Annotated in this window: 44 protein-coding genes, 1 tRNA gene and 1 other RNA gene; 16 read left to right on the top strand and 30 right to left on the bottom strand. The window is 71.2% G+C overall.

Annotation, left to right across the window (positions count from 1 at the left end; all coding sequences use genetic code 11):
- The 9 genes from O145_RS16795 to O145_RS15925 all read right to left on the bottom strand — a co-directional run.
- Positions 1–1,785: hypothetical protein (locus O145_RS16795; RefSeq protein ID WP_052375313.1), on the bottom strand; the 1,785-nt coding region annotated here is incomplete at its 3' end.
- The gene (locus O145_RS15960) at positions 1,782–2,558 is read right to left on the bottom strand and encodes a hypothetical protein (RefSeq protein ID WP_156966843.1); all 777 of its coding nucleotides are present in this window, start codon (positions 2,556–2,558) and stop codon (positions 1,782–1,784) included. The genes O145_RS16795 and O145_RS15960, both read right to left, overlap by 4 nt.
- Before the next feature lie 138 nt (positions 2,559–2,696).
- Positions 2,697–3,710 carry a C40 family peptidase gene (locus tag O145_RS16790; RefSeq protein ID WP_156966842.1) on the bottom strand — a complete coding sequence of 338 codons (1,014 nt, stop codon included), beginning with the start codon at positions 3,708–3,710 and terminating at the stop codon, positions 2,697–2,699.
- Positions 3,711–3,724: 14 nt separating this feature from the next.
- Positions 3,725–5,137 (bottom strand): hypothetical protein, encoded by a 1,413-nt coding sequence (locus O145_RS15950; RefSeq protein WP_043564779.1) that lies wholly within the window; start codon positions 5,135–5,137, stop codon positions 3,725–3,727.
- A 162-nt stretch (positions 5,138–5,299) separates the two neighbouring features.
- Entirely contained in the window at positions 5,300–6,211 is a 912-nt protein-coding gene (locus tag O145_RS15945; RefSeq protein WP_156966841.1) for a hypothetical protein, read from the bottom strand.
- A gap of 176 nt (positions 6,212–6,387) precedes the next feature.
- Positions 6,388–6,663 carry a helix-turn-helix domain-containing protein gene (locus O145_RS18550; RefSeq protein WP_169740388.1) on the bottom strand — a complete coding sequence of 92 codons (276 nt, stop codon included), beginning with the start codon at positions 6,661–6,663 and terminating at the stop codon, positions 6,388–6,390.
- The gene (locus O145_RS18810; protein ID WP_043564773.1) at positions 6,660–7,196 is read right to left on the bottom strand and encodes a hypothetical protein; all 537 of its coding nucleotides are present in this window, start codon (positions 7,194–7,196) and stop codon (positions 6,660–6,662) included. Before O145_RS18810 ends, O145_RS18550 begins: the two co-directional genes overlap by 4 nt.
- Positions 7,193–7,996: a hypothetical protein gene (locus O145_RS15930; protein ID WP_156966839.1), complete on the bottom strand. Its 804-nt coding sequence runs from the start codon at positions 7,994–7,996 to the stop codon at positions 7,193–7,195. Before O145_RS15930 ends, O145_RS18810 begins: the two co-directional genes overlap by 4 nt.
- A gap of 89 nt (positions 7,997–8,085) precedes the next feature.
- Positions 8,086–8,583 carry a hypothetical protein gene (locus O145_RS15925; RefSeq protein WP_156966838.1) on the bottom strand — a complete coding sequence of 166 codons (498 nt, stop codon included), beginning with the start codon at positions 8,581–8,583 and terminating at the stop codon, positions 8,086–8,088.
- A 278-nt stretch (positions 8,584–8,861) separates the two neighbouring features.
- Between O145_RS15925 and O145_RS15920 the strand changes: the two genes are divergently transcribed.
- Positions 8,862–9,566: a GNAT family N-acetyltransferase gene (locus tag O145_RS15920; RefSeq protein WP_043564769.1), complete on the top strand. Its 705-nt coding sequence runs from the start codon at positions 8,862–8,864 to the stop codon at positions 9,564–9,566.
- Between the two features lie 32 nt (positions 9,567–9,598).
- Here O145_RS15920 and O145_RS20005 read toward each other — a convergent pair whose 3' ends face one another.
- Entirely contained in the window at positions 9,599–9,877 is a 279-nt protein-coding gene (locus tag O145_RS20005) for a helix-turn-helix domain-containing protein (protein ID WP_411265975.1), read from the bottom strand.
- Positions 9,878–9,956: 79 nt separating this feature from the next.
- Here O145_RS20005 and O145_RS20000 point away from each other — a divergent pair, with 79 nt between their 5' ends.
- Positions 9,957–10,319 carry a helix-turn-helix domain-containing protein gene (locus O145_RS20000; RefSeq protein WP_084682698.1) on the top strand — a complete coding sequence of 121 codons (363 nt, stop codon included), beginning with the start codon at positions 9,957–9,959 and terminating at the stop codon, positions 10,317–10,319.
- On the opposite strand, the gene O145_RS15910 is transcribed toward O145_RS20000, so the two are convergent.
- Together O145_RS15910 and O145_RS15905 are read right to left on the bottom strand one after the other, a co-directional pair.
- Positions 10,279–10,352: transfer RNA gene (locus tag O145_RS15910), tRNA-Met, on the bottom strand. The two genes, O145_RS20000 and O145_RS15910, sit on opposite strands and share 41 nt — an antisense overlap.
- A gap of 158 nt (positions 10,353–10,510) precedes the next feature.
- Positions 10,511–13,885, bottom strand: coding sequence for a UPF0182 family membrane protein (locus O145_RS15905; protein ID WP_043564767.1), 3,375 nt, complete (start codon positions 13,883–13,885; stop codon positions 10,511–10,513).
- 237 nt (positions 13,886–14,122) lie between these two features.
- On the opposite strand from O145_RS15905, the gene O145_RS15900 reads away from it, so the two are divergent.
- Positions 14,123–14,695 carry a PPA1309 family protein gene (locus O145_RS15900; protein ID WP_043564766.1) on the top strand — a complete coding sequence of 191 codons (573 nt, stop codon included), beginning with the start codon at positions 14,123–14,125 and terminating at the stop codon, positions 14,693–14,695.
- Positions 14,696–14,710: 15 nt separating this feature from the next.
- Here O145_RS15900 and O145_RS15895 read toward each other — a convergent pair whose 3' ends face one another.
- Positions 14,711–16,147, bottom strand: a complete 1,437-nt coding sequence (locus O145_RS15895) for a zinc-dependent metalloprotease (protein ID WP_043564764.1) — start codon at positions 16,145–16,147, stop codon at positions 14,711–14,713.
- A gap of 203 nt (positions 16,148–16,350) precedes the next feature.
- Between O145_RS15895 and O145_RS15890 the strand changes: the two genes are divergently transcribed.
- Both O145_RS15890 and O145_RS15885 read left to right on the top strand, forming a co-directional pair.
- Positions 16,351–17,601, top strand: coding sequence for a YlbL family protein (locus tag O145_RS15890; RefSeq protein ID WP_043564762.1), 1,251 nt, complete (start codon positions 16,351–16,353; stop codon positions 17,599–17,601).
- A gap of 122 nt (positions 17,602–17,723) precedes the next feature.
- Complete coding sequence (locus O145_RS15885; RefSeq protein WP_043564760.1) at positions 17,724–18,818, top strand: hypothetical protein; 1,095 nt, start codon at positions 17,724–17,726, stop codon at positions 18,816–18,818.
- Here the strand turns inward: O145_RS15885 and O145_RS15880 are convergent.
- The 7 genes from O145_RS15880 to O145_RS15850 all read right to left on the bottom strand — a co-directional run bounded on the left by O145_RS15880 (position 18,709) and on the right by O145_RS15850 (position 27,374).
- Complete coding sequence (locus O145_RS15880; RefSeq protein WP_043564759.1) at positions 18,709–20,898, bottom strand: ATP-dependent helicase; 2,190 nt, start codon at positions 20,896–20,898, stop codon at positions 18,709–18,711. The two genes, O145_RS15885 and O145_RS15880, sit on opposite strands and share 110 nt — an antisense overlap.
- A gap of 79 nt (positions 20,899–20,977) precedes the next feature.
- On the bottom strand, positions 20,978–22,126 hold the full coding sequence (gene nudC / locus O145_RS15875) for an NAD(+) diphosphatase (protein ID WP_084682689.1): 1,149 nt from the start codon (positions 22,124–22,126) through the stop codon (positions 20,978–20,980).
- A 55-nt stretch (positions 22,127–22,181) separates the two neighbouring features.
- On the bottom strand, positions 22,182–23,117 hold the full coding sequence (gene rbsK, locus O145_RS15870; protein WP_043564757.1) for a ribokinase: 936 nt from the start codon (positions 23,115–23,117) through the stop codon (positions 22,182–22,184).
- Positions 23,118–23,120: 3 nt separating this feature from the next.
- A complete protein-coding gene (locus O145_RS15865; RefSeq protein WP_043564755.1) occupies positions 23,121–24,161 on the bottom strand; it encodes an aldose 1-epimerase family protein in 1,041 nt (346 codons plus the stop codon).
- An 11-nt stretch (positions 24,162–24,172) separates the two neighbouring features.
- On the bottom strand, positions 24,173–25,543 hold the full coding sequence (gene fucP, locus O145_RS15860; protein ID WP_043564754.1) for an L-fucose:H+ symporter permease: 1,371 nt from the start codon (positions 25,541–25,543) through the stop codon (positions 24,173–24,175).
- The gene (deoC, locus tag O145_RS15855; RefSeq protein WP_043564752.1) at positions 25,540–26,199 is read right to left on the bottom strand and encodes a deoxyribose-phosphate aldolase; all 660 of its coding nucleotides are present in this window, start codon (positions 26,197–26,199) and stop codon (positions 25,540–25,542) included. The genes fucP and deoC overlap by 4 nt, the downstream gene beginning before the upstream one ends.
- A gap of 218 nt (positions 26,200–26,417) precedes the next feature.
- On the bottom strand, positions 26,418–27,374 hold the full coding sequence (locus O145_RS15850) for a sugar-binding transcriptional regulator (RefSeq protein ID WP_043564751.1): 957 nt from the start codon (positions 27,372–27,374) through the stop codon (positions 26,418–26,420).
- Positions 27,375–27,504: 130 nt separating this feature from the next.
- Here O145_RS15850 and O145_RS15845 point away from each other — a divergent pair, with 130 nt between their 5' ends.
- Positions 27,505–28,779, top strand: a complete 1,275-nt coding sequence (locus O145_RS15845) for a cysteine desulfurase family protein (protein ID WP_043564869.1) — start codon at positions 27,505–27,507, stop codon at positions 28,777–28,779.
- Here O145_RS15845 and ssrA read toward each other — a convergent pair.
- Positions 28,777–29,147: a transfer-messenger RNA gene (ssrA, locus tag O145_RS17820) on the bottom strand. The two genes, O145_RS15845 and ssrA, sit on opposite strands and share 3 nt — an antisense overlap.
- Before the next feature lie 286 nt (positions 29,148–29,433).
- On the opposite strand from ssrA, the gene O145_RS15840 reads away from it, so the two are divergent.
- From O145_RS15840 to O145_RS15830, 3 genes are read left to right on the top strand one after another with little or no spacing between them, the layout of a single operon-like run.
- Positions 29,434–30,351, top strand: a complete 918-nt coding sequence (locus O145_RS15840; protein ID WP_043564749.1) for a sugar phosphate isomerase/epimerase family protein — start codon at positions 29,434–29,436, stop codon at positions 30,349–30,351.
- Positions 30,352–30,363: 12 nt separating this feature from the next.
- Positions 30,364–31,767, top strand: a complete 1,404-nt coding sequence (locus O145_RS15835; protein ID WP_229118642.1) for an MFS transporter — start codon at positions 30,364–30,366, stop codon at positions 31,765–31,767.
- 54 nt (positions 31,768–31,821) lie between these two features.
- Entirely contained in the window at positions 31,822–32,604 is a 783-nt protein-coding gene (locus O145_RS15830) for an SDR family NAD(P)-dependent oxidoreductase (protein WP_229118641.1), read from the top strand.
- 54 nt (positions 32,605–32,658) lie between these two features.
- Here O145_RS15830 and O145_RS15825 read toward each other — a convergent pair whose 3' ends face one another.
- A complete protein-coding gene (locus O145_RS15825) occupies positions 32,659–33,393 on the bottom strand; it encodes a GntR family transcriptional regulator (protein ID WP_229118640.1) in 735 nt (244 codons plus the stop codon).
- 123 nt (positions 33,394–33,516) lie between these two features.
- Here O145_RS15825 and O145_RS15820 point away from each other — a divergent pair, with 123 nt between their 5' ends.
- Together O145_RS15820 and O145_RS15815 are read left to right on the top strand one after the other, a co-directional pair.
- On the top strand, positions 33,517–35,241 hold the full coding sequence (locus O145_RS15820) for a dihydroxyacetone kinase family protein (protein ID WP_043564743.1): 1,725 nt from the start codon (positions 33,517–33,519) through the stop codon (positions 35,239–35,241).
- Positions 35,242–35,311: 70 nt separating this feature from the next.
- Positions 35,312–36,055 carry a triose-phosphate isomerase family protein gene (locus tag O145_RS15815; RefSeq protein WP_043564741.1) on the top strand — a complete coding sequence of 248 codons (744 nt, stop codon included), beginning with the start codon at positions 35,312–35,314 and terminating at the stop codon, positions 36,053–36,055.
- A gap of 56 nt (positions 36,056–36,111) precedes the next feature.
- Here the strand turns inward: O145_RS15815 and O145_RS15810 are convergent, their stop codons facing one another.
- A complete protein-coding gene (locus O145_RS15810; protein ID WP_084682688.1) occupies positions 36,112–37,101 on the bottom strand; it encodes a sugar-binding transcriptional regulator in 990 nt (329 codons plus the stop codon).
- A gap of 126 nt (positions 37,102–37,227) precedes the next feature.
- Here O145_RS15810 and O145_RS15805 point away from each other — a divergent pair, with 126 nt between their 5' ends.
- From O145_RS15805 to O145_RS15790, 4 genes are all read left to right on the top strand, one after another.
- The gene (locus O145_RS15805) at positions 37,228–38,574 is read left to right on the top strand and encodes an MFS transporter (RefSeq protein ID WP_043564738.1); all 1,347 of its coding nucleotides are present in this window, start codon (positions 37,228–37,230) and stop codon (positions 38,572–38,574) included.
- A gap of 76 nt (positions 38,575–38,650) precedes the next feature.
- The gene (locus O145_RS15800; protein ID WP_043564736.1) at positions 38,651–40,012 is read left to right on the top strand and encodes a four-carbon acid sugar kinase family protein; all 1,362 of its coding nucleotides are present in this window, start codon (positions 38,651–38,653) and stop codon (positions 40,010–40,012) included.
- Positions 40,009–41,034 (top strand): 4-hydroxythreonine-4-phosphate dehydrogenase PdxA, encoded by a 1,026-nt coding sequence (gene pdxA / locus O145_RS15795; protein WP_043564735.1) that lies wholly within the window; start codon positions 40,009–40,011, stop codon positions 41,032–41,034. The genes O145_RS15800 and pdxA overlap by 4 nt, the downstream gene beginning before the upstream one ends.
- 24 nt (positions 41,035–41,058) lie before the next feature.
- The gene (locus O145_RS15790) at positions 41,059–41,502 is read left to right on the top strand and encodes an RpiB/LacA/LacB family sugar-phosphate isomerase (protein WP_043564733.1); all 444 of its coding nucleotides are present in this window, start codon (positions 41,059–41,061) and stop codon (positions 41,500–41,502) included.
- A gap of 65 nt (positions 41,503–41,567) precedes the next feature.
- Here the strand turns inward: O145_RS15790 and smpB are convergent, their stop codons facing one another.
- The 4 genes from smpB to ftsE form a co-directional block, all read right to left on the bottom strand.
- Complete coding sequence (smpB, locus tag O145_RS15785; protein WP_043564731.1) at positions 41,568–42,098, bottom strand: SsrA-binding protein SmpB; 531 nt, start codon at positions 42,096–42,098, stop codon at positions 41,568–41,570.
- Positions 42,099–42,239: 141 nt separating this feature from the next.
- A complete protein-coding gene (locus O145_RS15780; protein ID WP_411265974.1) occupies positions 42,240–43,466 on the bottom strand; it encodes a peptidoglycan DD-metalloendopeptidase family protein in 1,227 nt (408 codons plus the stop codon).
- A 152-nt stretch (positions 43,467–43,618) separates the two neighbouring features.
- Positions 43,619–44,551, bottom strand: coding sequence for a permease-like cell division protein FtsX (gene ftsX, locus O145_RS15775; RefSeq protein ID WP_043564730.1), 933 nt, complete (start codon positions 44,549–44,551; stop codon positions 43,619–43,621).
- Positions 44,552–44,565: 14 nt separating this feature from the next.
- Positions 44,566–45,255, bottom strand: coding sequence for a cell division ATP-binding protein FtsE (gene ftsE / locus O145_RS15770; RefSeq protein WP_043564728.1), 690 nt, complete (start codon positions 45,253–45,255; stop codon positions 44,566–44,568).
- Between the two features lie 128 nt (positions 45,256–45,383).
- Here ftsE and O145_RS15765 point away from each other — a divergent pair, with 128 nt between their 5' ends.
- Entirely contained in the window at positions 45,384–45,899 is a 516-nt protein-coding gene (locus O145_RS15765; RefSeq protein WP_043564726.1) for a hypothetical protein, read from the top strand.
- A 25-nt stretch (positions 45,900–45,924) separates the two neighbouring features.
- Here O145_RS15765 and O145_RS15760 read toward each other — a convergent pair whose 3' ends face one another.
- From O145_RS15760 to O145_RS15750, 3 genes are all read right to left on the bottom strand, one after another.
- Positions 45,925–46,518, bottom strand: coding sequence for a single-stranded DNA-binding protein (locus tag O145_RS15760; RefSeq protein WP_043564724.1), 594 nt, complete (start codon positions 46,516–46,518; stop codon positions 45,925–45,927).
- A 229-nt stretch (positions 46,519–46,747) separates the two neighbouring features.
- On the bottom strand, positions 46,748–48,220 hold the full coding sequence (locus tag O145_RS15755; RefSeq protein ID WP_043564722.1) for a GTPase: 1,473 nt from the start codon (positions 48,218–48,220) through the stop codon (positions 46,748–46,750).
- Positions 48,217–49,830, bottom strand: a complete 1,614-nt coding sequence (locus O145_RS15750; protein ID WP_043564721.1) for a GTPase family protein — start codon at positions 49,828–49,830, stop codon at positions 48,217–48,219. Before O145_RS15750 ends, O145_RS15755 begins: the two co-directional genes overlap by 4 nt.
- Between the last annotated feature and the right edge of the window lie 184 nt (positions 49,831–50,014).

The raw sequence follows: 50,014 nt of genomic DNA, 5'->3' as shown, positions 1-50,014 counted from the left end.
AGTGGCACCGCCGGCCGCCGACGTGGGGCCGCCTCCGGCCGGCGGTCCAGAAGCACCACTGCCGCTGCCACCCGGTGACGCCGCCGTCGGAGCGTCACCAGCCGAGTTGCCGCCGGCCGACGGGGCGCCATCGTCGCCGGGCCCGCCAGCGCTGTCCGGTGACGATGGCGTCGGAGCCGTCGCAGCAGTAGCACCGCCGGCCGCCGACGTGGGGCCGCCTCCGGCCGGCGGCGCAGAAGCACCACTGCCGCTGCCACCCGGTGACGCCGCCGTCGGAGCCGTCGCGGCCGTCGGAGCAGCCGACGCTGTGGGGCCTGCGCCGCCGGGCCCGCCGGCACCGGGCCCGCCGCCGGCAGCGCCGGTGGAGGACGTGGCGCCAGCGGCGGGGGCGCCGCCGCCTCCGCCGCCTCCGCCGCCGGCGCCGGTGGTCACGGCCGCCTTGACGACGGTCTTGACGGTGCTGCCCACCGTGACGGCGCCCTCCTCGGCGCCGGCCTGCATGCCGCGGTGCACGGAGGCCACGGCGGCCTCGCCCATGAAGTTGAAGAAGGAGAAGCACACGAGCGGCGCGAAGCAGGCGATCAAGAACATTCCCACGCTCACGGTCATCTGGCCGACCAGCTCCTCGACGGACTGGGCGGTGTCGAACCCGTTGAGGACCGACACTCCCAGCCCCAGGACGACGACCACGGCGATGGGGGCGACCAGGATCGCGGCGATCCACCCCAGGATCGTGCGCGGCCACCCGCGGGTGGGCTCGGCCGCCAGGCCGGACCACGCCAGGGGCGCGAATACCACGACCCCGTACAGCATGACGTTCCGGATGGTCATGACGACCATGAGGCCGAACCCGAAGATCAGCATGAAGACGCAGAACCAGCAGAAGGCGATCAGCATGAACGACACGCCCTGCGCGCCCGCCCCCACCGTCGTCCCGGCGGGCGCCGTCTCCGCCAGCGCGGTGAACGTCTCCGACGACCACAGGTCCGCGATCTTCTGGGCCAGGGTATCGGTGTCGACCTCGAGGTAGCCGATCATCGCCGTCTTGACGGCGTCGGCGAACGTGGAGAAGATCGCGACCAGGGGCAGTGTCACCATCGACGCGGCGGTCGCGAACGCGGCGCCTCCGACCGCCCGCCGCAGCCCGGCCAGTCCGCGCATCTGGATCGACGTGATGATGATCTGGTAGAGAGCGAAGAGTATCGTTATCGGCAGGGCGAACGCGAAGACCCTGCCCGACCAGGTGTACAGGAAGTCCGCGTCCATCTGGGGTGAGCTCACCGAGAAGACCACCGCCAGCGTCGTGGCGAGCAGCCAGGCCGAGGCCTTGCCCAGGGTCGCCGCGACCCAGCTGACCGCCCGCTCAAAGGCGCTCCCCACCCAGTCCTGGGCGACGCCCTGGATGGTCTCGACGGGGTGGGTCACCGCGTGGAGGATCTCGCCGGTCTTGCTGGCGATCGCACCGCCCTTGTCAACCAGCCACTCCCCGACCCCTTTCAGCGACTCGGTGCTCTTCTCCGTGGCCCAGTCCCACGCGTCCTGAAGGATGTTGTCAGCGGGCAGGACAGCGGAAACCTCCGTCCCGCCCCGGGCTGCGGCCGCCACAGGAGCGGCGGCGCCCGCCTCCTCGGGGGCGTCCAGGGCCGCGGCCGGGGGCGTGAGCACCCCGGCCGCGACCACCACGGCCACCAGCAGACCCAGGACGACATCAACCAGCTTGGTCAGCCCAGCCCAGCGCGGTCCGCTCACGGCGCCCGCCCGGCCGGCCATCGTGCCGCCGCTCACTGCGAGCCTCCCCCGATGACGCCGACGAGCTCGCATGTCCCGTCGTTGACGGCCGGGTCGCAGCGCACGATCATGTCAAGCCGCCTGGTCTGCGTCTGCTTGAAGCCGCTGATGTCCCTGACCGCCTGCACCTCGGTGGTCACCGAGGCGACCACGCTCAGGGCGTGCAGCGTGTCTCGGTTGCCGATGACCGCCAGGTAGACGTCGTTGCCTGCGTCAGCGCGCAGGGCCGCGTTGTCGGTGGGCTGCACGGCCAGGATGTCGATGGAGTCCACCTCCCGGGAGGCGATGCGGTAGGACAGCTCGTCGGGGTTGATGGACTCTCCCACGGCGTCCTGCATGGCCCTGTGAGTCTCCTCCCCTAGGGGCCCGTCCGTGCCGGTCATGCCGGCCAGCCACTCCTCCGTGATGCGCTGCCTCTCCTCACCGGCGTCGGTCGGCTGGAAGCTGCTGTAGTCGTAGCCGCCGGCCGCCTGCACCGAGGCGGCGAAGACCCCGGGGTCCCTCGTCTGCGCGAACGGCGAGCCTCCCAGGCGCGGCAGGTCAGCGCCCCAGTCCACCCCGCGTGAGGAGGTCACGTGCCCCGAGTCGCCCGGCCGCGGCGTGACCGCCTCCGACGAGGCCGCCTGCGTCCTGGTGGGCGCGGCCGACGGGGAGCCCGCCGGCGCCGGCGATGGCAGCCGGTCGGAGGACGCGCCCAGCCACAGGCCCGCCACCATCACCACGACCAGGCCCAGGGCCACCAGGCCCCCCGTCCTGATCGGGTGACTCACCATCCATCCCTTCACTCTTCGTGTCCTCACCACTGTCTCCTCTAACTAGACCTAACCGGTTGATGCCTGCACATATTTCCAGTGTTTTCTCAGTATTCTTTCAGTGCTTTTCCAGCGTCTTCTCGGAGGGTGGGCGGGTCAGTCCAGGCCCGGGGGCCGGATGTAGAGGGGGGCGCCGTAGACCTCCATGTGCCGGATGCCCTCGGACTCGGACTGGGCGCCGACCATCATGCCGTCGCCCAGGTAGACGGCCACGTGCCCCGGCCACCACAGCAGGTCCCCGGGCCTCGCGTCGCCGGCGTTGACCTGGTCGCCCGACCCCAGCTGGTCGTCCGAGGAGTGCGAGAGGGTCAGGCCCGCGGCCTCGTAGGCCTTCATCGTCAGCCCCGAGCAGTCGAACGCGTCCGGCCCCTCAGCAGACCACACGTAGGGCTTGCCGACCTGGGCCATCGCAAAGTTGACGATGGCCGCGCGGGCCCCCTCCACGCCCGCCACGGGCCCGCCGCCCCGGCCTCCTGACCCCGGGTCGCACTTCACGTTCGCCAGGGCCGACAGCGCGGCCCTGGCGACCGGCTCCCATTTGTCGTAGGCGTCCGGGAACGCCGACCTCTGCACGGCCTGGGCCGCCTGCCCCAGGCCCATCTGCTCCCACCCGTCCACGTTCTTCAGGTGGTCGTAGAAGATCTCCGCGGACTTCGCCGGGGTCATCAGATCGGCCACGGCCCCCCACCCCATCGACGGCCGCTGCTGGAACAGGCCGACGCTGTCGTGGTCACCCCCCTCGCCGCCGTGAGCCATGTCGTAGGACTCGGGCACCGCCGGGTTCGCCAGGACCATGAGCCTGGACTCCTGCATGGCCGTCATCAGGCCGATCAGCTGGCCGGCCTGGCCGACGCCGGCGGCGTTGCCAGCCGCAATGACCGCACCGGCGTTGCTCATCTGGGTGCCGTCCAGCGTCACCGGGTTGCCCTCGGCGTCAGTGGCCTCCAACGAGGTGGAGTCCCCCACGCTCACCGTGCAGGCCGACCCGCCCCGGCCCGCCTGATGGTGCCCGCCGAACACGATCACCGCCATCATCCCGATGCCGGCCAGCGGCCCCAGCACCACGGCTACCACCACGGCCACCATCAGGCCCGCTCTCCCGGTCTCCACCAGCACCTCTCCTTTCACCTTGTCGCACCGCTGTCCCTGTCACCCTCATCTACGACCGGGCCGCGCACACCGGCCCTCGCCGCCGGCCGGACAGGCGCGAACCCGTGGGGCCTCGACGTGCTCAACAGGCCCTCCACCGACCCCGGCCCGCGCCCGCGGCCTCGGGCCGGCCGGCAGCCGGCGGCCAGCGCCCTGGCCCGCGCCCGCGCCGGGCTCGCGCCGCCGGGGAATCCGGCCCGCTCGGCCGCCACCCGCTCACGCTCAGCGGCCTCACGGGCCCACCGCGCCCGGCGGTCGGCCAGCACCCGCGCGTGCTCGGCTCGCCCCGCCTGCGAGACGCCCTCCAGGGGCCCGCCGTGCTCGTCCAGCCAGGCCGACAGCCGGTGGATCAGCCACCTGGCCGGCTCGCGCACGCCCCGCGCCCCGCTGTGCGGCCACCAGCCCCCCTCCGGGCGCCTGTCCACCGCCCACACCAGGTCACGTACCCCCCACCCCGCCTCGAAGAACGGGCGGATCACCCGCATCACGTACCTGTCCGTGCACCCCCGCAGCACCACCAGCTCGTCCTGAAGCCGCCGGGCCAGCCCGATCACGGCCTCCTCCCCGCTCCTCGTGCGCCGAGACGACCACCACGCCGGACGTACCCGCCCGCCCGCTCCCGCTGGCGGCCGCGAAGCGGCCACCAGGAAGGCCTCAGCGCCGCGAAGCGGCTCCACACCCTCCCCGGCAGCGCCTCGCGCGCGCGTGCGGGGGTTATCTATCCCTGACAACGGGTAGGGGTGACACCTGTGTCCACAGCCCCGCCCCACCTCCGCGGCCCCGCCGGCGACGGCGCGCACCCCTGCCGCCCGCGCCCGGCCGCGGGACCGGAGCATCGCCACGACCCGCTCAGGGACGCACAGGCACCGCACCGCCGCCTCATTGCGCCGCACCACCCGCACCACGCCGTCGGCGCCCTCCTCACGAACCCGCGGAGCCCACCGGGCGCTGCGCCCCTGAGCCACCAGCCCCAGCAGCCCCCACGCCTCCAGGCGCCGCAGCCACCGCTGCACCGTCCGCACCGACACCTCGATCCCCGCCCCCCGCAGCCGCTCCACCACCAGCCGGTTCGTCACCCGCGTCGTCCTCGACACCCCGTCCACCCACGAGCACAGCGCCCGCGCCACGCCCAGGCCCGTCGCCGCATGATCCGCCCGCACGCGCTCCAGGCCGAGCACCAGCTCCACCGCCTCCAGCCACACGCTCCCCCGCGCAGCCAGCACCGACCCCTCGGGCACCGCCGCCGCCACCAGCAGCCGGCACCGCTCCACCGCCACACCCGGCCGCCGCCACTTGCACACCCGCGCGTCCGCGACGAACCCGCCCGCGCCGTCCCCGACGCCGCGCCCCCGCCCGGCCCCGGCGGGGCTTCCCGAAGCTCTACTCAACTGCTATCCTTAACCTCAATGGGGACGCACGCCCCCAGGCCCCCGGCCGTTGCGCTTCGAAAAACACAGGCCGGGCGCCTCTCAATTTGGTCGCCTCACCACCTCTCTCAACCGGGTGGTGAGGCGATCGGCGCTTTCACCGGGCGGCCGACCACCCCTCCCTCAGGCCACCGCCAGGCACCACCCCTCCCCGAACAGCGCCAGCTGCTCCGACAGCCCCGACGACCTCGACGCCAAGCCGGCCGCCCGCGACGAGCCACCACGCCCCTCAGCCACCGCCTCAGGGCGCACACCCGCGGCCACGCACCCCAGCCACTGCCGGTGCGCCGCCGCCCAGGCTCCGCCACCAGCCTCACCGCGGTAGACGGCCCACACCATCGACGACTCCACCCCGCCCCGGCGCGAGCCCGCCACCAGGCTCATCCACGCCCCAGCAGCCGCCTCACTGGCCCCCAGCCCCGACAGGACACCCTCACGGGCGTCCCTCCTCGCCCTGGAATGACGCCTCGTGGGCCGCCACCGGGCCGCGATCGCAGCCACCCTGGCCGTCCCCTCCCCAGCAGGCCCCTCAGGAGTCCCCGCCTCCACCAGGCCCTCCACCACACGCCCCAGCACCGGCCCCAGGTCCCCGACCTCGACGAACCACTCACACCGAGAAGCAGGAACCCCCGCCACCGGCCGCGCCTCGTGCTCACGCCGCCCCACCTCCTCGTCCGACAAGGACCCGATCACCACGCCCTCCCGCCGAACCCGCTCCCGCAGCCGGCAAAGGTTCACGTCCCCGCACACCCCGTGCAGACACGCCTCCGCACCACCCCGCTCAAGAGCCCACAGGGCCCTGCGCACCAACCACCCCCACAGGTCCCCCTCAGCAGCACCAGCCACCAGCGACGGGTGCACCATCAGCACATCCAGGACCTCCGAGCGCAGCAGCCCCAGAGCCTCCGCCCCGTCCAGGCCGTCAGACCGCCCCGCCAGGCGCCCCGGGCCCACACGCCGAGGAAGCTCATCCACCACCGCCGCGGCCACCACCACGCCCAGAGACGACTCCCACCCGCCCGGCTCCGCCGCCACACGCGCCAGCAGCAGACCAAGACCCTCCGACGACCTCACAAGCCGACGCACAGACCCACTGCCGTCATCATCAAACGAGACACTCACGACGCACCTCCACACTGAGGAACCCAAGAGGAACAAGGGAAACAAGGGACAAAACAGGAAGGAACCAGGGCCCACACCGCCCGCACCCATCACCCCGGACTCGCCCCCACACCCAGCCGATACAGATTCGACCGGCGCCCCGACCTCGACGAGCGCCGCTCCACCACCAGCCCCATCTCCCGCAGACGCGCCACGACCCGCCGCACGCTGCGCTCCGACTGCCGCGACATCCTCGCCAGCCCCGCCTGCGACACCACAGCCCGACCCTCACCATCAGCCCGATCAGCCAGCGCCAGCAGCACCAGCGTCTCAGAGCACCCCAGGCCCTCCAGCCCCCACACCCAGCGCACCGCCACACCGCTCACGACAACCCGCCCCCCAGGCCAGAACCGGCATGCGGCCCCGCAGACGCGCCCGCGACCCGCCACACCACCCGAAGCACCAGGACAACCAGGGCCAGCGGCCACACCTCCGCCAGCGCCCCCACCACATAGACGAAAGGCGCGCAGAACGAGGCAAGCGCCACCCGAGACACCCCATCACAGACCCAGCCGAATCCCGGCCCCGGCAGCACCGCGCCACCAACCCCCAGCAGCGCCACCGTCACCGCCGCCCCGGCCAGGCCCCACAAACCGCACCGCCCCACCAGCCGCACCACCGCCCACCCCAGGACGCACAGGACAAGAGCACCACCCGCCGCGCACGCCCACGCGCACCCCCTCACCAGGACACCCGGCACACCCACCGGACCCGCCACCTCACCCACAGGCGGAAGCGACAACGGACTCACCACAACCCACCGGCCCACCCGGTAGAACAGGCACACAGCCACCACAACATCCACCCCGGCAAGCACCCACCACCAGACCCGAGACACGCCCAACAACCCAGCCCTCATGACGCCGTCCTCCCCGCCGCCGGCCGGGCGGCCTCGATGGCGGTCTCGATGATCGAGCGCACCCGCGCGCCCGTCAGCACCCCGGACTCGTTGACGGCCCGGGCGAGCGCGTCGACCGCCGCGGCCCGCCGGCACAGGACCCCCATGGCCACCGCGCGCGCGTGCTCCACCAGCACCCCCACGCTCACCGGCCCCGCAAGCCCGTCCGGGACCCACCCCGAGCTGATCACCTGCGCCGCCCGCTGCTCAGCGACCAGCACATCCGACCCCGAGCCACCGTTACGATGACCATCGACCAGGTCCATGACCATGCCCGCCACGGCCACCACCAGGCACACCCACGCCTCCTGGCCCGGCCCGCCAGAAGGCAGAGGCTCCACATACTCCACACGACCTCCGCGGCCCCCCACGCACCGGACATCCATCGACGTCACCACGCACCCCATCTCATGAGCCACCACCGCATGAGCAGCCTCATGACGGCACCGCTGGGCCCGGCCCACCACCCCGCCCCAGCCGCGCTGCTCCCACACCGGCCGCAGACGCGACGCCAGCTCCCCGAGGCCCTGACCATCACCCAGCTGAGCCCGCACCCACACCTCGAACTCATCAGGACCCGCACCCGCGCCCCGCGGCCCAGGTACCGCTCGGCGTCCTACCGGGACAGGGCCGCCCACCGGCGCCGGCCCGCGCACCACCAGCACCCACACCACCGACACCACCAGGCCCACCAGCACCAGCCGCTCATCCACCACCAGCACAAGCAGCACCGCGCCCACCACGAGCAGCTGCACCGTCATCAACAAGGTAAGAAGACCCAGCAACCGCTCCATGAACCGAGACTCACCCGCTACCACCAAGGCCCTCAGCACACGCCGCACGAAAACCCTCACAACAGCACCCCCCGACCAGCGCCACCAGCCCCCGGCAACCCCGCCGGGGCCGCCGGCAACCCCCCAGCGCCCTCGGCCATCAGCTCAAGAAGATCAGGCTCGCCGACCGGGCTCACGTGATACCCCCTCGACTCAAGACACTCGTCCTCGACCAGCAGGCCCCAGTAGCGCTCCATCAGTCCCCTGACCTCATCGCGGGACGCCGGCAGGGTCATCGGCCTCCGCCCCCGCACCGGCACGACCACCAGCCACCCCATCACGTCCCAGCCGCACCCCAGACCCTCACCAGGCCAGAACCGCAGCCCGTGAACGTGATCGAAAGACACCCGCAACAACCTGTCCAGCTCGACGGCCCCCGCCGGACACCCACCGCCGGCCGACTCGAAGACCCGGCCGAAACGCACCAGCAGACCCACACCCACCAGCGCCCAACCCGTCACCCCGTCAACCACCGGAACCGGCCCATCAGCACCGACCGGCACATCCAGCAGCACAAGACGACCAAAAGCAACCCGAACAGAAGGGCCCTGCTCCCCGCCGGCCCCGCCCCGGGGCCAGACCCGGCGAGCACACCCCAGCAACCGACACCACCGGCCTGGAACCCTCACAGCAACACACCCCGATCCGTGTCACAGGTCGTAGGAACAATCAGGTGCGGGCGGGAGGACGCCCGGCCAGGCGCCCTCCCACCCAGGCCGGACGGCGCACCACCGCCGCCAGGCCACGAGGACAGACGGGACCCACCCGCCGTCCCCGAGAAAGGAAAGCCACCATGGCTCGCCACATCCTCAGCGCCCTGGCAAGACTCCTCCACAGGCCCACCAGCAGGGGCCAAGCCACCGGGCTCAACATCCGACCCGCCGCGACGAAGGAAGAAGTACAGGCGATCCACACCCTCATCACCGAACAGGTCCCCTACCCAAGCTTCGTTCCGCTCCCAGAAACCCTCCCCGACCGGAACAACCACCTGCACCGGGAACTGGTAGGAGCGTGGCGCGACAGCCACCTCGTAGGAGCCGCCTTCATCGGACCCGCCGAACAAGAAGCCGACCACCCGGCTCGACTCGGACTCCACGACGACGCCAAGACGATCCTTGACAACGTCGCCATGATCCACGACCTCGCCGTAGAACCCGCCCACCGACGCCAAGGCATCGCCCTGGCCCTCAAGCACTGGCTCGCAACCTGGGCGCGCGACCACGGCACACACCTGATCCTCTCCGTCCCAATGAACCAGGCATCCCGCGACCTCAACGAGGCAGCCCACTACATCGTCCTGCCACCGAACATCACGCTCGTCATACAGATCAAGGCAAACCGACGAACCTACGCCTTCCCCTCCAACGAAGGCACCACCTGGGCCCTTCACCTCCTGACTGACACACCCAACGCCCCCATCCGCGTGGGAGTACACCCGCCGGCGCCCAACCCGCGTCCAGGCCACCAACACCTCACCCGCGTCGCATTCCTCAACTGAGACCACCGAACCACCCCAGCCGCCGCGAACACTCACAGCAGCGTCCCCTGACCCTCGCCAGCAGCCGACGCCGACCCCGCCGACGGCGCAGGCGCGGGACCGTCCACCGCCTGAGGCTCCAGCAGAGCCTCGACATCAGCGCGCCTGAACCGCACCCGACCCGACGGGTACTTCACAGCCTTGATCAACCCGTCACGAGCCCAACGCCAGAGCGCGTCCCGACTGAGTCCACTGTCCGGATACTGCTCCACAACCTGACGAGCAGTGAGTAAATCCTTAGGCTTGCGGATGTAGGCTTTACTTACGTCCATAGGGATGATCATGCGCTCCGTATGACCCCATGTCAAGGTTGCGCTTGCACACTTTGCTTACGAGCGTTACGTTAATTGCATGTCTTCCACAGCAACCTTTGAGTCCACGATGGGGTTCGATGAGGCGGTTGGTTTCACCGTCAACCAACACTTGTTCATGCGCTCGATCACTCACACTGCCCTTGCTAAGCGCCTTGGCATCGCTTACCCAGGCGTAGGGAACAGGTTGCGCGGTCGCATCAAGTGGACCGCAGCCGACTTGGCGACAGTGGCCGAGGTCCTCGGTGTACCAGTGGCGGATCTGTTCCCGACCCGCGGCGACGATGGCTGGGTCCCGGCCCCGTACGTGCCGGGCACGCAGAAGGCCCCGGTCCCTTCCGGAACCGAGGCCTCTGGACTCGTAGCGGGGGCAGGATTCGAACCTGCGACCTCCGGGTTATGAGCCCGGCGAGCTACCGAACTGCTCCACCCCGCGGCGGCGGGACCAGCCTAGCCGCCGGGCCCCGGGAACTCAATCCGCCGGCGCGTGCCCTTGCTCACCACCGGGCGCCGCGGTCAGGAGCGCCCTGTGCGGCGGGGCGCCCGCAGGAGTCTCCTGCGAGCGCCCCGTGAGCGGCGGGCCTTCCCCGTGTGTCAGCCGCCCAGCTTCTTCTGGGCCTCAAACGCCCGCTGGAGGGCGTTGTTGAGCCTGGCCTGCGCCTCCCCGTAGGCCGTCCAGTCCCCGGACTGCATCGCCTTGTTGGAGTCGTTCATGGCGGTCTCGGCGTCCGTGAGCGCCGCATTGAGGTCCGTCTGCGGATCGCCGCTGGATGCCGGCGCGCTCCCGGTCGCGGAGGCCGTGGGCTGCGCGCTGGGCGTCGACGTCGGCGCGCCGGCGGTTCCGGTCGCGGTCGGAGAGGCCGAGGGCTGCGCCGACGCAGCGGCGGCCGGGTCGGTGGTCGAGGACGTGTCATTGGCCGCGGCGGAGTCGCCGTCGACGACCTCCTGCCCCGTGGTCGCGCCGGAGTCCCCCCCGAAGACCTGGTTGAGCGCCTCCTTCAGCGTGTCGGCGAAGCCGATATTGTCGCCAAAGGAGACCAGCACCTTGCGCAGCAGCGGGTACTGCGTCCCGGAGGAGGACTGGACATAGACCGGTTGGACGTAGAGGAGGCCTCCGCCCACCGGCAGCGTCAGCAGGTTGCCCTTGATGACCTGCGACCCCTGCTGGCTGAGCAGGTTGAGGACCTGGCTGGCGTTGCCGTCGGAGTTGAAGTTGTTCTGCACCTGGCCGGGACCGGACACGTTGGACGAGCGCGGCAGCTCCAGGAGCCGCAGCCTGCCGTAGTCGGGGTTCCTCACCCCGGGCTCGCCGCTGGCAGTCTCGGAGTCCACGGCCAGGAAGCCGGTGAGCACGTTGCGGTCGGTATTGCCGCCGATGATGTAGACGCTGGACAGGGAGAAGGACGCCTGCTCCTGGTCCGGCATCTTCAGGGTCAGGTAGTAGGGGGCCTGCGCCGAGTCCCCGTCCTTGGTGGGGTCGTCGGGGACCTTCCAGAAGTCACCGCCCGAGTAGAAGTCCTCGGGGTTGGTCACGTGGTACCTGGCCATGACCGTGCGCTGGACCTTGAACAGGTCCTCCGGGTAGCGCATGTGGGCCATGAGGTCGGCGCTCATCTCGCTCATGGGCGTGACGGTGCCCGGGAAGACCGACTCCCAGGCGTCCAGGAGCGGGTCCTGCTCGTCCCACTCGTAGAGCTTGACGCTGCCGTCGTAGGCGTCGACGACGGCCTTGACGGAGTTGCGCACGTAGTTGGACTCCTTCGGGGCGCCGAGCAGGGAGGCCCGCCCCGTCGTCGCGTCGCTCATGGAGTCCGCCAGGGACTCGTGCTGCGAGTAGGGGTAGTTGTTGGTCGTCGTGTAGCCGTCGAGGATCCACACGACCCGCTTGGGCGTGCTCGGGTCTCCGTCGTCGTCGACGACCGCCGGGTACGGGTTGCCGTCCAGGGTCAGCCACGGCGCGACCTTGGCGACGCGCTCGGCCGGGTCGCGGTCGTAGAGGATCTGCGAGCCGGGGCGGACCTCCTGGGAGAACAGGATGTTCATCTCGGCGAACCTGGTGGCGTACAGGAGCCTGTTGAACGGGTTGGACACGTTCGGGCCGCCGCTGCCGGCGAAGGTCGTGTTGACCTGGCCGGAGGCGGCCGAGTCGTCGGGGTAGTCGAGCTCGCGCGGGCTGCCGCCGTCGTCGCCGCCCACGATCGAGTACGACGGCGAGGACTTGCCGAAGTAGATGCGCGGCTCGTAGTCGCCCAGGTCGCCCTTGGAGGGGATGCCGCCCTCCCAGAACGCGGGCGAGCCGTCCGAGCTGACCGTGTTGCCGTGGGCGGTGACCACGCCGTAGCCGTGGGTGTAGACGGTGTGGTCGTTGATCCACGTGCGCTGCCCGGCGTCCAGGCCCTCCTGGCTCAGCTCGCGCACCGCGATCACCGTGTCGCGCGACTCGTCGCCGATCCGGTAGCGGTCGACATTGAGCTGGGAGGCGAAGGAGTAGTACTGCTTGTTCTGCTGGCGCTGCTTGAAGGCCGGGGAGACGAGGTTCGGGTCCAGCAGGCGGATCGAGGTCGTCGACTCGGCGTCGTGCATGAGCTGGCCCGACTCGGCGGTGGTCGTGGCGTCATAGGTGCTCGCCTCGACGTCACCCAGGCCGTACGCGCTCAGCGTGGCCTTGATATTGCGGTCGATGTACTGGGACTCCTCGCGCTGGGCGTTGGGGTCCACGACGAACTTCTGGATGACCACCGGGTAGGCGACGCCCACGATCAGGGCCGAGATGACCATGACCGCCACGCCCGTGACCGGCAGCCGCCAGGAGCGGGTGCGCGCCGAGGCGACGAACAGGACGGCGACGACGACGCTGATCGCCGCCAGGATCGCCTGGGCCGGGATGGAGGCGTGGACGTCGGTGTAGCCGGCGCCGTCGAACTTCGCGTTGGAGGCGTACAGGGAGGAGTACCGGCTCAGCCAGTAGCTCGCACCGTGGAGCACGGAGAACAGGGCGAGGAAGACGGTGAGGTGAAGGCGTGCGGCCCGTGTGAAATGGGGCTTGCGCGCAATCGAGATCCCGCCGTACAGGTAGTGGACGACGACGCTGGCAATGCCGGCGAAGATCACCACGCGCGACAGGTAGGAGATCGCGATCTCCAGCACCGGCAGGATGAACACGTAGAAGGAGATGTCCAGGCCGAACTGCGGGTCGGGCACGCCGAAGGAGTGGGAGTGGATGGCCAGCAGCGCCTCTCGCCAGTGCGGGGCGAGCTCCCACGCCGAGGCCAGCAGCGCCAGCACGGCGGGCACGCCCCAGGTCAGTGTCCGGCGCATGGGCTCCACCGCCGTGCGGTAGGCCTCCAGGTTGCGGGTCGCCTCATCAGTCGGGAGGCTGATCTCGCGCGAGCGGTAGGCCCTGGTGATGGCGGCGAACATGGCGCCGAACATCACAATGAAGCCGACCGCGAACATGATGCCTGCGGCGATCCACTGGGTCCACAGCACGCGCGCGAAACCGAGCTGGTTGAACCAGAGCACCTCGGTCCAGGTGCGAGACAGGAAGACAATGACCGCGGCCAGCGCAGCGAGAATCCCCAGGGTCAGGACCAGCGGCCCCGGGCGACGCGAACCGCCCGCGGCGCCGGCGACCGGTCGAGACGGGCGCCGGGGCCCGCCCGACCCGGTGGAGTCCTTCCGGCCGGAACCGCGCGCGCCCTCCGAGCGCCGTGCGCCGAAGGGCGCGGCGCCGCCGAAGAGGAAGGACGCCGGATCGAAGCCGCTCAGCGGGTTCCCGCGGCCCTCATCGGGGTCCTCGGGCGCGTCGCCCGTGCGAGGGCTCTCGGCGGAGTCCCCCGGAGAGCCGGCGGTGTCGGCGGTGTCCGACTGGAAGAAACCACCGCGGACGCGCTCCTCTCGACTGGACGAGGAGGACTCGTCGGGCGCAGGACGCTTGTCGTCGGGCTCGTCGTCTGGCCTGGTGCTCACGGTCACGCTCCGTGTGGTTGAGAGGTGTGCGCGGGTGCGCGTATGGATTACGGCGCTGGGTCGCCGGACACACTCATCGTCCCACAGGTCGTGCGGAGCCCACAAAACCCGCCCCGCGACCCGCGCGAGTCGCCGGCTCGGCGGGCCCCGCGCAGGGCCGGCTCCGCCGCGGCCCGGCCCGGATCCTCATCCTCCCGGTATGTCGACGCCGCAGGGCGGGGTCCTTAGGCTCGCCGTATGACTGAGCAGACGCCCGCCCACCAGCCCGCCTCCCCGCGCCAGCGCTCCCTGAGGAGCGCCATCCTCGAGCTCGAGGAGCATGTCGCCCAGCGCGGCTGGGACGCTCCGGCCAGGGTCTTCGCACTGGTGCGCACCGCTGCGGCCCTGGAGCAGGACCCCGCGCTGGCCGAGCTGCTCGACGACGCGGCGCTGGCCCAGGCGCGACACGACCCGCAGGCGCTGACCATAATCGAGCAGGAGAACCTGCCCGCAGCCGTCGATCTGGAGGACCTGCTGGGCCGGCTCGCCTGGCCGCAGACCGTTGACGGGGTGGCGCTCGCCGTCGAGCGGCTGGTCCTGCCGGCCGAGGCGGAGCAGGAGGCCGCGGCCATCCAGGACGCGCAGGAGCGCCTGGCCTTCTTAAGGGCGCGGCCCGACCGAGAGGACGTGCGGATGGTGGTAGGGGTGCTGCGCACCGGTGAGTCCTGGTGCGCGGTCCGCTCCCGGACGCAGGACTCTGCCGACCGCGTGGTGAGCGGCGACACTCTCGTGCCTGGGCTGGTCGAGGCCCTGGCCTCGACTCTCGAGTGAGGCGGCCCGGGCCGGCTAGTCCCCCATGCCCTCTGGGCGGTTCTCGTCGGCGTCGCGGGCGCCCCCGGCGTAGCCCAGCGTCCCGTCCAGCAGGGAGGCGAGGTCCGCATCGACCTCGGCGTCCATGTCCTGGGCGGCCCGGCGCATGGTCAGGAAGTCCTCGGGGCTGGCCAGCTCGGAAGCAGCCGGCATGACATCGGGGTGCTTCCAGAACGCGTCGCGCTCGCCGTCGCCGACCTCCTCGCCCAGCAGCTCCCACAGGCGCGCGGCCTCCCTCACGCGCCGGGGGCGGAACTCCAGGCCGATGAGACGGGCGAAGACCTTCTCGGCAGGACCGCCCTGAATCCGACGACGGCGCACCATCTCCCGCAGCGGCACGGCGTGCGGCAGATGGGGGGCGGTGGCCCGTGCGGTGACGACCTCGACCCAGCCCTCGACCAGCGCCAGCAGCGTCTCCAGCTTCTCCAGGGCCTCCACCTGGGCGGGGGTCTCCTGCGGGGCGAACATGCCCGACTCCAGCGCCGAGCGGATCGCCTCGGGGTCGGAGGGGTCGACCTCGGCGACCGCCTCCTCAATGGCACCGGTGTCGACCCGTATCTCGCGCGCGTAGGTCTCGACGGCGCCCAGCAGCTGGCCGCGCAGCCAGGGAACATGGGCGTACAGGCGCGCGGCGGCCGCCTCCCGCACCGCCAGGAACATGCGCACCTGCTCGGCCTCGACCTCCAGGCCCTCGGCGAAGGCCGTCACATTGGCCAGGACAAGAGCTGTGCCGGGCTCCCGCTTCAGCGGCAGCCCGACGTCGGTGGCGGCGAGGGCCTGACCGGCGAGCTCGCCGACGGCGTGCCCGACCTGGAGGCCGAAGGCGGTGCCCGCCATGGAGCGCATGATCTGGGTCAGGGCGCCGACCTGGCGGGCGGCGTCCCCCAGATCGGGGTTGTTGTCGGCCAGGTCCTTGGTCTGGCTCTCCAGTGCGGCGGCGAGGGCGGCGGTGGCGGCCTCCGCGACCGGGGCGCACACGTCCTGCCACACCGGCAGGGTCCGCTCGACCCACTGCGAGCGCGACCAGGCCTCGCGGGCGCCGGGGGCCGGCATGAGATCGGTGGCCGTGTCCAGCCACAGGTCGGCCACCCGCAGCGCCTGGCGTGTCGCCTCGGCGTCGCCGGCCGTGATGGCCGGGTCGCCGTTCTTGGCGGCCTCCTGGAGCGCGAGGCTGCGCCCCATGGTCCAGTTGACCGGGCCGTCCTGCGCACCGGCCATCATCTGCTGCATCTGAGTGCGCATGGCCATCATCTGCCCGGGGGTGATCCGGGACAGGTCCACGCCGCTCATCTGGGCGAACTGCGCCGGATCGACGCCGGAGGAGCGCAGCGCGGCCACAGCGTCTCCGGCGACGTCAGCGCCGAAGAGGGCGGAGAGCATCTGCTCGATGTCGTCGAAGGGGTCCTCACTCATGGGGTTCCTCTCGGTGGTACGGGGTGTCGGGCCGTACGGCTGATAGCGGCTGAGGGCCGTACAGGCGCAACACGGGGAGCGTGCCACCCATTCCTGTGTACGAGCCGGGAACCGGCCCTGCTGAGACGTGGCAATGGCGACACCGCGCGCCCGCCGTCCGGACGGGGGAGACCTGGAGCCCCTTCAGGACGCATGATGGGGCCGTGACGGACGAACAGCACCACCAGACGCCGCCCTCCGCCCGCGCCGCCGAGTCCGGGCAGGAGGCTGCCGCCGAGCCCGCCCGGGAGCCGGCCGCAGGCACCGAGCCCGTTCCCAGTCTGGGCAATCGCCGTCGGCGGCGGTCCGGGCGGCTCGCGATCGGGATCGGAGCGGTGGTGCTCGCCGTGGGCCTCCTCGTCGCGGGGGCGACCGTGCGGGTGGACAAGGTCATCGAGGCGCCCGGCCCGACCTGGAACGTGCTGGCAGGGGGCTCCGGGGACCAGGGGGCCCAGGACGTCATCACCGTCACCGGCGCGCAGACCTACCCGGCCGACGGGGCGCTGCGCATGACGACGGTGTCGGTCTCCGGGTGCCCCCAGCACCCGGTGACCCTCTTCGACGTCGTGGGCGCCTGGCTCTCGCCCGACAAGACGATCCTGGACCGCGAGCAGGTCTGTCCGAAGTCGCTGAGCTCGCAGGAGGTCGAGCAGGCCAACCGGGCCCAGATGACCAGCTCCCAGAACACCGCCGTGGTCGCCGCGCTCATGGAGACGGGGATGGCCACCCGCATGGTCCTCACCATTGAGGGCACCGGGTCCGGCCAGGCCCAGGACGTGGTCGACCAGGGCGACGTCCTGACCTCCATCACGCCCGACGGCGGGCAGACGACGCCGATCACGACCTTCGCCGCGCTGCGCGAGCTGCTGACGACGATCCCGGTGGGCACGCGCGTCAGCCTGGGCATCGAGCGCGACGGCCGGCCGACGACCGTGTCGCTGACCACCGTCGAGCCCCCGGACGCGAACTCCGACGGCGCGCCGGACTCCGAGGGCTCACTGCTGGGCGTGTACCTGTCGGCCCAGGCGGACTCGGACATCAATGCGACCTTCGAGCTGTCCGACGTCGGGGGCCCCAGCGCCGGCAGCATGTTCGCCCTGGGCATTATCGACAAGCTCACCCCCGGCGACCTGACCGGCGGCAAGGACATCGCCGGGACGGGCACGATCGCCCTCGACGGGTCCGTGGGGCCCATCGGCGGCATTGCGCAGAAGATGGCCGGCGCCAAGGCCGACGGCTCCGAGTACTTCCTGGCCCCGGCCTCGAACTGCGGGGACGTGGTGGGGCACGTCCCCGACGGCCTGAAGGTCTACGCGGTATCGACGCTGCACGAGGCCGTCACCACGGTGGAGGCCATTGCCGCCGGGGACACCTCGGGGGCCTCCACCTGCGAGACGGTGCTCGCCCAGCAGTGACCCGCGAGTTTTCCACAGGGTGACAGAGCCATGGCGCGTCGCTGCGCCGCCGTGCCACCCTGCGGCTGAGCGCCCGCGGCAGCCTGCCTCTTTCGCGAACCGGGCGCCGTTTGGAGCAACCCATGCGATTCAGAGGCCAGTCCCCCATCCTGTGGCGGCGCGTCGGCCAGTCGCAGATCGGCACCGAGCCGGGCCACGCCGTCGTCCTGGACGGGCTGAGCCCGCAGGAGCAGCAGCTCCTCGACCGTCTGCCGCCCGACCTGTCGCCCGGAGACGTCTACCAGGTGGCGCGGTGGAGCGAGGTGCCGGTCGCCCGTGCTCGCCAGATCCTGTCCGCCCTCGACGAGGCCGGCGCCCTGACCCGCGACACCCCGACGCCGACGAGCGGCGACGCGCTCTACTGGGAGCGCCTGGCCGACAGCCCGCAGGCGCGCGCGCATGCGCTGCGCGACGGCATCGTGGGCGTGATCGGCGGCTGCCGGCTCGCCCGCGAGCTCGTGTCCCTGCTGGCGGAGGCCGGCGTGGGCACGCTGCTGGCCGAGGACGAGGAGCTGAGCGACTGGGCGGGCGCCCTCGTCCCGCCCGTGCGCACCCGCGCGCCCCTGGAGACGCGCCCGCACCTGGTCGTCACCGTCGAGGGGCACCTCGTCGAGCCGTTGCGGGCGCAGGACCTGAGCGTGGCGGGGGTCGCCCACCTGCCGGTGGTCGTGCGGGAGGTGAGCGTGCGCGTGGGCCCGCTCCTGGCGCCGGGCCGCCCGCCCTGCGCCACGTGCCTGGACCTGTGGGAGCGCGACGCGGACCCGCAGTGGCCGGCGGTGGCCACCCAGCTGCGTCTTCTGGCCCCGCCGCCGACCGAGCTGCTGCTGGTGCACCAGGCGGCGGCGCTGGCGGCGCGCGCGGTCACGGACGTGCTGGCGGGTCGACGGCGGCCGTGGGTCGGGCACAGCGTCGAGGTCTCGGGGCTGGAGGCCGTGGGTGTGGAACGGCTCTGGGCGCCCCATCCCGAGTGCCTGTGCGTCGAGCTGGAGGCCTCGCCCGAGCCCGCCGGTCCGGGACCGCGCGAGGCGCACAGCAGGCGGCAGGGGCGTCGCGGGCCTGCCGCCGCGCTCAGCCTCGGCCCGCGGGACCTCCCCGACCAGGGCGGCCCGGCTCCGCCGCCCCGCCCTGGAAGTCCCGGACCACGTAGAGCACGTCCGCCCCGTACTCCTGGAGCTTGACCGCGCCGACTCCGTGGATGAGGGAGAGCTGGGGCAGGGTACCGGGCTTGACCACCGCGATGGAGCGCAGGGTCGTGTCGGCGAAGACCGTGTAGGCGGGCCTGGAGCGCTCCTTGGCGACCCCGGCCCGCCAGGCCCGCAGCGCCTCGAACAGGGCGATAGTGGCCGGGTCATTGTCCGCCTCGAACTCGGCCGCGGCCCGCCTGGCGCGCTCCTTGGGGGACTGCGAGGACCGCGAGGACCGCGAGGACGCGGACCGGCCGCGCTGCGGGGCCGGCCCCCCTCCGGTGGGCCAGATCCCGTCCAGGAAGCGCGAGGGCTTGCGCGAGGCGCGCCCACCGGCGTTGCGCGCCCGGGCGTAGGAGATGACCAGGTGCTCGCGGGCGCGGGTCACGCCCACGTACAGCAGCCGCCGCTCCTCCTCGACCGCGGCCGGGCCCTCGGCCAGGGAGATCGGCAGCAGCCCCTCGCTGGCGCCCACGAGCACGACGGCGTCCCACTCCAGGCCCTTGGCGGCGTGCAGGGAGGACAGGGTGACGCCCTCGACCGTCGGCGCGTTCTGGGCGGCGGCGCGCTCGCCGAGCTCGGCGACCAGCCCGTCCAGGTCGGCTCCCCGCCTGGAGCCGAGCTCGTCGGCCAGCTCGACGATGGCGTTCAGGGAGTCCCATCGCTCGCGCACGGCGCCGCGGGGGGCCGGGGGCCGCTCGCTCCAGCCCTCCCGGCCGAGCACCATGCGGGTGTCGGCGCCGACGTCGCCGGTCAGGTCCGCCCGCTCGGTGCGGGCGGCGGCGCGCAGAATGACCATGGCGCGCTTGACCTCGTCGCGCTCGAAGAAGCGCTCCCCGCCGCGCACCAGGTAGCCGATTCCTGCCCCGGACAGGGCCTGCTCGATCACCTCGGACTGGGAGTTGGTGCGGTACAGGACGGCGATCTCGCTGAGCGGCACGCCGCTGGACCGCAGTCGGCCGACGTGCTCGACCACTCCCGCGGCCTCGGCGACGTCGTCGTCGTAGGCCTCGAAGCGCACGGCGGGCCCGCTGGGGCGCTGGGCGACGAGCTCGACGGCGCCGGCGGGCAGGGCCGGGGCCCCTCCCCCGCGCCGCGAGCGCGACAGGACCCGGTTGGCCAGGGAGACGACCTGCGGGGTGGAGCGGTAGTCGCGGCTCAGCCTGACCGTGCGGGCGCCGGCGTACCGGGCGGTGAAGCCGGTCAGGAAGTCGGGGGTGGCGCCGGTGAAGGAGTAGATGGTCTGGGAGACGTCCCCCACGACGCACAGCTGGCGGCGCCGCCCCAGCCACAGGTCCAGCAGGCGCTGCTGGAGCGGGGAGACGTCCTGGTACTCGTCGACGACGAAGTGCTTGTACTGGCCGCGCACCTGGTCGGCGATGTCCTCGCGGTCCAGGAGGATGCCGACCATGAGGAGCAGGACGTCCTCGAAGTCGATGACCCCGCGCTCGGTCTTGGCCTCCTCGTAGGCGGCCAGCACCTGGGCGACCGTGGCGGGCTCCAGGCCTCCCGGCGGCTCGCGGCGCAGGGCCGCGGCGCGCTGGGCGTAGTCCTCGGGCAGGGTCATGGTGACCTTGGCCCACTCGACCTCGGCCGACAGGTCGCGGATGAGGGCGCGGTCGGCGGACAGGCCGAGGCGGTGGGCGGCCGTGCCGACGAGACGGCCCTTGAACTTCTCGATCTCGGGGCGGCGACCGCCGATCGCGGTGGGCCAGAAGTAGGTGAGCTGGCGCAGGGCGGCGGAGTGGAAGGTGCGGGCCTGGGTGCCGTTGACGCCCAGGTCGGCCAGGCGCGAGCGCATCTCCCCGGCGGCGCGGGCCGTGAAGGTGACGGCCAGGACCTGGGTCGGCTGGTAGGCGCCGACGGCGACCCCGTGGGCGATGCGGTAGGTGATGGCGCGGGTCTTGCCGGTGCCGGCGCCGGCCAGCACGCACAGGGCCCCCTCGAGGTGCTCGGCGACCTGGCGCTGGTCGGGGTCCAGGGCGTCGAGCAGCGCGGCGGGGCCGGGCAGGGCCCCGGGCGGGCGGGAGTCCGGTCGGGTGCTGGCGGCGGGGCGCGGTGCGTGCTCACTCATCACGGCTCAGCCTGCCACGAGCCGCCGACAGGTACAGGTGTCGCGGGAGCGCTCACCGACCGCGGAGAGCCGCCGGGTCTCACCGGATCGGTCCGCCGTACCAGTCCTCGATGAGCATGCGGGCGATCGAGGTGGGCCCGGGCAGGACCACGGCGCCGGCGGCCAGGGCGGCCTCCAGCTCGGAGCGCGAGAGCACGACGACGTCGGTGACCTCCTGGCCGTCGGGGCGCGCCGGGCGCTCGCCCGGCGCCAGGCGGGCCCGGTAGCCGAGCATGAGGGAGCGCGGGAAGGGCCAGGGCTGGGAGGCGACGAGCTCGACCGAGGCCACGCGCAGCCCGGTCTCCTCGGCGACCTCGCGCACGACCGCGGCCTCGCCGGACTCCCCCGCCTCCACGTACCCGGCGACCGTGGAGTAGCGCCCGGGGGCCCAGCGGGCGCCGTGGACCAGGACGATGCGGTCGGCGTCGTCGGTGACGGCCATGATCACGGCCGGGTCCGCGCGCGGGAAGTCGAGGGCGCCGCAGGCGGTGCAGCGGCGCACCCACCCGGCCTGGTCGGCGGTGGTGCGCCCGCCGCAGGCGGTGCAGAAGCGAGCCCGGGCGTGCCAGGCGGCCAGGGCGACAGCGGGCGTGGCCAGCCCGGCGTCGTGGGCGCTCAGGGCGTGGCCGACGGCGCGCAGGGCGGACAGTGGGTGGCGCGCCAGGAGGCCGGTCACCTCCCGGTGGGCCTGGTCGGCGCCTTCTGCGTCGGCCGGGCCCGCTGGCGCGTCGGGGACGACGACGGCCAGCCAGGAGGCCCCGGCGGCGTCGCCGGTGCCGGTGCCGTTCTCGCGGCCGAGGTAGATGGTCGTCAGGCCGGCCAGGGCGCTCGGGGCCCCGCCTCCGAGGTCCGCGGCGCTCAGCGGGGCCAGGCGGGGAGGCTGCACGGCGCGGCTGCTCGCATCCCACACGGCGCGGTCGCGGCCCGAGGGCGCGGGCGGGGTCAGCCCGTCCTCGGGCAGGTCGGGGTGCACGGCGGGCACGTCCAGGGCGACGCGCCCGCGCGCATCCGCGAGCAGCAGGCGGGTGGCGGGGTCGGCGGCGAGGTCGGCGAGCAGGCCCGGCTCGGCGCGACGCGCGGCATCGCGGTCGGTGGTGGAGCGGGACAGGGAGCGGCGGCCGTAGGCGTCCTCTCCGCCCTTCCCGGGCGGAGAGGCGGCGCTGGGAGACCGGGTTCGCGACGGGCTCATGGCGTCAGCCTAGGCGCCCCGGGCGACGCGCGACGCCGGCGGACGGCGCGGCCCGTCAGCCCGCGTCGGAGTCCTCCAGCAGGAGGGCGAAGCTCTCAGCGGTGGCGTAGGAGGTCTGCGTCCCCCTCCTGGTCACGGAGTCGGCCGAGTAGCGGTTGGCCCGTCTCAGGGCGGTGAGCACGTCCCCGGTCTGGACCAGCGTGTGGCTGAAGCAGCCGATGAAGGCGTCCCCCGCGCCGGTGGTGTCCAGGGCGTCGACCTCGATGCCGTCGATGAGATGCTCGCGGCCCTCGGTCAGCCACAGCGCCCCGCGCGCGCCCAGCGTCACAATGACGTGGCGCACTCCGGCGCGCAGGAGCACGCCCGCAGCCTTGCGGATGTCGTCGAGCGTATCGACGGGCATGCCGGTGAGCAGGGAGAGCTCGGACTCGTTGGGGACAAGGTAGTCGCACCCCTTGACCCGTTCCAGGACGAGGTCGGGCTGGGCGGGCGCCGGGTTGAGCAGAACCGGCACCCCGAGGCGCCGTCCGAGCTCGACCGCGGCGTAGACGGTCTCCAGGGGGATCTCGAGCTGAAGCACAATGAGTCGGCAGCGGGCAATATCCTTCTCGGCCGCGGCCACGTCCTCGGGCGTGAGGAACCCGTTTGCCCCCTTGACGATGAGGATCGAGTTCCTGGACTCCTCGTCGACGAAGATCGGGGCGACGCCGCTGGTGGCCTCGGTGGACATGACATAGGTGGTGTTGATGCCGTTGCGGGCGAAGTTCTCGATGGTGTTCGCCGCGAAGACGTCATTGCCGACGCGGGTGACCATGAGCACCTCGGAACCGAGCCGGGCCGCGGCGACCGCCTGGTTGGCGCCCTTGCCCCCGCAGCCCATTGCGAAATCGGGCGCCTCGAGGGTCTCGCCCTCCCGGGGCATCCGGCGGATGTAGGTGATCAGGTCGACCATGTTCGACCCGATGACGGCGATCTCAGGCTGCCTTCGCATGGTTCATGACTCCTTGATGCCGGTGGTGACGTGGAAGCGGCGGCTGTGCCCGGCCTCGAGCTCGATCAGGGTTCCTGCCTTCTGCGCGGCGAGACGGCCCTCCGGTCTGGAGGTTCCCGGCAGGACGAAGGCGGCGACCCTCTGGTCCGCATTGTGCAGGATCCATCGGGTGGCGACCGGGAAGTCCGCCGCGGAGAAGCGGGTGATGAAGGCGGGGCCGTCCGGGGCGCCCAGCGTGAACTCGAGGTCCCGGCCGTAGCGCGGCAGATCGTCGGCGAAGTAGACGATCTCCGGGTCGAACTCGGTGGCCATCTCAAGGCTGTCCACATCAATGTGTCCGGCGAGAATCTCGTCGTTGAGGGTCTGCCAGCGCGGCGTGGGGGTGACATGGGCGGGGACGGTGCGGCGCAGGGCGAAGGCTCCCGCGGGCAGGTTCTGTCTCATGCGCCCGTTCGGGACAAAGGCGTAGTTCATGTGGCACATGTACTGCAGGGGCATCGGCGCGTATGCGGACAGGTTGGTCACCGACAGATCGATGTCGAAGGTGCTCACTCCGGCGCGCAGGGCCACCGAGGGCTCGGCCCGGTAGTGATGGCCGAAGCCCATGACGTACTCGTAGGTGGATACGAGCCGGATGCCGTCCTCACCCACCTCGAGACGCGCGGCGTCCATGGGCGCGCAGGAGAGCTCGCCGTGAAGGGGGTGGGTGTCCTCGGGCGCCGGGCAGCCCGCGGACAGCAGGCCCGAGTGGAAGGCGAAGCACCCGTAGGTCTGCGTGATCTCCTTGGCGGGCAGCGGCTGGCGGAACATGTTGTCCATCCGCAGGCTGACGCCGTCGACGACGGCGTCCCAGAGGATCTGCCCCATGAACGGCAGAATCTCGAGGCGCACCCGTGAGCTGGTCATCACGAGGGTCTCCACGCCGCTGGGATAGCGAGCGGCGGCGGCAGTCAGCTCGCCGTGGGAGAGCAGTGCCTGCGGGTGGGAGGGGTCGGCCGTGAACAGGCTGCGCTGCAGAGGAACAACGGTGGTCTCATCGGTCATGACAGGTCCTTTCAGGAGGCGTCGTCCGCGGTGATGGCGACGGAGCGGCGACGGCGGTAGGAGGTGAGGAAGTAGAGCAGGACGGCGCCGAAGCACACGATGTTGACGGCGAAGGAGACCTGCATTGAGCCCGTCGAGTCCGACACGAGGCCCTGAATGACCGGGACGACCGCACCCCCGATGATCGACATGACGATCACGGCGCCTCCGGTCTCGGTGTGATGCTTGTCCGTGATGGAGTCCAGGGTGCGGGCGTAGATCGTCGCCCAGCACGGGCCGAACAGGCCCGAGGTCAGGATCGCCGCGTAGACCGCGGTCATATTGGGCACTGTGACGACGTAGGCGAGGGCCGCCACGCCGAGTACGGAGTAGGCGACGAGGACCAGGTCCTCGTTGAGACGGGACATGAGCAGGTTGGCGATGAGCTTCCCGAGGAAGAAGGCGATGAATGCGGCCACCATGTAGTTCGAGGCGCTGCGCTCGTTGAGCGAGGTGTCGAGGGTCAGGGCGAGGCGGATGGTGAAGGACCACACGGCGGTCTGCATGCCCACGTAGAGGAACTGGGTGACGATCCCCAGCCTGAACCTTCTGTTCCCCGCCAGGTAGCGCAGGGTCTCGCCGACCGTCGCACGGGACTCGCGCACGCCGTCGCGCAGCGGCTTGCAGTACGGGAACCGGGTGATCGCCACGAGCAGGAGCATGGCGGCCAGGACCATAATGATGAATCGGTAGGGTCCGAGCGTGCGCTGGAGAAGCTCGTTGGCCAGCGCCTGCCGCTCGGCGCCGGAGACCGCCTCCATCTGCTTGTGGATCGCCTCCCCCTCCGTGAAGACGAGGTACTTGCCCAGCAGGATCCCGAAGATCGAGCCCAGCGGGTAGAAGGTCTGCGAAATGTTGAGTCGCAGCGTGGCCAGACGCTTGGGCCCGATCATCGAGGAGTAGGTGTTGCAGGATGTCTCGAGGAAGGACAGTCCCACGGCAATGGCGAACAGGGCTGCGAGGAACACCGAGTATGTCGCCACGTGCGACGCGGGGAAGAACATCGTGCAGCCCACGATGTAGAAGCTGAGTCCGACGAGAATGCCGGTCTTGTACGTCCAGCGGCGAATGACGCGGGAGGCGGGGACGGCCAGCAGGAAGTAGCCGCCGTAGAAGGCTGACTGAACGAATGCCGAGGCGAAGTCGGACAGGGTGAAGACGGACTTGAACTGGGTGATGAGGATGTCGTTGAGGCTGGCGGCCGCCCCCCACAGCGGGAAGCAGATCGACAGCAGGATGTACTGCAGAATCGGCGTGCGGTCGAGGTAGCCGTCGCTCAGCTGGTGCGAGGGGTCCTTGATGACCCCGAGGCTCCGGGGCTCGAGGCGGGGTGCGGCAGTCATGCCCGGGCCTCCTCGTCGAGCAGGGCGCGGCCCGTGGACGCGCCGATGCGGGTGGCTCCCGCCTCGACCATCGCCGCGAGATCCTCCGGGGTGCGGATTCCGCCCGAGGCCTTGATTCCCATGGACTCGCCCACGGTCCGGCGCATGAGGGCGACGGCGTGGACGGTGGCTCCGTGCGTGGAGTACCCGGTGGAGGTCTTGACGAAGTGGGCGCCGGCGTCGCGGGCGCTCTGACAGGCCAGGACGATCTCGTCGTCGGTGAGCAGGCAGGTCTCCAGAATGACCTTGACGACGGTGCCCGGGCCGGCCGCCTCGACGACGGCGCGCACATCCTCGCCGACGACGTCCCACTCGCCGTCCTTGGCCGCGCCGAGATTGAGGACCATGTCGACCTCCTGAGCGCCGTCACGTACGGCCGCCCGGGTCTCGCAGGCCTTCGTCCCGCTCAGAGAGGCGCCGAAGGGGAAAGCGATGACGGCGCAGACCTTGACGTCCTCCTCCCTGAGACTCTCCGCGCAGCGGGCCACGTGGACGGGGTTGACGCACACGCTGGCGGCGCCGATCTCCACCGCTTCCCGGCACAGGCGATCGATATCTGCGGTACGCGCATCCGGTGCGAGAAGCGTGTGGTCGATGAGGTGGGAGACTGATGTCACGAGAACTCCTTTGTCTGCGCTGATTCGGACAGCGTCGTCCGACGGCACGAAAGGTAGCGATCGTCAGGCGCACCGGGAAGGCCGGACCAGCAAAGGTTGAATGCAGCGGATTCTCCGTCATCACGCCGATAAATAGACGTCATGGCTGGTTCTGCCGGGCAAGAATCGACCATCCGTGCCGCAACGGCACCTTCGTGCCGCGCCGCCCCGGGCGCGGGTCAGCCGGACGCGCCGAGCAGCCAGCGCGCCGTGCCGACGTCCGTCACGAGACGGTTGGCGTAGCCGCTTTCGAGCGCCGCCCGGACGGCGGGCGCGCAGGCGGTTCCACCGGCGACGAGCACCTTCTGCTCGACGTGGCGGAGCTCGGTGAGAGACAGCCCCAGGGTCCGATTGTTGAGATCGGGAAGGCACACGCATCCCTCGGCGTCCACGACCCGCGAGCAGATCTCGCCGACGGCGCGCTCTCGCAGCACGCGCTGATCGGTGTCGCTCAAGCCCAGATCGCCCACCATCCCCAGGAGCGCACGGGGTCCCTCGACGGAGAAGACGACGATCCTCGCGGTCCGGGCAAGGTCCAGGTTTCTGCGCACATCCGAGCGGCTCCGCAGCTGGTTCGCCCGGGGAACCGACTCCACGACCAGCGGAGCGTCACAGGTGTGCAGGTGAGCCCGCAGGGCAAGGGCCAGACGGCGAACAGAGGCATCGCCCGACCGCCCCGAGGCATGCTCCGTCAGGCCCCGGCTCATCCGGACCACCTCGACCCCGTACAGCGGCATAATGTCGAGGCAGCGCACGATGTCGGCCATGACCGGCGAGTCGGTGACGGCGATCCGGTCGCAGTCGCGGATCAGGGCGCCGATCAGGGGCGCGGCCTGCGCGCCGAGAGCGGATGCGAGGCCCGCCGTCACGGGGTGCGGCGAGACGAGCCGAAGCTCGTCGAGGTCGTAGCGCTGCTGCAGAGAGGCGATGAGGTGCTCGTCGTGCTCCCTGGGATCGACGATCTCAATATGCACGAAGCCTCTGCGCTCGGCGTGGGACAGGAGCTTGGAGACGGTGGGCCGGGACACGTGCAGGCGCTCGGCGACCTGCGCCTGGGTCATCCCCTTGTAGTACAGGTGAGCCGCGTCCAGGGACAGGATGTCCTTGCGCGTCAGGTTCGCAGCCTCCTCGCCCATGTCGTCCTCCTCGTCTCACCGTCGATCGAGCCCAGACGCCGCTTGTCGCCGTCCTACCGGAACCGGATGGATGGTAGCCGCTTCTCAGCGAGCTCCGCTGATGCTCAGAGCCCTCTTCTACAGTGGGCGGGTGAGACGCACGACTACCTCCCCAGCCTCCCGGGTCTACCTCGACCACGCCGCGACCGCGCCCGTGCGCCCAGAGGTCGCCGAGCAGGTGGCGGCGGACCTGCGCGGGCGTCTGGGAGGGTGGGCCAACCCGGCCGCCCAGCACGCCTCGGGACGGCGCGCCGGGGCGATGCTGGCCCAGGCCCGAGCCCGCCTGGCGGCGGCGCTGGAGGTCGACCCCCACGAGGTGCTCTTCGCCAGCGGGGGCACGCAGGCCGACGCCCTGGTGGTGGCCGGCCGGGTTCTGGCGGCGCGGGCCGCGGGAACGGACGGACCCCGAGTGGTCACCTCCCCCATTGAGCACCCGGCGGTGCTGGACTCGGCGCGCACCGCGGCGGCCCATCTGGGGGCCGAGCACGTCGTGATCGGGGTCGACGACGCCGGCCTGGTCGATCGGGCCGACCTGCGCGAGGCTGTCGTGGGGCCGCGGACCGCGCTGGTGAGCATAATGACGGCCAACAACGAGACCGGCGTCGTCCAGGACATGGCCGCTCTCGTCGAGGCGGTCCGCGAGGCGAGCGGGGCCTGGCGCCCCACGGAGCCCGGCTATGTGCCGGTCCACTCCGACGCCGTGGCCGCCCTGGGCAGGGTGCCGGTGCGCTTCCGCGACTGGGGGCTGGACGCCATGACGATCACCGGCCACAAGATCGGGGCGCCCGTCGGCACCGGGGCGCTCGTGGCCAGGCGCGACCTGACGCTGGTGGCCCCGACCGGTGGCGGGCGCCAGGAGCGGGGGCTGCGCTCGGGCACCCAGGATGTTGTCGGCGCCCGAGCCCTGGCGCTGGCCGTCGAGCTGGCGGTGGCCGAGCGGGCCGAGGAGTCCGCCAGGCTGGAGGCGCTGCGCGGGCGGCTGCTGGAGGGGGCGACGGCGCTGCCGGGCGCGCACGCAACGCTTCCCGAGGGCGCGGCGCACGTGGCGTCCACGGCGCATCTGTGGTTCGAGGACTGCGATGCCGAGGCGCTGCTCATGGCCCTCGACACGGCCGGCATTGACGCCTCGGCGGGCTCCGCCTGCCACGCCGGGGTCGCCCGGCCCAGCCACGTGCTGCTGGCCATGGGCCTTGAGGAGGGCCCGGCGCGCTCAACGCTGCGCTGCTCCATGGGAGGGGCGACCGTCATTGCCGACGTCGAGCGGCTGCTCGCCGCCCTGCCTGCGGCCCTTGAGACCGCGCGCAGGGCGCGTGCGTTCCACGCCCGCCCCCGTGTCGGGGGTTTCCGCTGGAACCGCGCGGGATAGTGGAGATGCGGGGAATCGAACCCCGGTCCGACGGTGGCGCAACAGGACTTCTCCGGGTGCAGTTCGCTGGTGCTTTTCTCAGCCCCGGCGCCTCACGCGAACAAGGACGCCGACGGGCTCAGTCATCTAGAAGTCCCGCGATCCCCGATGACGAGGGACCCCGGCAGTGGCTCCCTGGATGACGCCAGGAACCGGGGCGGAAGCGCTCCCCGGGCTGACGGACTTCGGAGCTCGCTCAGGCGGCGAGGGCGAAGTCGGTGCGAGTGTTATCGGCACCTATTGGTTCGCACAGAGCGTTGACGAGATGACTGTGCATCCTCGACCCGCTTCTCCTGAACCCACGACCGTCGTCGAAACCGATCATCCCCTGTGAAGTTGTCACCGGCGGCGTGAGGACCGCCGGAACATGCTCGCTAGAGCAGAGAAAGCCTACCAGTCCCACAGCGATCCGCGTTCAGTCGACTGCGTCACACCCGACTCCGGTGCGCGGGCGGCTGCGCGCACCGGTCGCAACTGTGGCACGACTCACCTCCGGACTCACGACCCAACATAAAAAGTGATGCATCCCACTATTCAGATGTGACATGTCGTAGATCTTATAGGATCTATGCTGATAGCACGCAATGACGCGCAGCTGAGTTAGGAGCGCACCTCGTGTACACCGCAGATGAATGGCCCATCGCCTGCAAGGCGAACTTCGGCCCCACCGCAGAGGACGGCACGCCGATCATCGAGGCCGGCCCGAAGGTCTGGTACGACCAGCTGCTGCAGATGGCCGAGCTCGGGTTCACCTGCATCGACCCGATGGACGACTGGCTTCCGATGGCCGGCCTGACCGATGAGCAGCTCCGGACCTACACGGAGCTCCTGGCCGATACAGGTCTTCGCACCGCCGCGATCTCGATCGGGCGCAACAGCGTCGTCGACGTCGAGCACGGGGAGCGGAACCTGCAGACGATCCACCGGACGATCGACCGCGCCGCCGAGCTCGGAGCCACCGTGGTCAATATCGGATTCCAGCAGGCCCTCACCCAGGCCCAGAAGGACGCCCTGTGGTTCTGGCTGGCCGAGGGCCACCACGACGACTGGTCCCTGCGCGACCTGGCGATCGAGCGGGTTCGCGACCTCGCGGACCACGCCCAGCGCCTGGGCCTCCAGATCAGCCTGGAGATCTATGAGGACACCTTCGTCGGAACCCCCGAGGACGCCGTGTCCTTCTACAAGGACGTCGACCACCCCGCCGTGGGCATCAACCCCGACATCGGCAATCTCTTCCGCCTGCACCGGCCGATGCCCAAGTACACGGACATGTACAACACGGTCCTGCCGTACGCCAACTACTGGCACATTAAGAACTACATCCGCGATGAGGACCCCGCAACCGGCTCATACATGTCGACGCCGGCGCCGCTCCAGACCGGGACGATCAACTACCGCGAGGTCATTCGCACGGCGTTGCGGATGGGATACAGCGGCCCCTTCATGACTGAGCACTACGGATCGGACTGGCTCGGCGTCGGCGCCGAGAACGCACGGTACATCCGCCAGGTGCTCAGGGCCGCCCTGCGGTGAGGAGACACAGATTTGCAGCACATCATTGACAAGGAGGTCACCATGATTGCTCAGGGCGAGAAGCCGCCGACGACGCCGGAGGCGGCGGTCGTCGAATCGGCGCTCAAGAAGGTCACCAGGCACATTATCCCGTTCCTGCTGCTGATGTACGTCATCGCCTTCGTGGACCGGACCAACCTGGGCTGGGCGCAGGAGAAGTGGGAGACGAGCTACGGGATCTCGACGGCGGCGTACGCCTTCGGCGCGACCCTGTTCTTCATCGGGTACGCGGTGTTCGAGGTTCCCTCCAACCTGATTATGCACAGGGTCGGAGCCCGCTGGTGGATGACCCGCATCATGATCAGCTGGGGTATCGTCGCGGCATGCTTCATGTTCGTCCAGGGGCCCATGAGCTTCTACGCCCTGCGGTTCCTGCTCGGCGTGACAGAGGCCGGCTTCTTCCCCGGAGCCATGCTCTACCTGACCTACTGGTACCCCGCCGCCCGGCGCTCGTGGGCGACCGGCCTGTTCTACATCGGCCTGCCGATCGCCAACATCTTCGGCAACCCCCTGTCCGGCGGTCTGCTCGAGCTCGACGGGATCCTGGGCATGGACGGAATCCACTGGATGTTCCTCGTCGAGGGCGCGTTGGCCGTCGTCGTGGGACTCATCTGCCCCTTCATCCTCATCGACCGGCCGATCCACGCCGCGTGGCTCACCCCGGACGAGCGCAGCCACCTGTCCCGTCAGATCGAGATCGAGGAGGCGGCCAAGGAGCAGGCCAGGCCCCTGACCTGGAGACAGGCCCTCCTGGACCCCCGCATCCTCTACTTCTGCCTCATCTACCTGTGCATCCAGGCCTCCGTCTACGGACTGACGTTCTTTCTTCCCAAGCAGGTCACCACTATGACCGGGCAGAAGGCCGGCCTCGAGGCGTCCCTGGTCACCGCCATTCCGTGGACGGCGGCGCTTGTCGGAGTCATTGTGATCAGCCGCCTGGCCAATCGCGGCAGGTCCCCGCACGCCCTGGCCGCCATGACGCTCCTGTTCTCCGGAGCGGGCATCCTCGGCTCCGCGTTCTTCCTCCGTGCTCCCGTACCGGCCCTGGTCCTGCTGAGCGTTGCCGCGATCGGCTTCGTCTCCGCCCAGCCGATCTTCTGGCAGCTTCCCACCCGCTACCTCAGCGGGGCGGCCCTCGCGGGCGCCACCGGCCTCATCAACGCCCTGGGCAACCTCGGTGGATGGCTGGCCCCCAACCTGCGCACCTGGGCGGCGCAAAGCGCATGGGGCTCACCCGAGGCCCCCAATGAGGCCGCCGGCCTCATCGTCCTGGGGCTGGCTGGATTCATCGGCCTCCTCCTCATTGTCGGCCTCAGGCTCTTCCCCCAGTCCGAGGAGGAGAAGGCGTCCCTCGCGCTGCAGGCGCAGGACGCGTGAGCCCACCGGAACCGCGACATCCGCATACACGCAGATCATTACAAAGGAGTCATGATGATTGAGTACACCACACCCGTCTTTCCCGAGCGGCACACCGCCGTCGTCAGCGGCTGCGGGGCCCCTCGCGGGATCGCGCGAGTCACCGCCAGGAGGCTCGCCGGCGAGGGCTGGAACGTTGTGGCAGTCGATATCTCCGAGGAGGTCCTCGGGTTCGGCGCCGAGCTCGCTCAGGAGTATCCCGACGTCAAGACGCTCGCCCTGGCCCTCGACATCTCCGATGAGGCCCGGGTCCGGGATGCGTTCGCCACCATCGAGGCCGAGATGCCCCCGGTCGTCGGCCTCGCGAACATCGCCGGCATCGCCTGCCCGACCCCCCTGGAGGAGATGGCCACCGAGGTCTTCGACCGCGTCCTGGCCGTCAACTGCCGCGGCACCATGCTCATGATGAAGTACGGCGCCCAGCAGATGAAGAGGCACGGCATCGGACGCATTGTCAACTTCTCCTCCATCACCGCCCTGGACGGCGGCGGCACCTTCTCCAAGTTCGCCTACGCGGCCGCCAAGGCGGGAGTCCAGGGGATCACCAAGGGGGGCGCGCGCGAGCTGGGTCAGTACGGCATCAACACCAACTGCCTGCTGCCCGGACCGATCGACACCGACATCATGGGCGGCAGACTCACCGAGGAGCGCAAGATGCAGATGTCCTCCAACATCCCGGTCGGCCGGGTCGGGCAGCCCGAGGAGGTCGCCGCCGTGGTCTCATTCCTCCTGTCGCCGGCGGCCTCCTTCGTCAACGGAGTCTCCATCAACGTCGACGGCGGAAAGCACATGCACTGACGGGCACTGACGGACGCCCGGTGCGGGCCGCTCCGGCGGATCGGCCCGCACCGGCTAGTCCCTCCCCGGGGCGTCCGAGGCCGCGGCGGAGGGGGACGACCTCACTGCCACCTGGTGCAGGTGCTCGCGCATGGCGGCGAGCCCCTCGGACACCTCCCCGGTCTCAATGCCCCTGAGCACGCTCCGGTGCTCGGAGACGGCGACCGTGGCGTCGGTGGCCCTCGCCCCGAGAGTCTGTCGCATCCTGTGCGCGGAGAAGCCGAGCTCGTTGACCGCACGGCTGATGTAGTGATTCCCGGAGTGATCGAGAATCACCTGGTGAAATGCCCAGTCCTTAACGAAATAGTCTTGAACCGTCGAGATGTCGTCAAGATTCACGTCGGCCACGACCCGCTCGGCAGCGGCCTCGTGCTCGCGCAGCGCCGCACGGAGATCACGGACAAGGGAGGGAAGGTCCTTCATGGCCCTCTCAACCGCAGCGCATTCCAGGACCACTCGCGCATCGACGAGCTCGGCGACCTGCTCCGAGGACATCGGCGGGGCGACCCGGTAGCCGCGGTTGGCCCTCCTGACGACCAGCCCGGTGTGCTCGAGCCGCGCCAGCGCCTCCCTCACCGGGGTCGGCGAGACGCCGAGGTCGTGCGCCAGACGATCGATCCCCAGCGGCGCGTCGGGCTCGAGCCGCCCGCTGGTGAGCATCGCAAGAAGAGCATCATGGACGTCGTCGCCAAGGCCTCTGGCGGCGATCGGCCCGAGGCTGGACATAATGCTGGCGAGCGATTGTCTCACTCTCCTACTTTACTGCGTCACAACTCAAGCATTCATCGGAACCCACGGTCACCACGACAAGCACTATGCTGCGGGTCACAGATCCGCAGCCCCCGCCTCACTCGCACACGACAGGACATCGCAATGACACATCTCATCAATGACCCCAGGCAGTTCCCCGCCGAGTCCCTCAAGGGGATGGTCGCGGCGAACAGGACGTACATGCAGCCCGTGCACGGCGGCGTGGTGCGCACGACGACCAGCCCGCACGGCGAGGTGAGCGTGGTCGTGGGAGGAGGCTCGGGGCACTACCCGGCTTTCGCCGGATGGGTGGGGCCCGGTATGGCCCACGGAGCGGTGTGCGGGAACATCTTCGCCTCCCCCTCGGCCTCCCAGGTGGAGTCGGTGGTGCGTGCGGCCGACAACGGCGGCGGCTGCCTGCTCCTGTTCGGCAACTACGCCGGCGACGTCCTGCACTTCGGGATGGCTCGCGACGCGCTGATCGCCTCCGGCCTGGACACGCGGATCGTCACGGTCTCGGACGACGTCGCCTCCAACACGGTCGAGCACCACGACGACCGCCGCGGTATCGCCGGAGACCTGTTCGTGGTGAAGGCGGCCTGTGCGGCGGCCGCGGCCGGGCGGGACCTGGACGCGGTGGAGGCCGCGGCGCGCAGGGCCAATGAGGCGTCCCGCTCTCTGGGCGTGGCGTTCACCGGCTGCACCCTGCCGGGGGCGGCCGAGCCGCTGTTCACCGTCCCCGAGGGGACCTACGCCCTGGGCCTGGGGATCCACGGCGAGCCGGGCATCTCCTCCCACGAGATGACCACGGCCCACGAGATCGCCGAGCTCCTCGTGGACCGGCTCCTGGCCGAGGAGCCGGTCCGGGGCGGGGGCTACACGGGCCGTGTGGCCGTGCTGCTCAACGGTCTGGGCGCCACCAAGTACGAGGAGCTCTTCGTCCTGTACGCCAGTGTCAGCCGGCTGCTGGAGGCCCGCGGCCTGGGCGTCGTGGCCCCCGTGGTCGGCGAGCAGGTCACCAGCCTGGACATGGCGGGGGCCTCCCTGTCCCTGATGTTCCTCGACGAGGACCTGGAGGCCCTGTGGCTCGCCGCGGCCGACTCCCCCGCCTTCAAGACCGGGACCCTGCCCGCAGACCCCCGCGCCCGGACACGGGTCGTGGCCGCCGAGGCGTCCGCGGGCCTGCCGGCCGGCTCCCCCGACTCCGCCCGGCAGGCCGCGATGGCGGCGACGCTCCTGGACGTGATGGCCGCCACCGCGGAGGCCAAGGAGGACGAGCTGGGCAGGCTCGACTCGATCGCCGGCGACGGCGACCACGGCCAGGGCATGGTCCTGGGCGCCACCGCCGCCGCCAGGGCCGCCCATGAGGCCCTCGACGCCGGGGTGGGGATGGCGACGCTGTTCTCTCAGGCCGGTGCGGCCTGGGCCGAGGGCGCCGGAGGCACCTCCGGCGCCGCCTGGGGCAAGGCCCTGGCCGCCTTCGGCCAGGCCCTCAGCGACCAGGAGGCCGCCGACGACGACGCCCTCATCCGGGCTGGGGTCGCCGCCGCCAGGGCCTTCGAGACGGTGGGAACCGCCAGGCCCGGGGACAAGACCATGGTCGATGCCACACGCCCCTTCGCCGACGAGCTCGCCGACCACGCCGTCCTGGGCGCTCCCCTGGCCACCGCCTGGCAGGCCGCAGCCGGCACGGCCGCCGCCCACGCCGCGCGCACCGCCGACCTCGTGGCCAGGAAGGGCAGAGCGCGCACCCACGGCGAGGCCTCCCTGGGGCATCCCGATCCGGGAGCAGTCTCCTTCGCGCTCCTCATGGAGGCCGTCGCCGACCGCCTCGCCGCCCGGGACTGACCCGGCGGCCGCGGCGCCGTCGGCCCGAGCGCCCCCGCCCGACAAGAGCCTCTGAAGAGATGAGAACGTCATGACTGTTGTGGCCGTGAGCCTCAAGATGTACTTCGAACGACAGCGCACCCTGGACTACGTGGACCGGGTCGCCCGAATCGCCGCCGGCTCCGGGGCCGTGGTCTCGGGAGCGGTGACGCTGGCGGTCTACACCGACTTCCTGACCCTGGACGCCGCCTCCAGGACCCTGCAGGGCACGGACGTGCTCCTGGGAGCCCAGGACCTGGCCGCCGCCGACCGGGGCGCCTGCACCGGCGAGGTCTCCGGGGCGGACCTGGCGGAGCTGGGGGTGCGCACCGTCGAGGTCGGCCACTTCGAGCGCCGCACCCTGTACCGGGAGGACGAGGCGGTCGTGTCGGCCAAGACCCGGGCGGCTCTGCGCAACGGCCTGACCCCCATGCTCTGCGTGGGCGAGCCCGAGCGCACGGCCTCCGAAGCGGCGGCCGCCACGGTCGTGGAGCAGATCCGCTCCGCCCTGGGGGCGCAGGTACCCGACCAGGACCTGTGGATCGGCTACGAGCCCTACTGGGCCATCGGCGCCCCCGCACCCGCCCCAGCCGACGAGGTCCGGGCCGTGTGCACCGCCGTCCGGGAGCGGCTCGCAGGACTGGCGCCCAGGGCCCGCCTCCTCTACGGCGGCTCAGCGGGCCCGGGTCTGCTCACCCGGCTCGCTCCGGCGGTGGACGGGGTCTTCCTGGGCCGTTTCGCGCACGACCCCGCCGCCCTGGCCGCCGTCGTGGAGGAGGCCGCCGCCCTGCCCTGAGGCCTCGTGGACGGGCTGTCCTGCGCAGGTCCCGTCCGCCCCGGCGGCCCCGCTGATCATCGCGGCCTCTCGGAGGGCGCGCCCTGGCCGAGCAGCTCGTGCGCGGTGTCGGGGTCGACGACGACGTGCGTGGCCAGGCCGGCGGCGAGGGCGGCATGAAGGGCGGCGGCCTTCCCGGAGTCCGCCACCACCAGGAGCCTGCGCGGGATGCGGCGGATCTGGTCCAGGGACATGCCGGTGGTGCGCCTGTTGAGGGCGATGCGGTCGGCGGTGCCGTCGGCGCGGAAGAACGTCGAGCCGAGGTTGCCGACCACGTGCTGGGCCTCGAGGGCGTCCAGGTCCTCCTGGGTGATGTAGCCCGAGCTGTACAGGCGGCTGGGAGTCTCGCCGTTCGAGGTGCCGATGGAGGTGACCAGGACGTCGGAGCGGTCGCGCAGGGCGATGACCTCCCGCACGCTGCGCTCGGCCCACATGACGTCCCGGGCGCGCTCGGAGTCGAAGACGGCGGGGACGGGCAGGAGGTGGACGCGTGCGTCGAAGGCGGCCCCGAAGCGCCCCAGGACCTCTCCGGCGTAGTTCTCCCCGATGCTGGCCACATTGCCCGAGCCGTGCAGCTGGACGACGTGGACGCCCGCGCTTCTCTTGCGCCGCAGGCAGGCCGACATCGCCTCCACGGTCAGGCCCCAGGAGACGGTGATGACGGTACCGGGAGACACGGTGCCCGCCAGCCAGGCGGCCGCCTCCTCGCCCACGGCGTGGCGGCGCACCGCGGCCGGGGCGCCCCCCTCCACCGGCGGGACGGCCGCGCCGACGCCGTAGCGCGCCGCCAGCTCGCGCCGCAGGGCGACGGTGGAGTCCTCGTGGCGGTGCACGGTGAACTCGATAATGCGCTCCCGGCGGGCGCGGGCGAGCATCCGCGAGACCGTGGAGCGGGACACGTCCAGGGCCCGGGCGACGGCCTCGACCTTCTGCCCCTCCACCCAGTACATCTGCGCCGCGTCGGCCAGCCGCGCCCTCTCACGCGGACTCAACGTCCGGTACCCCATCGATCCACCTCACACAAATGACACAATTTCTCAACTTTGGCTTCATAATACCGTCAGGATGGGCAGTAGGTGCAATAATGATGCATGCATGTTCTTCGGAGCACTCGTTGACAAAGGAGTTCACGAATGTCTCAGTCACCTCAGCGCGCTGCGTCGGCGCAGCGCCCCACCTCCTACCGGTGGGTCGTCCTGGCGATCATCTTCGTCGGGTACGTGGTGTGCATGGCCGACCGGTCCAACGTCGGCGCGGTCCTGCCCTACCTCAAGGACGAGTTCCGCATCTCCCACTTCGCCTCGGGCGCTATCTCGAGCTTCTTCTTCCTGGGCTACGCGATCTCGCAGATCCCGGCCGGCCTGCTCATGGAGAAGTGGGGGACCCGCACGATCGTGTCGGTGGCCATCCTGCTGTTCTCGCTGGTGACCTTCGCCATGGGGTTCACCACCACGGCCGTCATGCTGATCGTCCTGCGGCTGCTGCTGGGCCTGTGCGAGGGGGCGACGCCGGTGGGCATGACCACGACGATCAACACCTGGTTCCCCCGCAGCGAGAAGGGCACGGCGACCGGCGTCTACATCGCCTCCACCCAGCTGGCGCCGATGATCGTCCCCATGATCGCGGTCCTGATCGCCGAGGCCGCCGGGTGGCGGGCCGTCTTCCACTGGTTCGCCCTGCCCGGCGTCGTCCTGGCCCTGGCCTTCTTCCTCCTCGTGCGCTCCCACCCCTCGCAGAGCCGCTTCACCAACGCCGCCGAGCTGGAGCACATCACCTCCTCCGCCCCCGCCGGTCGCAGGGAGCGCCCGTTCGGCGACATGGGCTGGATCGACCGCGTCATCCGGCTGCGCACGCTGCCGTCCCTGGACACCAACAGGAAGGTCCTGGGCTCGTGGAACATCTGGGGTGTCACCCTGGGCTACTTCTTCATGAACAACGTCCTGTACGGGATGATCACATGGATCCCCTCCTACCTCAAGGAGGCCCGCGGCTACGACGTCCTGAACATGGGGCTCATGTCCGCCACGCCGTTCATAGGCGGCATGGTCGGCGCCCTGATCGGCGGCTGGGTCTCCGACTACATCTTCCGCTCGCGCCGCAAGCCGACCATGATGATCACCGCCCTGGGCACGGCCATCCTCATGGCCACTGTGCTGGTGGTCCCGCAGAACACCGTCCTGCTGGCCACCTGCCTGTTCCTGACCGGATTCTGCCTGAACCTGGGATGGTCGACCTTCACCTCCTACGGCATGAACGCCACCACGACGCACACCTACCCCTTCGCGATCTCGATCATCAACTCCGGCGGCAATCTGGGAGGGTTCTTCGCCCCCATGATCGTGGGCGCCCTCCTGGACGCGACCAGCAGCTACACCGTCGCCTTCTCCTACTTCGTCGCGGTTCTCGTGGCGGCGTTCCTCCTCATGTTCTCCATCACCGAGGTGCGCCCCCGCGCCGAGGGGGCGGTCGCTCAGGCGTGAGCCCGCGCACTGCGACGAGGCCGCGGAAAACGGAGCAGCAGCAAGAGAGAAGAAGGAAAAGGAAAGGGAATCGATAATGACCACGCTCGGGATCGTCGCCGACGACGTCACCGGAGCCACGACGGTAGGCGCGCTCATCGCCCGGGAGGGCGTGGAGGCGAGCGTCTACTTCAACCACCGCACCCTGGAGGAGGACATCCGGGGGGACGAGGATGTGCTCATCACCAGCACCGACTCGCGTCCCATGGAGCCCGAGGTCGCCTTCGGGCGGGTCCGGCGCGCCACGCGGTCGCTCATGCGCCTGGGCGCCCGTCAGTTCTCCAAGCGCATTGACACGACCTGCCGCGGCGGGATCGGCCCGGAGGTCGAGGGGATGCTCACCGCCCTGGGAGAGGACCACGTCGCAGTGATCGTCCCGGCGATGCCCCAGTCCAAACGGATCGTCGTGGGCGGCTACTCGCTGATCGACTCCGAGCTGCTCTCGCGCACCGCGGTGGCCCAGGACGTGCGCACCCCCGTGCGCCAGTCCCACCTGCCCACCCTGTTCGCCGAGCAGTTCTCCCTCCCGGTCGAGCACATCGACCTGGGCCATGTCCTGGCCGGCCACGAGCGGGTCGCCGGCGAGCTGGCCAGGGGGCGGACGGCGGGGTGCAGGGTGTTCGTCGTCGACGCCGTCACCACCGACGACGTCGACCAGGTCGCCCGGGCCGTGGTGTCACTGGGCTGGAGGACAGTCTGCGTGGACCCGGGCCCCTTCACCGTCCGCCTCGCCGTCCGCTCGGGTCTGATCACCCCGACCGCCGTGGCCGACAGGGGCCTGCGCAGCCGGTCCCTGCCCGACGACGCGGGCACCGTCATGGTCGTTGCCGGCAGCGCCACCACGGTCACCCACGACCAGGTCCGGGCCCTGCGGGGCGTGGAGGGCACCTGCGCGGTCGGGGCCAGGGTCCTGGACCTGCTCGGTCCGCGCGAGGTGTTCGACGCCGAGTGCTCCCGCGTCGCCTTCCAGGTCAATGAGATCCTGGGCCGGGGTCGCCCGCGTGTGCTCGTGCTCGCCCTGGAGACGGTCCTGACCGGGGTGCGCGCCTCCATCGAGGACATGGAGCGCGCCAGCGGGCAGAGCGGGCAGCAGGCGTCTACGCTCCTGACCATCCGCTTCGGCATCCTGGCGCGCCTGGTTGCCGACATGATCGGGCCCGAGGCGTGCGCGGGCCTCTACCTCACCGGGGGCGACGTCATGATCGACTCCTGCCTGACCCTGGGAGCCAAGGGCATCACCCTGGTCGACTACGTCATTCCCCAGATCGACCAGGGCCGCATCAGCGGCGGCCCCTACGACGGCGTCCCCATCGTCTGCAAGGGCGGGCTCACCGGCTCCACCGACACCGCCATCCTCTCCGTCAACCGCCTCTTCGACGAAAGGAAGATCACCCAATGACCAGCACCCGCAAGCCAAAGATGGCGATCACCCTGGGCGACCCGGCAGGCATCGGCCCTGAGACCGTCATCCAGGCCATGGCCAGCCCCCTGATCCACGATGTCTGCGACCCCTTCGTCATCGGGCACCCGGACAGTCTCGAGGCCGCCGCCCGCGCCATGGGCGTCCCGGCGCCCGAGGTCAACATCATCACCGAGCCCGAGCAGGCCCTTCACCGTCCGGGCACCATCGACCTGATGACGACCGGCGTCGCCGACGACGCCGTCATCGAGTACGGCAGGATCCAGAAGGACGCGGCCCTGCGCGCATACTCCTACCTGGAGAGGTCCATCGAGCTGGGCGTCGCCGGCCGCATCGACGCCGTCTCGACCACCCCCATCAACAAGGCCGCCCTGGCCGAGGCCGGCGTGCCGTACGTCGGTCACACGGAGATCTACCAGGCCCTGACCGGCTCCCCCTACGCCCTGACCATGTTCAACGTCCACAGGCTGCGCGTGTTCTTCGTCAGCCGGCACGTCTCACTGCGCCGGGCCTGCGACCTGGCCAACCGCGAGCGGATCCTGGACTACCTCAGGAACATCCACACCGAGTTCACCAGGCTCGGCTTCGACCACCCCTCCATCGGCGTCGCCGCCCTCAACCCCCACGTCGGGGAGGGGGGCATGTTCGGCACCGAGGAGATCGAGCACATCCGCCCCGCTGTTGAGGACGCCCGGGCCCTGGGGATCAACGCCATCGGCCCCGAGTCCGCCGACGCCATCTTCGCCTTCAACCTCGACGGCCACCACGACTGCATCCTGTCCATGTACCACGACCAGGGGCACATCGCCTGCAAGACCCTCGACTTCGAGAAGGCCGTCACCCTCACGCTCGGCCTCCCCTTCATCCGGGCCTCCGTCGACCACGGCACCGCCTTCGACATCGCGGGCAAGGGCATCGCCCGGGGCGCGAGCCTGATCGAGTCCACCCGCGTCGCCGCCGAGTTCGCGCAGCGCAAGCTCGACCACGAGACCATCAGCTGACCGTCAGGAAAGGAAGACACAACCGTGAAGCTCGCCTTCGGATGCGACCCCAACGCCCAGGAGCTCAAGACCGTCCTCATCCGGGAGGCCCAGAACCTGGGTCACGAGGTCGTCGACTACCCCTCGGATGACCCCATCTACGCCAACGTCGCCATTGCCGTGGCCTCCGACGTCGCCGTCGGCAGGGCAGACCGCGGCGTCCTCGTGTGCGGAACCGGCATCGGGGTGTCCATCGCCGCCAACAAGGTCCCCGGCGCCTACTGCGCCTGCGTGGCCGACGTCTACCAGGCCCAGCGCGCCACCTTGTCCAACAACGCCAACATCATCGCCATGGGCTCCCTGGTCCTGGGAGCGGAGACCGCCAAGCTGTGCCTGCGCGAGTACCTCGCCAACACCTTCGATCCCGGCAGCCGCTCCGGCCCCAAGGTCGACCGCATCCGCGAGTACGAGAGCACGGCGCACGGCTGAGGGCCCCGAGGGCTCCCGGCCCGCGGCGGAGGAGGCCGCGAAGCAGGCCGAGGGCGGCGCCCGCCTCAGCCTCGACGCCGGTTGGCGGCCGCCATGGCGCGCGCGGCGTCGCGCCTGTCCTGGGCCTCCCGCAGAGCCTGGCGCTTGTCCCAGTCCTGCTTCCCCCGGGCCAGGGCGATCTCGAGCTTGGCCCGCCCGCCGACGAAGTACAGCTCCAGGGGCACGATCGTGTAGCCCTTGGCCCGGACCCTCTGAGCGAGCCTGTCGAGCTGGGTCCGGTGGAGCAGCAGCTTGCGCTTGCGGCGCGGGGCGTGGTTGTTCCACGTGCCCTGGAGGTACTCGGGGATGTGCGCCCCCTGGAGCCAGGCCTCGCCGCGACGATCGATCTCGATCCACGCCTCCGTCAGGGAGGCCCGCCCCATCCGCAGTGCCTTGACCTCGGTGCCCGTCAGCACGAGCCCCGCCTCGTAGCGGTCCTCGACGAAGTAGTCGTGAGTCGCCTTCTTGTTGCGGGCGATCGTCTTGTGGGCGTCGGAGGCGGCCTTGGCGCGCTGACCCGGCGTGGGCTTCTTGCGCGCCTCGGGCTTCCTGGCCATGAGAGTCCCCTTCCGGTCGGTGCTGAGCGCGTCACCAGGCCGGCGGGCGCGATGCCCCAGCCTACGCGGCCGGCGGGCGGCGTCAACCTGCGCGCCGCAGCAGGCGCGACCGGGCGCAGACGGCCGCCGACCGGGTCGCGGTCAGAATCCGGGCAGGGTCATCGGGTCGATGTACACGCCGTCCTGCGCCACCTGGAAGTGGACGTGGGGCCCGGTCGCGTAGCCCGTGGAGCCGGTGTACCCGACGAGGTCGCCGCGGTTGACCTGCTGTCCGTCGGCGATGGCCCGCCCGGACAGGTGGCACAGGGTGATGACATAGGAGTGCCCGTCGATGTAGCCGGCGTTGATGTCGATCCCGATGCCGCACGAGGCGGAGTCCCAGTAGGTGGCGACGCCCGAGGCCGCGGCGTACTGGGGCGTGCCGTCGGCCGCGGCGAAGTCGGTGCCCTGGTGGCCCGTGCCCACGCCGGTGACGGGGTGGACGCGGTAGCCGAAGGGGGAGGTCACGCTCAACGGCCCGCTGATGGGGTGGCCGATATAGCCCTCGCCCAGCGAGTCCGCCCCGATCGAGTCGGAGGACACCCCGGTGTCCTGCCCGCTGTCGTAGGCGGCCCGGTTGGCCGCGTCGATCTCCGCGACGCGCTTGGCGGCGGCGTCCGCATCGGCCGCGGCCTGCTCCTGCTGCTTCTCCAGGTCCTGCTTCTGAGTCTCGAGGTTGGACGCCGCCGTCTCCTTGTCGGTCTTCAGGGTCGCGACCTCGTTGCGCTTGTCCACGGCCTCGTCACGGGCGGTCCGGGCCTCCTCCGCCGCCGTGTCGGCCTCATCCTTCATGGTGGCCACGCGTTCGGTCGCGGCGTCCTGGCGGGCCTTGCGGTTGGCGTCCCGGGCGCGCTCAGCCTCGGCGGAGGCCAGGACCGTCTCCTGGATGGAGGCGGCGATCTCCATGGAGGAGGCCCTCTGGGTGAGGTCGTCAACCGTGTCGGAGGACAGCACGTAGGACCACGAGCTCACGGTGCTGTCGCCCTGGTAGGTCGAGACGACCAGGTCCGCCACGGAGACGCTGCTCTCCGAGGCCGTGGCCTCCGAGGCCGTGGCCTCCTCGGACACGGTGTCCAGATCGGCCTCGGCGACGTCGAGGCGGTCGGAGGCGATCTGCTGCTCGCGCTCCTTCTCGGCCAGCGTGTCCTCAGCCGTTGCCAGGTCGTCCTCCGCGGTGGTCAGCGCGGTCTGAGCGTTCTGCAGATCGATGTAGGCCTGGCCGAGCTCGGCGGAGACGCCCTCGAGTGAGGCGGCGAGCTCGTCCTGCCGCTGCTGGGCGTCTTTCTGCTGGTCGACGGCGTCGGAGCGGTCGTCCGCACGCGCCGTCATTCCCAGTGGCACCACCGTCAACGCGATCGCCGTGAGGACCCCGATCAGGCGGCGGTGGGCGGCAGGGGCCCGATGTCGCACCGGCCCGGTGAGTCTGCTCGGTTCGGCGAGTGGCACCCGAACCCCGCTGAGAGGACGGAAGAGCATCATGATCAGACCCTTGTGTACTTCGACAGGGAGAATGAGGAGGAGACGGCCGCCAGGACGACCGCGGCCAGCAGGAGCCAGGGCGCCAGGACCAGGACGTGCCGGGAGGAGATGAAGGCCGTGTTGATGAAGGTCAGCGACTGCGCCAGCCAGCCGTCGACGATGTAGTGCACGCCGACCCACAGCGAGCCGACGGCGGCCAGAGCCCCGATGAGTGCGGCGATGGCCCCCTCCAGCATGAAGGGCAGCTGGATGAAGAGGTTGGAGGCACCGACCAGCCGCATGATCTCCGTCTCCTTGGAGCGGCTCATCGCCGACAGGCGAATGGTGGTGGAGATCAGGAGGACGGCGGCCACGGCCATGATCGCGGCCAGGCCCCCGGTGATCCACGAGGCGCGGTTCATCACCAGGAAGAACGTCTCGAGAGTCTTGCGCTGGTCGACCACGCGCTGGACGCCGTCGCGGCCGGTGAGCTGCTCGGCGACGACCTGGTACTTCTCGGCGTCGATCAGCTTGATGCGGAAGGAGACCGGCATCATCTCCTCCGTGGCGCTGCGGCCGATGTCACGGTCGCCGTAGACCTCCTTGAACTTGGCATAGGCCTCCGCCTTGGACTCGAAGGTGTAGCTCTTGACGTAGGGCCGGAGGGTGTTGGAGTTGATGAAGGCCTCGACGGCGTCGATCTGCTCCTGGGTGGCCTCGCCCCCAGGGCAGCTGGTCCCGGAGGAGGCGGCTCCGGAGGAGGCCGGGCACATGTAGACACTGACCTCGACCTTGTCGTACCAGCTCCCCTTCATCGTGGAGATCTGCTGCTGCAGCAGGGCGGAGGCGCCCACGAACAGCAGGGAGACGAAGGCGACCAGTATGACCGAGACGGTCATGGCGAGGTTGCGGGTCAGACCCTTGAAGGTCTCGGACAGGATGAAGCGGAAGCGCATGGGTACCTCTTCTCTCAGCGGTCCGAGCCGTAGACGCCGCGGGCCTGGTCGCGCACGACCTCGCCCGCCTTGAGCTCGATGACGCGCTTGCGCATCTGGTCGACGATCTCGTCGTCGTGGGTGGCCATGACCACGGTGGTGCCCTGCCGGTTGATGCGGTCGAGCAGACGCATGATGCCCACCGACGTCGAGGGGTCGAGGTTGCCGGTCGGCTCGTCGGCCATGAGCAGCTTGGGACGGTTGACCATGGCCCGGGCGATGGCGACGCGCTGCTGCTCGCCGCCGGACAGCTCGTGCGGGAGCCGTTCCTCCTTGTCGTCCAGCCCGACGAGCTCGAGGGCCTCCGGCACCGCCGAGAGGATGTAGTGGCGCGGCTTGCCGATGACCTGCGAGGCGATGGCGACGTTCTCGAAGACGGACTTGTTCTCCAGGAGGCGGAAGTCCTGGAAGACGAAGCCGATCTCCTGGCGCAGCTTGGGGACCTTCCAGCTGGAGATCTGGGACAGGTCGCGCCCCAGCACGTGGATGGAGCCCGAGGTGGGCCGCTCCTCGCGCAGGGTCAGCCGCAGGAAGGTCGACTTCCCGGAGCCCGAGGCGCCCACGAGGAAGACGAACTCGTCCTTCTTGACCTTGATCGAGACGTCGTCGAGCGCCGGGCGGGCACCCCGGTTGTAGACCTTGGAGACATGGTCGAATCGAATCATCGAGTGGCTGCTTCCTGGCGTGCGAGGGCGTGGTCCGCCCATTCGCGGTCACGGTATCCAGTGCGGGCCGAAATCCCCGGCGTGACACGCGGACCGTGACTGTGGCGCGACCCGCTAGCGTGTGAGCCGTGCTCGACAGGCAGTCTCCACCGGCCCTCAGCGACGTCGTCGACGTCGGCTCGTGGGCGAGGTTCTCCCCGTCCCTGGCCGTCTTCATCGAGGAGCAGGTGTGCCGACGCCGCCTGCCCGCCGGCCCCGAGGGAGGGCTGACGGTGATGCTGACCGCGCCCGCGCCGGCGGTCGCCGACCAGGACCTGGCCGAGCGCGGCGGGGGCCTGCGGTCGCTGTGGCGCAGGCGGCCGCCGCGCACGGCCTCCCCGGATGCGCCCGGAGTCGTCCTGACGGGCGGGCACGACGGCGTGGAGGTGGCGCTGCCCGTGCTCGACGCCGCGGGACGGGTGCTGCTGGGCGACAGCGCCTGCGCCCAGCTGGCGCTCCTGGGGTGGGGCCGGCGCGAGGACCGGCTCACGCGCCTCGTACAGGACGGCGGTGCGGCGGCCGAGGTCGTCACCCGGGTGCTCATCGAGGTGCTGCGCGTCGCCCACCCGGCGGACCTGGACTGGCTGGTGGCGGAGCGGGGATGAGACGGTTCCTCGTCCAGACCCGTCCTCACACGAGTGCCTCCTCGCGGACCGTGTAGGACAGCGGATCGGCCGTCGGTCCCTGCTGGTCGGGGAGCTCTCCCGGCGGCGTCTCCCAGTGGGCGTCGCTCAGAGGAGTCTGCGGCTCCTGCATGCCGACGGCGGCGGGCGCCTCCTGCGGCTCGGGCGCGGCATCCGCCGAGGCCCCGGAGGGCGCCGACCCGGCCGAGGTGGTCGCGTCCTCTCCCTCGACTGCCTGGACCGTGTGGGAGACCCTCATGAAGCGCGACTCGCCCCAGGTCAGGTCCGGCCCGCCGCAGGAGACGGTCAGGACATTGGTCAGCTGCTGCCCGCGGTCGTTCTCCCACGCGTCCTGGGAGAAGCGGCCGACCAGGACGACGGGGTCGCCCTTGTGCAGGCTGCGTGCGAGATTCTCGGCGAGGTAGCCCCACGCCTTGGCGGTGAACCAGATGGTCGGCCCCTCCCGCCAGACATCCGCGACGCGGAAGGACGGGGCGGTGGCCACGCGGAAGTAGCAGAAGAGGCGCCCGGAGGACGTGCGCGACACAACGGGGTTGGTACCCAGGGAACCCTGGACGACAAGATCGAGCTGACGGCTCATGGTGTGCTCCTAGCGAGAAACCGATGGGAAGTGGGGGCCGGCACCGTGCCGGCCCCCTCCACGGTCGCGCCGGAGGGCGGGCTCGCGCCACCGGCCCGGTTGAGCCCTGTGGACTGCTCCCGCGCGAACCGCCTCTGTGGAGCCCCGCACGGTCCCGATCCGCGACGCCTGCGAGGGCCCCGCTGAGACGAGGCGGACGGCTCGCCGGTCCTGGGGACGGCTGGGAGCGCTAGGAGTGGGTTCTGATCCCCAGAGCCTCCTGAAGCTGGCGGTGACGGCCGAGCACGCCGTCGGCCGGGGCGGTCAGGCCGCGGGCAACCACCGAGGAGACGCGCTTGCGCACCTGGGCGCCATAGCTCTCGGCCTCCTTGCGCGCACGCGAACGACGCACGAGTCTCGCCACCATGGCGCCAATCATGCCGAGAACGAGCACCACGGCGGGCAGGACCACCACGCCGCCGCCTGCCGCCACGGCGATGCCCCAGGCCAGGCCGATGAGCGCGGCCAGGAGTCCTCCCCACCAGGCCAGCTCGATGACCGGTGCGCGGTGGCCCGGCAGTGCGACCGAGCCGACGGCCTCGGCCGTCTGGGCGGCCAGGGCCTCGGGCGTGGCCACGGCACTCTCGACGCTGCGCAGCCACACCGGCGGCAGTCCGTCGGTCACCTGCTGCAGCCAGGTGGTGCGGGTCGCGGCGACCGCCGTCCTGGAGGGCGGCTCGGGACGCGCCAGGGCGCGCGGCAGGGCGCGGGCCAGGCCCGTGCGCACGGAGTCCTCGACGGCCTGCGCCCCCGAGGCGCGGATGAGGGACTCGGCGGCGCTCTGGGCGCCCGCCGGGTCGAGCACGATCTCCCGGTGCGCCGCGGTCGGGCGCAACCTGGCGGTGATGGCGTCGAGCTCGGCCGAGGCGGTGCGGGCCGCGTTGGACTCCTGCGCCACGCGGTCGCACAGGATCTCGCGGACCTTGCCCAGATTGTCTCCGCGCACGGCGGAGACCGGCAGGACCTGGACGTCCTGGAGGCCGTCGGCGATGAGCAGGTCGTGCACGTCCTTCAGGAGGGTCTCGGCGCCGCCGGCGGGCAGGGTGTCGACCTGGTTGACCAGGACCAGCATGTCCTCCTGGCGAGCGCCCAGTCCGCGCAGGTAGCCCTCATGAAGCGCGGCGTCGGCGTACTTCTGGGGGTCGACGACCCACACGAGGATGTCGGTCAGCGGCACGAGGCGGTCGACCTGCAGGGCGTGCGCGGTGGTCACCGAGTCGTAGTCGGGCACGTCGAGCAGGACCAGCCCCGCGAGCTCGTCCTGGTCCGAGGCGTCCAGGAGGGACTCCCGGCGGATACGCCGCTCGCCGCCCACCCCCAGGAAGTCCAGGAGGGCGCTGGCGTCATCGCCCCAGGAGCAGGCGGCGGCCTGAGAGGTGGTGGGGCGGCGGGCGCCGACGTCGGCGAACTGCAGCTGGGTCAGGGCGTTGAACAGGGAGGACTTGCCCGAGCCGGTGCCGCCGAACAGGGCCACGACGGTGTGGTCCACGCCCAGCGCAAGGCGCTCGCCGACCTCATCGAGAGACTCTCGGGCCGGGATCGCCAGTGAGGCGGGCACCTCCGTGGGGCAGGTGTCGAGGGCGGCTCGCAGGCGGTTCAGGCGAGCCTCAAGGTGGACGGCGTCGAGGGGCTCGGCGCGGGGGACGAATGGTTCCTGAGTCATGCGGAGGCTCCGGGGCGGGTGAAGGGGATGAGCTCACCGGCGCGCAGGCGCAGGGCCGCGGCCAAGGAGTGGGCGGGGGCGAGCGAGCGAGCGGCGCCCGCGGGCACAATGGTGGCAAGCTCGGCGGCCAGTGCCTGGACCAGGGCGTGACGAGCCTGGGTTGCGGCCTCGGCCAGGCCCAGGTTGCGGGCGGCCCCGACGGCGCCGTCGACCCCGACGGCGGCGGCGACGAGCAGGTGTCCGACACCCTCGGCGTTCATTCCCTTGGGCAGGACGTCGGGCACGAGCCGCTCGCGGACCTGGTCGCGCGCCCACTGGGCCTCGAAATCCTTGTCCTGGATCGTTCCGAGGCGCTGGTGCATGACGGCCTCCGGCACGCCCGCATCGGCCCACAGCTCGCGGGCCTGGCCCGACAGGGAGACCAGGGCCGCCTTGAGCCTGTCGGCGATGACCTCGACGGCGTCGGCGGCCAGGTCCGCCAGCGCCTGGGCGCGGGCCTTGGTGCGGCGTCCGAAGAGGCCGGCGCGGAGGCGGCGCCCCGGCTCGAGTCCTGCCATGGAGGCCAGTGGTCCACCGGCGGAGGCCAGGGCGAGCCAGCGGGTGGCGGGCGCCCCCTGCCCCCAGGCGCCCGCGTCGATCTCGGCTCGCATGCCCGCCACGGGCGCCGCGAGCAGGGCCTGGGTGGCGTTCTCGAGCCGGGTGGCGGCGTCGTCCTGGGCGTCAACATCGTCGGCCAGCTGGTTGAGATCCGACCGCAGGCTCGTCCAGGTGCTGTGCCCGGTGCGGCGCACCAGGCCAGCGGCGCGGTGGCGGCCCGCCAGCAGAGTCATCCAGTCGCGCAGCGGCGCGACCGAGCTCTCCGGCAGCAGGCCCTCGTGGGGTCCGGCGTCGGGGACGACGAAGAAGGGGGACTCGGCCAGCCCCAGCCCCTCCAGGCGCGTCACCAGGTCGCGGCGCACCTCCGGCAGGATCCGGGCGGGGACCCGGTTGAGCACGACGCCGATGGGGGTGCGCCGTCCCGCAGCGTCCTCCAGGGACGCCCAGGGGGTGTGGTCGCCGTAGCGCGCGGCGGTGGTGATGAAGAGCCACAGGTCGGCCGCCTCCTGGAGGCGCAGCGCCAGGGCCCGGTTGGCCTCGTGCACGGAGTCGAGGTCGGAGGCGTCCACGAGGGCCAGGCCCGCGGGCACGGTCTTGGAGAAGACGTTGCGGCACACCTGCGCCAGAGGGTGCTCGGCGAAGGCCTCGCCGTCCTCCGGGTTCATGACCAGGACGGGCGTGCGCGTCGTGGGGCGCAGGACCCCGGCCTCGGAGAGCTCGGAGCCCAGGATGGAGTTGACCAGCGTGGACTTACCGGCGCCGGTCGACCCGCCCACGACGACGACGGCGGGCAGGTCGGCGTCCGCCAGACGAGGCAGCACGTGGTCGCGGACCTGGCCGATGAGGCTGGTGCGCAGGCGGCGAGCGTCGGCGACGCCGTCTGCGTCCAGCATGAGCTCGAGCCGTTCCAGGTCCCCCACGGTGTCGGTCAGGACGTCAATGAGCTGGGCGCGGCTGAGCGCCGAGACAGGAACGTCCTGCCCGGAGGGAAGTAGGGGCGTGGGTGCGGCCATGGGGCCAACTTTAGGGCCGCGGGCGGGGGTCATGCGACATTCTTGTCAGACCGGTCCGGGTGGCGGGGCCGGGGCCGGCCCCGCCACCCGCGTCGGGCTGTGTCAGCGGCGTCCTCGGCGGGCCAGGCCGATGTAGCAGGCGATCATGCAGACCAGGCCGATGAGCGTGAGGAACCCGTAGTCG

Origin of the sequence: Actinomyces israelii DSM 43320, assembly GCF_000711965.1 — a bacterium.
Classification (GTDB): Bacteria; Actinomycetota; Actinomycetes; order Actinomycetales; family Actinomycetaceae; genus Actinomyces; species Actinomyces israelii.
The sequence above is the reverse complement of the archived record's forward strand: the minus strand, read 5'-3'. Positions and strand labels throughout refer to the sequence as shown.

Coding starts and splice junctions, on each gene's coding strand:
- O145_RS15780 (WP_411265974.1), bottom strand. CDS start 43,466: ATGACGGCGCGTGCGGACGACCGCTCCGACGCCGTCGACCAGCAGAAA.
- O145_RS15820 (WP_043564743.1), top strand. CDS start 33,517: ATGACACATCTCATCAATGACCCCAGGCAGTTCCCCGCCGAGTCCCTC.
- smpB (WP_043564731.1), bottom strand. CDS start 42,098: ATGGCCAGGAAGCCCGAGGCGCGCAAGAAGCCCACGCCGGGTCAGCGC.
- O145_RS15810 (WP_084682688.1), bottom strand. CDS start 37,101: ATGGGGTACCGGACGTTGAGTCCGCGTGAGAGGGCGCGGCTGGCCGAC.
- ftsE (WP_043564728.1), bottom strand. CDS start 45,255: ATGATTCGATTCGACCATGTCTCCAAGGTCTACAACCGGGGTGCCCGC.
- O145_RS15805 (WP_043564738.1), top strand. CDS start 37,228: ATGTCTCAGTCACCTCAGCGCGCTGCGTCGGCGCAGCGCCCCACCTCC.
- ftsX (WP_043564730.1), bottom strand. CDS start 44,551: ATGCGCTTCCGCTTCATCCTGTCCGAGACCTTCAAGGGTCTGACCCGC.
- O145_RS15895 (WP_043564764.1), bottom strand. CDS start 16,147: ATGAGTGAGGACCCCTTCGACGACATCGAGCAGATGCTCTCCGCCCTC.
- O145_RS20005 (WP_411265975.1), bottom strand. CDS start 9,877: ATGGACGTAAGTAAAGCCTACATCCGCAAGCCTAAGGATTTACTCACT.
- O145_RS18810 (WP_043564773.1), bottom strand. CDS start 7,196: ATGAGGGCTGGGTTGTTGGGCGTGTCTCGGGTCTGGTGGTGGGTGCTT.
- O145_RS15930 (WP_156966839.1), bottom strand. CDS start 7,996: ATGACGGTGCAGCTGCTCGTGGTGGGCGCGGTGCTGCTTGTGCTGGTG.
- O145_RS15885 (WP_043564760.1), top strand. CDS start 17,724: ATGCGATTCAGAGGCCAGTCCCCCATCCTGTGGCGGCGCGTCGGCCAG.
- O145_RS15920 (WP_043564769.1), top strand. CDS start 8,862: ATGGCTCGCCACATCCTCAGCGCCCTGGCAAGACTCCTCCACAGGCCC.
- nudC (WP_084682689.1), bottom strand. CDS start 22,126: ATGAGCCCGTCGCGAACCCGGTCTCCCAGCGCCGCCTCTCCGCCCGGG.
- rbsK (WP_043564757.1), bottom strand. CDS start 23,117: ATGCGAAGGCAGCCTGAGATCGCCGTCATCGGGTCGAACATGGTCGAC.
- O145_RS15880 (WP_043564759.1), bottom strand. CDS start 20,898: ATGAGTGAGCACGCACCGCGCCCCGCCGCCAGCACCCGACCGGACTCC.
- O145_RS15865 (WP_043564755.1), bottom strand. CDS start 24,161: ATGACCGATGAGACCACCGTTGTTCCTCTGCAGCGCAGCCTGTTCACG.
- O145_RS15800 (WP_043564736.1), top strand. CDS start 38,651: ATGACCACGCTCGGGATCGTCGCCGACGACGTCACCGGAGCCACGACG.
- O145_RS15815 (WP_043564741.1), top strand. CDS start 35,312: ATGACTGTTGTGGCCGTGAGCCTCAAGATGTACTTCGAACGACAGCGC.
- O145_RS15760 (WP_043564724.1), bottom strand. CDS start 46,518: ATGAGCCGTCAGCTCGATCTTGTCGTCCAGGGTTCCCTGGGTACCAAC.
- fucP (WP_043564754.1), bottom strand. CDS start 25,543: ATGACTGCCGCACCCCGCCTCGAGCCCCGGAGCCTCGGGGTCATCAAG.
- O145_RS15755 (WP_043564722.1), bottom strand. CDS start 48,220: ATGACTCAGGAACCATTCGTCCCCCGCGCCGAGCCCCTCGACGCCGTC.
- pdxA (WP_043564735.1), top strand. CDS start 40,009: ATGACCAGCACCCGCAAGCCAAAGATGGCGATCACCCTGGGCGACCCG.
- O145_RS15850 (WP_043564751.1), bottom strand. CDS start 27,374: ATGGGCGAGGAGGCTGCGAACCTGACGCGCAAGGACATCCTGTCCCTG.
- O145_RS20000 (WP_084682698.1), top strand. CDS start 9,957: ATGTCTTCCACAGCAACCTTTGAGTCCACGATGGGGTTCGATGAGGCG.
- O145_RS15750 (WP_043564721.1), bottom strand. CDS start 49,830: ATGGCCGCACCCACGCCCCTACTTCCCTCCGGGCAGGACGTTCCTGTC.
- O145_RS15900 (WP_043564766.1), top strand. CDS start 14,123: ATGACTGAGCAGACGCCCGCCCACCAGCCCGCCTCCCCGCGCCAGCGC.
- O145_RS15830 (WP_229118641.1), top strand. CDS start 31,822: ATGATTGAGTACACCACACCCGTCTTTCCCGAGCGGCACACCGCCGTC.